This is a genomic window from Arthrobacter sp. USHLN218, from assembly GCF_037144715.1.
GTDB lineage: Bacteria > Actinomycetota > Actinomycetes > Actinomycetales > Micrococcaceae > Crystallibacter.
This window is the reverse complement of record NZ_JBBCYT010000006.1, coordinates 228255-285720: the sequence shown is the minus strand read 5'-3', so window position 1 is coordinate 285720 and position 57466 is coordinate 228255. Positions and strand designations below refer to the sequence as shown.

Genomic DNA, 57466 nt, shown 5'->3' with positions numbered 1-57466 from the left:
GTGCGGTAGGGGCCGAAGCTTTCCGGAGCCGGCGCGGCATAGCGTTCCAGGCCGGGACGCTCGTCGTAGGGCCGGGTGACCGCTTCGAGGAGCGACCCGAACGGCTGCAGGTCCTCCTCTGTCGCGGCGGCCAGCGCCTCCTCGACCAGATGGTTCCTCGGAATGTAGGCGGGATTGACCCGGTCCATCGCGTCCGCGTCCGGACCCTCCGCGCGCCAGTGCTCGGCCCACGCATCGAATGCCGCGGCGTCGGGGACCAGGTTCCGCGACTGGTCCGGGTTGCCCCGGGCGGCAGCCCCCAGGCTCCGGAAGAAGGACGTGTAGTCGGCGCGGCCGGCCTGCAGCAGGGCGATTGCCCCGTCCACCAGCGACGAGGCGGTTTCCGTATCCACACCGGCCGGCAGTCCCAGCTTGGCCCTCATCCCGGCCGACCACGCCTGGCTGTACTGTTCCCGGAAGCCGGCGAGCGCTTCCTCGGCCGCGCCGACCGCCTCGTCCTCCGTCCCGGGGAACAGCGGCAGGAGCGCCTCCGCCAGGCGGGCAAGGTTCCATTCCGCGACGACGGGCTGGTTGCGGTACGCGTAGCGTCCGGCGTCGTCGATCGAGCTGTAGACCGTGGCCGGATCGAAGGCGTCCATGAAGGCGCAGGGCCCGTAGTCGATGGTCTCGCCCGAAATCGTCATGTTGTCCGTGTTCATGACCCCGTGGATGAAGCCCACGAGCATCCAGCGCGCCACGAGCGCCGCCTGCGCGGCGACCACCGCCCGGAACAGCGCCAGGTACGGCTGCTCGGCTTCCGCGGCGCCGGGGTGGTGCCGGACGATGGCGTGGTCCGCGAGGCGGCGCAGGAGGTCGGCATCGCCCGTGGCCCGGGCGTATTGGAAGCTGCCCACCCGCAGATGGCTCTCCGCCACCCGGACCAGCACCGCCCCGGGCAGTACGGTGTCCCGGCGCACCCGCCGGCCGGTCGCCATCACGGCCAGCGACCGGGTGGAGGGGATGCCGAGGGCGTGCATCGCCTCGCTCACGATGTACTCGCGCAGCATGGGGCCGACGGCGGCAAAGCCGTCTCCGCCGCGGGCAAACGGCGTGGGCCCGGAGCCCTTGAGGTGGATGTCGCGCAGGCGTCCGCCCGCATCCTCGACCTCGCCGAGCAGGAGGGCGCGTCCGTCGCCGAGGCGCGGCGCGTAGAAGCCGAACTGATGCCCGGAATAGGCCTGCGCCACCGGCGTGGCACCGTCCGGCAGCCGGTTTCCGGTCAGCAGCGCCAGCCCCTCCTCCGACCGCAGGAAGGCCGGGTCCAGCCCCAACTGGCCGGCCAGCGGTTCGTTGAGGACCAGCAGGCGGGGGTCGGCGACCTCCTCCGCCTGCCAGGGCAGGGCCAGCTCGGCCAGGTCCCGGGCGAACCGGCCACCGAGCGTGAAGGTTGACGAGGCTGCTGTGCTCATTCCTTAACGCTACCCGCGCCCCGCGGACCCGGAACAGCAGGCCCGGGATCCGGCCCGAAACAGGCCCTGGTCAAGTCGCCGGTCGCTGGCCGGAAAACCGGTCCGGGAGCGGCGCCCGGGATCGCCCTGCTAGTGCGCGGCGACCGCAAGGAAACGGATGGGCAGTTCGATGAGCCTCAACGGTCCGTGCGGACCTTCCCCCTCGAAAACCAGCGAGTCTCCCGGCGACAGCTCGTACTCGTAGGACCCGTGCCCATACACCATGCGCCCCTCGAGCATGTAGATGAACTCCGTGCCGGAGTGCTGGAACAGCGGAAAGACGTCCGACGCGCTGGTCAGCGTGACCAGGCTGGGCTCGATCGGGTTTTGCCGCCGCTTGAGGGATCCCAGCGACCGGTACTCGTGGCCGTGGCGCGTCCCGGTGCGCACGGTAACGCTTCCCTCGCCGGCCTTGGTCAGCGTCGCCTCGCGCTCCGTGTCCGCCCCTTGGAAGAGCGACGTGACAGGAACATTGAGACCGTGGGCCAGGCGCTGCAAGGTGGTCAGCGAGCAGGAGGTGCTGGCCGATTCGATCTTGGAGATCATGGCCTTGGACAGTCCGGTGCGGGTCGCGAGTTCGGCCGCAGAAATTCCGGCCTCGCGCCGGTATCGCTTCACCTGCGCGGCGATCACGGCCTCGAGCGAGCCGGGGGCGTCCGCCGGTTCGGCCTCGGCGTGCGGCTCCTGCCCGGCCTCCTCGCTTGTCATGGGTCGAGTATAGGCAGTGGCAGACGGGCCGCCCCAAAACTCCTCGGCGGCCACCAGATCGGAGGCGGACGGAACGAAGGGCAGGCCGATTCTGCCAGCCGCCCTGTCCCGCCCCGTCCGCCCCTGCATCATTCCCGTTCCGCCAGTCCCTGGAGCACGTTTGCCAGAGCCAGCGCCCCCGCCTCCGCGTCGTCGTCCTCTACATGCTCTTCGGGGGAATGCGAGATCCCCGTCGGGTTACGGACGAACAGCATGGCCGTCGGAAGACGGGCCGCCAGCACACCCGCGTCGTGGCCCGCACCCGTCTCGAGGACCGGCGCGTCCGGCAGCAGCTTTCCGACGCGCCCTCGGAGCGCGGGATCGAAGTGGACGGTTGGGCTCAGCGATTCCTCGCTGAGCTTCACGGTGCAGCCTTCGGCCGCGGCGGCGCGGATCGCCTCCGCATGGATGCGTTCGACGACGGCGGCGGTCACCGCGTCGTCCTGGTGGCGCACGTCGATCCACAGGTTGACCGAGGACGCGATGACGTTGGTGCCGCCCGGGACCGGTTCGATCCGTCCCACGGTGGCCCGGGCCCCGGGATGCCGGAGGGCCGCGTCGCGGACAGCCTGGACCATCGCGGCCGCGGCGACCATCGGATCCCGCCGGTCCTCCATGAGGGTGGTACCCGCGTGGTTGCCCTGTCCCGCCACGGTCAGGCGCCAGCGGCCGTGCCCGAGGATGGACGAGCCAACGGCGACCGGACGGTCAAGGTCGACAAGCCCCCTGCCCTGTTCCACGTGGAGTTCGACGAAGGCCCCTATCCGGGCGACGGCTTCAGGATCCGGCCCCACGAAGCGTGGATCGAGGCCGGCCGCCGCGGCGACGTCGGCGAAGGTGTTGCCGTCCGGGTCGCGCAGGTTCCGGGCCTTGTCCGGGTCGATGGCACCGGTCAGCAGGCGGGAGCCCAGGCAGGCCACCCCGAAGCGGGATCCCTCTTCCTCCGGGAAGACCGCGAGTGCGATGGGCCGCCGCGGGGCCATGCCGCGGCTGCGGAGGTGGTCGACGGCGGCGAGCGCAGAAGCCACGCCGAGCGGCCCGTCGAAGGCACCGCCGCCCGGGACCGAGTCCAGGTGGCTGCCGGTGACGACGGCGTCCTGCCGCGTCCCGCTGCCCGTGTCCCACCAGGCCCAGAGCACGCCGTTGCGGTCCGTCTCGGTGTCCAGTCCGCGGTGCCGCGCCTCGTCGAGGAACCACTCGCGCAGCTCCTGTTCAGCCGTGGAATACACGGCCCGGCTGTAGCCGCTGCGGCCGGCGTCCCTGCCCGTGGCCGCGATTCCGGCGAGCAGACCTGCGACGCCGGTCCCCGCCGTCGTTGGCACCGCCCCCGGCGCCGCGCTCACGCCGACCCTCCCGAGGCCGCCGCCCGCGATGGACGGAACCGTTCCGGCACCCCGCCCGATCCTGTCGCGAGGTCCGCCGCCAAACTGCCCAGCAGCGGCGCAAACTTCGCCCCGTGGCCGCTGCAGGGCGAGAGGACGGTGACGCCGTCGGCGGTGTCGATGACGAAGTCCTCGTTGGGCGTATTGGTGAACAGGCACGTCGTCTCCGCATAGGGCTCCGGGACGAGGCCCGGCACATACCGCTTGACGTACTCAATGATCCGGTCGCGGTGCGCCGGGTCGATCAGGCCGTCCTGGGCGGAGGCGTCGGGGATGGGCTTGCCGCCGTTGAATTCGGCCAGCTTCTGGCCCCGGAAGTCCGCGTCCCGGCCGCCCGGCAACCCATAGGTCTGGATGCCCGGCCGTTTGTGGATGAACGTGGGCCAGGGGGTCCCCTGCTGCGGCTGCTCACGGTAGGGGAAATGGAAGGCCGTCTCCTGCATCACGGTGAAGGCCGGCAGCGAAGCCAGGAACGCCGGCGCCAGGTCGAGGCCGCCGAGCAGCCCCGGCAGCCAGCCGCCTGCGGCCACCACGAGATGCCCTGCTTCCACCTGCTCGCCGCGGTCATTGGTCAGCAGGTAGCGCGCACCCGAGCGCCGTGCCGTAGTCAGCGTCCAGTCCTGGAAGAGCCGGGCTCCCTGTCCGACGGCGGCCCGCACGATGGTGTGGACTGTCTCGTGGGCGTCGATCACCCCGGCGCCTTGGTGCCAGAGCACCTCCGTGTCGAACGCGAACTGGGGCCAGCGGCCGCGGGCCTCCTCAGCAGACAGCAGCTCGTGCCCGATGCCGGCGCCGGCGAGCACGTCGGCGAGGGCGCGCGGTTCCCGCTCCTGGCCGTAGTCGACGCAGCCGGTCGGCGTGATGAGGGGCTGTCCCGCCAGCTCGGAAAGCTCCTCCCAGCCAGCCAGCGATTCCTTCACCATGGCGGCATAGCCAGCGTCCGGGTATGCGTAGCGGAAGATCCGCGCCGAGCCGTGCGAGCTGCCGGCGTGGTTGGCCGGCACGGACCGCTCGACGACGGCGACCTGATGGCCGCGCGCGGCAAGCTGCCAAGCCGCGGCGGCGCCGGCCAGTCCGGCGCCGACCACCACGTAGTCGAAGGCCTCCGCGGACATCAGGACCCCGCCCCGCCCGCGCCGGGAATCCACGAGGTGCCGGCCAGCGGCACCCGCGCCATGGCCGCCGACTCCATGGTCAGCGCCACGAGGTCCTCCGGTTCCAGGTTGCGCAGGTGCGCCTTGCCGCAGGCGCGGGCGATGGTCTGCGCCTCCATGGTCAGCACGCGGAGGTAGTTGGCGATCCGCCGCCCGCCTGCCACCGGGTCAAGCCGCTTGGCCAGCTCCGGGTCCTGGGTGGAGATGCCGGCGGGATCCCGGCCGTCCTGGAAGTCGTCGTAGTAGCCGGCGGCCGAGCCGAGCCGGGCGTACTCGTCCGCATAGCGCGGGCTGTTGTCGCCGAGCGCGATCAGCGCGGCAGTGCCGATCGCCACCGCATCGGCACCGAGGGCCATCGCCTTGGCCACATCGGCGCCGGTGCGGATGCCGCCGGAGACGATCAGCTGCACCTTGCGGTGCATGCCCAGTTCCTGAAGGGCCTGCACCGCCTGCGGGATGGCCGCCAGCGTGGGGATGCCGACGTTCTCGATGAACACCTGCTGCGTGGCAGCGGTTCCGCCCTGCATGCCGTCGACCACGACCACGTCCGCGCCGGCCTTCACCGCCAGGGCGGTGTCGTAGTACGGGCGGGAGGCGCCGATCTTCACGTAGATGGGCTTCTCCCAGTCGGTGATCTCGCGCAGTTCGGCGATCTTGATCTCCAGGTCGTCCGGCCCCGTCCAGTCCGGGTGCCGGCAGGCCGAGCGCTGGTCGATACCCACGGGCAGCGTGCGCATCCCGGCCACTCGCTCGGTGATCTTCTGCCCCAGCAGCATTCCGCCGCCGCCCGGCTTGGCGCCCTGGCCGAGGACCACCTCGATCGCGTCGGCCTTGCGCAGGTCGTCCGGGTTCATCCCGTAGCGGGAGGGCAGGTACTGGTAGACGAGGTTTTTGGACTGGCCGCGCTCCTCCGGCGTCATGCCGCCGTCGCCCGTGGTGGTGGAGGTACCCACCTCGCTGGCGCCGCGGCCCAGGGCCTCCTTGGCGTTCGCTGAAAGGGCGCCGAAGCTCATGCCCGCGATGGTCACGACGGTGTCGAGGTGCAGCGGTTTCGAGGCATAGCGGTCGCCGAGGACGACGTCGGTACCGCACTTTTCGCGGTAGCCCTCCAGCGGGTAGCGGGACATGGAAGCTCCGAGGAAGAGCAGGTCATCGAAGTGCGGGACGTGCCGCTTGGCGCCCCAGCCGCGGATGTCGTAGATGCCGGTTTCGGCAGCGCGCTGGATGTCCGCGATGGTGGCTCGGTCGAAGGTGGCGGACTCGCGGAGGCCCTGCGCGGCCCGGGAGGAAGCAGCCGCGGACGGCGCGGCGGCGGCCGGGGACTGGGTGGTTGCGGTGAGGGTCATGGCTGTCTCCTAGTAGGCGCTGGAGTTGTCGACGTGGAAGTTGTAGAGGGTACGGGCGGAGCCGTAGCGGGTGAAGTCGGCCGGATCGTCGTCGCGGCCGGCGGCGCGGAGGAGCTCCCCGAGCTCGACGAGGTGCTCGGGCCGCATCTCCTTGGCGATGCAGTCGGCGCCGAGCGAGGCGACCTTGCCCTTGACGTAGATGCGGGCCTCGTAGATGGAGTCGCCGAGGGCGTCGCCGGCATCGCCGCAGACCACCAGCCGCCCGGCCTGGGCCATGAAGGCCGACATGTGGCCGATGCTGCCGCCGACCACGATGTCCACGCCCTTCATCGAGATGCCGCAGCGCGCGGCGGCATTGCCGTCGATGACCAGCAGCCCGCCGTGGGCCGTGGCACCGGCCGACTGCGAGGCGTCGCCGGTGACATGGACCGTCCCCGACATCATGTTTTCGGCGACGCCGACTCCGGCATTGCCGACGATTGTGACGCGGCCCCCTTGGTTCATGCCCGCGGAGTAGTAGCCGGCGTGGCCGTTGATCTCCACGTCGATCGCGGCGTTGATGCCGACGGCGAGGCTGTGCTTGCCGCCGGGGTGTTCGACGGCGAAGGACTCGCCGTCGGACGCCTCATGGATGGCCTGGTTCAGGGTGCGCACGTCGTCGAGCTTGAGGTCGAAGACCCGGGCCTGCTCCTCGGTCCGTGCCGGGCTCTGGGCGGGGAGGCTGTCGAGGGTGGTGGTCACGTTGGAACTCCTTGTGTTGTGGGGGCGGCGGCGCTCAAAGCGACCAGGTGTAGACCTTGCCGGGTTCGGGTTCGAAGATGCGGGCGTGCTCGATCCCGGGCAGTTCGGCGAGCGCGCGGAACTCGGACGCCATGGCGACCCAGTCGTCCGTCTCGGCGATGATGGCCGGCTTGCAGGCGATCGGGTCCCGCACCACCGCCATGCTGTCCGCGGTGGTGACCACGAGCGTGTAGAACCCGTCGAGCACCTTGCCCAGGTTGACCAGCGCGGTCTCGAGGTCATCGCCCTGCTGCAGGCGGTGGGCGATATACCGGGCGCCGACCTCGGTGTCGTTCTCCGAGTCGAACTCCACGCCGAGCCGCTTGAGCTCGCGGCGGACCGAGGCATGGTTGGAGAAGGATCCGTTGTGCACCAGGCAGAGGTCGTCCGCCACCGAGAACGGGTGCGATCCCCCTGCGGTCACGGCCGACTCGGTGGCCGTGCGCGTGTGGCTGACCGCCTGGCTGCCGTACATGCCGCCGAGTCCGTGGCGCTCCGCGACCTCCATCGGGTGGCCCACGCTCTTCAAGACCGTGACACGCTCTCCCCTGCCCGCTACGACGGCATCCGGGCGGACCTTGGCCACGGCGCCGGCCAGCTCGCCGGCAGGCACGTCCGCGGAGACCAGCGTGGTGTCGCCGACCACCTTGACCTGGGACTCGGCTCCCTCCGGCAGCAGGTCCGCCAGGAAATCGTCGATGTCCGCGGGACGGATGCCGAGGTCCCCGCCCAGGAGACTGAGGGTGGACTGGCCCTCGGTGACCAGCGACGGGTTGTCATAGACGGCCAGGCCGGCGGAGTCCGGCCCCCGGTCGACGATTTCGCAGAGCATGGTGGAGAGCAGGGAGCCCATCTTCGGGCGCAGCTCCGGGTTACGCAGCTGCAGGGCGGCGATTCCGCACATGGCGTGGTTCCTCTTCTGTCGTTCTGTGTGTGTACTGGAAGGTTCCGTCGCGGACGACGGCGGTCATACGGCGGTGAGGTACTGGTCCACTTCCCAGCCGGTGACCTCGTTGTGCCATTGGAAGAACTCGTTCTCCTTCGCTGCGGCGTAGTACCGCCCCACGTCTTCGGAGCCGCTGAGGGCCGACAGCATGACGGGGTCCTCGCGCAGCGACTGCACGGCATGCAGCAGCGTGGGCGGCAGCGTCGCGGCGCCGGACCGGCGCTCCCCCGGGCCGCACGGGGCGCCCGGGTCCAGATCGCGGTCGATCCCGTCCAGGCCGGCGGCGATCACGGCCGCGATGGCCAGGTAGGGATTGGCGGAACCGTCGCCGGAGCGCAGTTCGATACGGTGCGGGTCCGGGACTCGGATCATGTGCGTCCGGTCGTTGCCCCCGTAGGACGCCTTGTTCGTCGACCAGGTCGCGCCGGACTCCGTGGTGGTGGCCCCGGTCCGCTTGTAGGAGTTGACCGTCGGGGCGAGGAAGGCCTGCAGCGCCGGAGCATGGTCGAGGATGCCCGCGAGGAAGCTGTAGGCCGTCCCGGAAAAGCCGAGGCCGTGCGGGTCGTCGCCCGCGGCCGGGAACATTTCCTCGCCGCCGCCGTTCCATAGCGACAGGTGGAAGTGCAGCCCGTTGCCGGTGCGGTTGGTGAACGGCTTCGGCATGAAGCTGGCCACCATGCCGCGCTGCTCGGCGAGCACGTTCAGCAGGTACCGGAGGGTCACCACGCGGTCGGCCGTCACCAGGGCGTCGTCGTAGTCGAAGTTCTGCTCGAACTGGCCGGCGCCGTCCTCGTGGTCGTTGGCATAGTTGCCCCAGCCCAGGCCGTTCATGACATCGGAAACCTCGGTGAGGTGCTCGTACATCCGGGTGACGCCGCGGGCGTCGTAGCAGGGGTGGGCGCCGTCGTCCTTGGCATCCGCGGTGGCCAGCGCCCCGTCCGCCCCCTTCGTGAGCAGGTAGTACTCGACCTCGGCGCCGGCCTTGGCGGTCATGTTCTTCTCTGCGAGCCGCGCCAGTGCCCGCTTCAGGATCACGCGGGGCGCGTACGCCCAGGGCTTGCCGTCCACGTGCGGATCGCAGTGCACCAGGGCAAGACCGGGACGGACGGCGTCGAGGGGGGTGAAGCTGGCCGGATCGGGGACCGCGCAGAGGTCTCCGTCCTGTGGCTTCTGTCCCATGAGTCCGGCCGCATAGCCTGCGAAGCCGAGCTTTCCGGCTTCAAGCTCCGCCAGCGCGGACACCGGCACCAGCTTCGCGCACGGCTTGCCGTTCATGTCGACGAAGGTTGCAAGTATGAACCTGGTGCCGTGCAGAGCCACCAGTTCTGCCAGCGGGGATCCCGCCGTCTGCGGGAGCCCGGTGAGGTCCGTGCCGGCCTCGGAAATGAGTGCGGTCATCGTTCGTCCAATCGTTCCGGTCTGTTACCTGTCAGGAAACTGTGTTGAATCCAGTTACCCACGGCGGGATTACCGGGCAACTACCGGAATGTAAAAGCTGTGTTTCCTGCCGCCCCAAGACCCCGGCAGATGCGCAGCCCGCCCGGGCGCGGGCCAGCAGAAGCCTTTTACGTTCCCGAAACACCGTGCAGGCCGGTCGAAACATCGGACTGGTTTATTAGCGGTGAACGAAGTTTCATGTGCGGACATCGGCTTGGGGAAATGCGCCGATGGGACCGCCCTCGTTCCTCCCATTACCAGTGACTTACCGATAACAAAGGAAAAATCCCATGGACGAAGGTCTCTCCGCCGGAGCCGTGTGGACCATCACGGCCACCGCCCTGATCATTCTCATGACCCCAGCCCTGGCGTTCTTCTACGCCGGCATGACCCGGGTCAAGTCGAGCCTCAACATGCTGATGATGAGCGTCGTATCCATGGGGATCGTCGCCGTCGTCTGGACGCTCTGGGGCAGCTCGATGGCCTCCAGCGATGGCGCCCTCTTCGAACTCTTCGGCAACCCGGTCGCCGACTTCGGCGCCGCCGCCTCGAAGGGCACGGACGCCCTGCTGGGCATCTCCTTCAACGCGGCCTTCGCCATTGTCACGGTCGCCATCATCTCCGGTTCCATTGCCGACCGCGCAAAGTTCGGGGCCTGGTGCCTGTTCGTGCCTCTCTGGGTGACCTTCGCCTACGCGCCCATGGCCTACGCCGTGTGGGGCGGCGGACTGCTCAGCGCGGAGGGCACGATCGGACAGTGGGCCGGTGAGGCCCTCGACTTCGCCGGCGGGACCGTCATCCACATGAATGCGGGCATGGCCGCCCTGGTGCTCGCCCTGATCCTGGGCGTCCGCCACGGTTTTGGGAAGGATCCCGAGCAGCGCCCCCACAACCTGCCGCTGGTCATGCTGGGCGCGGCCCTGCTCTGGGTCGGCTGGTTCGGCTTCAACGTCGGCGCCGCGTCCGACGACGTCCAGGCGGCCACCATCCTCCTGAACACGATCGTCTGCCCCGCGGCCGCGATGCTGTCCTGGCTACTGACCGAGAAGATCCGCGACGGACGTCCGACGACGTTCGGTGCCGCCTCGGCCATCGTGGCCGGCCTCGTCGCGATTTCCCCCGCCTGCGCCGATGTCGACGCGGTCGGCGCCGTACTGATCGGCCTGGCCACCGGCGTCGCATCCGCGCTGGCCATCGGACTGAAGTACAAGCTGAACTACGACGACTCGCTCGACGTCGTCTCGGTGCACCTGGTGTCCGGGTTCATTGGCACCATCGCCCTCGGCTTCCTGGCACTGCCGTCGGAAGGCAGTGCGGGCGGCCTGCTCTACGGAGGTGGCGCGGCACAGCTCTGGGCGCAGGTCGTCTCCACCGTCTTCGCCCTGGCCTACTCCGCTGCGGTCACCGCGATCCTCGGCCTGGCGATCCACCGGGCCATCGGCTTCCGCGTCGAGGAGACGGTCGAGCGGGACGGTATCGACGAGCACCAGCATGCCGAATCGGCCTACCACTTCGGTTCCTTCAACATCGCCGCCAGGCGCTGACGCGGGCCAGGGGCCGGCGGCCCGGCTACCCGCCGCCGTCAGGCTGAAGCCGGTCCTCCGTCCGGTTTCCGGACCGGGCAGAGGACCGGTCCAGGCTCCCGAGCAATTCGGCGGCGATCGACACGGCGATGGCTGCCGGTGCCTTGTCCGCGATGCCTGGCAGGCCGACCGGACAGCGGATCCGCTCGACGCCGCCGTGCCCCTCCGCGAGCAGCCGCTTGCGGAACCGCGCCCACTTGGCGGCAGACCCGATGAGTCCGACGTCCAGGTCGCCCCGGTGCAGCGCGGCGTCGCATAGCAGGAAGTCCTCCGCGTGGTCGTGGGTCATGATGTACACGTGCGCACCGGCCGGGAGGGAGCGGAGCACTGTCTCGGGGGCGGGGGCATGGTGGACGACGACGGCGGCGGGCCCGGCGGTCACGTCCGCCAGCCGCAGCGGGTCGAGCTGCGCGGCGCGGCTGTCGACCAGGTGCAGGCGCAGGCGCAGCCGGGAGAGGATGCGGGCGAGTTCGTAGCCGACGTGGCCCAGCCCGAAGATGGCGACGACGGGTTCCACTGCCAGCGGTTCCAGCAGCACCTGCACCTCGCCGCCGCAGCATTGCCGGCCGTGGCGGTTCGCAACGTGCTCGGTGAGCGCGAAGGCCAGCGTCTCGGGCAGCCCGGCCCCTCCGGCGATCATGGCGCGGGCGCGGTCGATGACCTCGGCCTCGAGATTGCCGCCGCCGATGCTGTCCCAGGTGGCGTCAGGCGCGACGACCATCTTCGCCCCCGCCTCCCGCGGCGCATGGCCCCGCACCGAAACGACGGTGGCGAGTACGCCCGGCCTGCCCTCCTCGCGCAGGCTCCGCACGGCCTCCAGCCAATCCATGCTTACCGCCTCCTCACTCCCGCGGCGGCATCCCCGGTCGTTTCCTTGAGTGCGTCCCGCGCCCCCTGGAGCGCCCAGAACACGGCCTCCGGCGTGGCCGGACTGGCCAGCTCGAGCGGTCGGTCCGCGGGCCCGAAGGCCGCGGCCGCCGAACGCAGCGCCTCGCGCACGCTGAACGCGAGCATCAGGGGCGGCTCCCCCACCGCCTTGGAGCCGTACACCACGCCGCTCTCGGTGGCCCGTTCGTAGAGGTGGACGTTGAGCACGTCCGGCATCTCGGAGAAGCTGGGCAGCTTGTAGGTGCTCGCGGCCTGCGTCGCCAGCCTGCCCCGGTCCGGCCCGTCCGAGGTGTCCCAGCGCAGCTCCTCAAGCGTGAGCCAGCCCGCCCCCTGGACGAACGCGCCCTCGATCTGCCCCAGGTCCACCAGCGGCGAAAGGCTGTCGCCGACGTCGTGCACAATATCGGTGCGCAGGAACCGGTAGGCGCCGGTGAAGCCGTCCACCTCCACCTCGGAGACGGCGGCCCCGTAGGAGAAGTACTTGAAGGGCTCGCCCTGCATCCGGGCGGCGTCCCAGTGGAGGCCCTCGGTGCGGTAGTAGCCGGCGGCGAACAGCGGGATGCGCTGGAAGTACGCGTCGTTGACCACCTCGGCGAAGGCCAGGTCCTGGTCGTGGAAGCCGATCCCGGTGACGCGGCCGTCCACGAAGCGCACGTCGTCGGGGTGGATGTTGAACCTGCGGGCGGCGACCTCGGCGAGCCGGTCGCGGATCTGGTCGCAGGCGTTCTTCACCGCCCCGCCGTTGAGGTCCGCCCCGGAGCTGGCCGCGGTGGCGGAGGTGTTCGGGACCTTGTCGGTGCGGGTCGGCGCGAGCCGCACCCCGTTCAGCGGGATGCCGAGGGCCGTCGCCGCGACCTGGCGCATCTTGGTGTGCAGGCCCTGGCCCATCTCCGTGCCGCCGTGATTGATCAGCACCGAGCCGTCCTTGTAGACGTGCACGAGCGCGCCGGCCTGGTTGAAGGCCGTGAGATTAAAGGAGATGCCGAACTTCACCGGCGTCATGGCGATTCCGCGCTTGGTGTGTTCGTGCGCGTCATTAAAGCGGACGACGGCGGCGGCGCGGTTTCCGAGGTCGGCAAGCCCGGAGAGCCGGGTCCAGATGTCCAGCAGCCGCTCGGCGTGCCGGACCGGCTGGCCGTACGGCGTGCTCTGCCCGGTCTCGTACAGGTTGCGGCGGCGCAGCTCGGTCGGGTCGATGCCCAGCGCCGGCGCGCAGCGGCCGAGGATGTCCTCGATGACGAGCATGCCCTGCGGGCCGCCGAACCCGCGGAACGCCGTCTGCGAGGTCTTGTTGGTCTTCGCGATGCGCCCGCGGACCTCGATGTCCGGGATGAAGTAGGAGTTGTCGATGTGGCACAGCGCCCGGGCCAGTACCGGCTCGGACAGGTCCAGGCACCACCCGCCGTCGGACGTGATGGTGGCGCGCAGCGCGCGGAGGCGGCCGTCGTCGTCGAACCCCGCCTCCCAGTCGGCGTGGAACGGGTGCCGCTTGCCGGTCATCGTCATGTCCTGCGTGCGGTTGAGCCGCAGCCGCACCGGACGGCCGGTCAGCACGGCGCCGAGCGCGGCCACCGCGGCCAGCCCGTGCGGCTGCATCTCCTTGCCGCCGAATCCCCCGCCCATGCGCAGGCACTGGACGGTGACCTCGCTGCTGGAGCGGCCGAGCACGTGGGCGGCGATCTCCTGGGTCTCCGACGGGTGCTGCGTGGAGGCGTGGATGAACACCTGCCCGGCCTCGTCCACGTAGGCCAGCGAGGCGTGCGTCTCGAGGTAGAAGTGCTCCTGGCCGCCTAGCTCGAAGGTCCCGGCGAAGCGGCGCGGGGCGGTGTCGAGCGCGGCGGCGGCGTCCCCGCGGGACAGCGTGGGCTGGTGGCCCTGGAAGCTGCCGGCTTCGATCGCCTCGGTGAGCGTCAGCAGGGAGGGCAGCACCTCATACTCGGCCTCGACGGCGGCGGCCCCCAGGCGCGCGGCCTCCGCCGTCTCGCCCAGCACCCAGCAGACGGCGTGGCCGTAGTACATCACCTCCGCCGGGAAGAGCGGCTCGTCCTCCTTGGTGCCGGCGTCGTTGGTGCCGGGAACGTCCGCGGCGGTCAGGACGCGGACGACGCCGGGAACGGCCAGCGCGGGTTCCGTGCGGAGGGCGGTGACGCGGGCGTGCGCGTGCGGCGCCTGGACCGGCCAGGCGTGCAGGCACCCGGGCATGCGGCCCACCAGGTCGTCCGTGTAGAGCGCCGTCCCGGTCACGTGCAGCGCGGCGCTCTCGTGCGGAACGGTCAGGCCGACCGTGGGATTGACGGGGCGTTCGGCGAGCGACTTCATCGGGCGGCCTCCGGGTCCGGCAGGCTTTCGGCGCAGAAGCGCAGCATGGCCTGTTCGAGCATGGCGGTGCGGTACCGGGCGCTGGCCCGATGGTCATCGAGCGGCGTGCCTTCGCCCGCCATGGCGGCGGCGGCCGCGGCAACGGCTTCCCGGGTCGGCTCCTTGCCCGCCAGGGCCTCCTCCGCGGCCCGGGCGCGGATCGGCGTCGCTGCCACGCCGCCGAGGCCGATGCGCACATCGGCGACCACTCCGCCGTCGTACCTTGCCGCAAACGCGACGGCGACGGAGGAGATGTCGTCGAAGCGGCGCTTGGAAATCTTGTGGAATGCCGTGCGGGCGGCCAGCGGAAGCGGTATGCGGACGGCCCGGATGATCTCGCCCGGCTCGCGGACGCTCCGCCGGTAGCCGGTGAAGTAGTCGGCGAGCGCCACCTCCCGCCCGCCCCGCTTCGACGCGAGCACCAGGGTGGCGTCGAGCGCCAGCAGGACGGGGGCGGCGTCCCCGATCGGCGAGGCGGTCCCGAGGTTGCCGCCCAGCGTCGCACTGTTGCGGATCAGCCGGGACGCGAACTGCGGGAAGAGCCGGCCGAGCAGCGGGACGCGCCCGTCCAGCCCGCGTTCGATCTCGCTGAGGGTCAGGGCGGCGCCGATCTCCACGTATCCGGCGCCTTCGTGGAGGCCGCGCAGCTCATCCAGCCGGTCCACGCCGAGGATCAGCGGCGGCCGCGCGTGGCGGAGGTTGCGCTCGACGCCAATATCCGTGGCGCCGGCGACGAGCAGGGCGTCCGGCTGCTGCTCGAGCCGGTCGAGCAGTTCCTCCAGGGTCGCCGGGCGGAGGAATTCCGAGCCCCCGGCGGCGGAACGCGTCGGCCGGGCGGCGGGCGCCCCCGCGGCACGGCGCGCGGCCAGCGGATCATCCTCCGCGGGATCGCCCAGGGCATACGCCGCGTCCCGGATGGGCCGGTAGCCGGTGCAGCGGCACAGATTGCCGCTCAGGGCGTGCAGGTCGAAGCCGTTGGGGCCGTGGTGCGGCTCCGGTTCGCCGGCCCCGCCGGCGGCCTCCCGTTCGGGCCGGTAGTACTCGGCGGCCATGGCGCAGACGAATCCCGGGGTGCAGTAGCCGCACTGCGATCCGCCGCGGTCCGCCATCTCGCGCTGCACCGGGTGCAGGTCTTCGGCCGCGGCTACTCCGGCGGCGGTGCCGAGGCCCTCGGACGTGACGATTTCCCCGCCGTCGAAGGCCGGGGCCGGCGGCAGGCAGGAGTTGATGGCCGTCCACCGGGTCCGGTCCGGGCCGTCCGGCCGCGCGACCAGCACGGCGCAGGCCCCGCACTCGCCCTCCGCGCAGCCCTCCTTGGCCCCGGTCAGGCCCTCGCCTCGCAGCCAGTCCAGCAGGCTGGTGTTCGGGCCTGCCGCGGACCTGCGCGCCAGGCCGTTGACGGTCACGTCGATCGGCTCCATCGCCTCACGCTCCTCATCGAAAGGGATGTGTCCCTACCGACCGAGCCTAGTGGCTGCCCTGCGGGACCTCCAGAGCCTGCGGCTTCCGGCGCAAGGACCGGGCGGGGTAAAGCGCGCCGGGGCCGGCGCCGGGAATGAATCGGGGCCGGCGCCGGGAATGAATCGGGGCCGGCGGGCGGTTGCCTAAGATGTTCTCTTGGGCAAGGTGCGGCAGCTTCCTGCCGGAGCAGTATTTACGACGGCGAGGAGCTGATTGACGATGGCCACGAGCGGCCTGCTGGCGCTGATGCGCGAGGACCTCAAGGCCGCCCGGGCCCAGGATCCCGCGGCCAACTCCGACTTCGAGGTCGCGGCAGCGTACTCGGGCGTGCACGCCGTGTGGTCCCACCGGATCGCCCACGCGATGTGGCGCCTACCCGGCCTGCGGACGCCCGCGCGGCTGCTGTCCCAGTTCACCCGGTTCCTCACCGGTATCGAGATCCACCCGGCGGCGACCCTGGGCCGGCGCATCTTCCTCGATCACGGCACCAAGATCGTCATCGGCGAAACCGCCATCGTCGGGGACGACGTGATGATGTACCAGGGCGTCACGCTCGGCGGCCGCGCGCTGGACAAAACGAAGCGCCACCCCACGATCGGCAACCGGGTGATGCTCGGCTCCGGCTGCCGCATCCTGGGACCCGTGACCATAGGCGACGACAGCGCGATAGGCGCGAACGCCGTCGTCGTCACCGATATCCCGGCCAATTCCGTGGCAATCGGCATCCCCGCGCAGTTCCGCCCGAAGGACGGCAGCTACCCTTGGGATCCGCGGCTAGACCTGATCGATCCGGCCTTCCTCCTCTGACCCGCCGCCAGCCCGGCGATTGAGGTACCGGGCGGCTGTCCGGAGCGGTAACGTGGCGACCAGATCGATCCCTGGCGAGGAGGCGTCCGGCATGGAAGTCATCACGATCGAAACGCGGCAGCTCGGCGACCGCAGCTACCTGGTCCACGACGGCGCAGTCGGCCTGGTCATCGACCCGCAGCGGGACACCGACCGGGTGGAGAAAGCGGTGGCGGACGCCGGTGTCCGGATCACCCACGTCGCGGAGACCCACATCCACAACGACTACGTCACCGGCGGGCTGCAGCTCGCCCAGGACCACGGAGCGGCCTACCTGGTCAACGCCGACGACGACGTCCCGTACCACCGCCAGCCGATCTCGGACGGAGACACGGTGCAGATCGGCAAGCTCGTCCTGAGGGTGGTGGCCACGCCCGGACATACGCACCACCACCTCTCCTACATCGTTAGCGACGGCGACCGGCAGGCGGTGTTCTCCGGCGGCAGCCTGCTCTACGGTTCCGTGGGCCGCACGGACCTGTTGGGCGAGGAGGACACGGTGCCGCTCACGCACGACCAGTACGCCTCGGTGCGGCGGCTCGCCCGCGAGGCCGGCGAGGACGCGGACCTCTTTCCCACGCACGGCTTCGGCTCCTTCTGCTCCTCCGGACCGGCCACCGGTGCCCGCTCATCCACCGTCGGCGAGCAACTGCGGGACAACCACGCATTGACGGACCCTGACGAGGACCACTTTGTCCGCGAGCTCATCCACAACCTGACGGCCTACCCTTCCTACTACGCCCACATGGCACCCATTAATAAGGCCGGCCCCACGCCGCCCAACCTTGAGGTGCCGGGTTCCCTGGCGCCGGAGGAACTGCGCTCCAGGCTGGAGCAGGGAGAATGGGTCGTCGACCTGCGGAACCGGGTGGCCTTCGCCAGCGACCACCTCAGCGGAAGCGCCAGCTTCGAGTACGGCGACGGCACGAAATTCACCGCCTTCCTCGGGTGGGTGCTGCCGTGGGACGAACAGCTGACGCTGGTCGGCGAGCGCCGGGACGTCGAAAACGCCATCCGGGACCTCTCCCGCATCGGCATCGACAATCCTGACGCAGCCGTCGGCTCCGGGCCGGCCGATCTGCTGCCCGGGGCTGCCACGGACTCCTATCCCGTGGTTGGGTGGGACGAGGTGCTGCGGAAACCCGAGGCCGACACCATCCTCGACGTCCGCCGCACGGACGAGTTCGAGGAGTCCCGGATCGAAGGCGCCGTGAACATCCCGCTCCACGAACTGCTCCGGCGCATGGACCAGGTGCCCGCCGGGCGCGTGTGGGTACACTGCGGCTCCGGCTACCGCGCCTCGATCGCGGCGAGCCTGCTGCAGCGGGCCGGCCGCGACGTCGTCCACATCGACGCCGAGTTCGGCGGCGCGAAGAAAGCCGGGCTCAGGGTGGCGGCGGACTAGCCTTCCCCGGCTGCTGCCTCCGGCACGGCGCTGACCCGGATCCGGCCGATCCGCAGCCGGTCCATCGACAGCACGGTGAACGTCCGGCCCTCTGCCTCCACGCGGTCGCCGGTCCTCGGCATGCGGCCCAGGCGGTCGATCATGAACCCGGCGACCGTCTCATAGCGGCCCTCGGGCAGCTCCACGCCGGTAAGCGACGCGAACTCCTGGAGGATGAGGCCGCCGTCGATATCCACGTTTCCCCCGAACTCCCGCACGCGGTCCTCCGGGTCCGCCCCGGCGTCGTACTCGTCATAGATCTCGCCCACCAGTTCCTCGACCAGGTCCTCGAGGGTGACGATCCCGTCCGTCCCGCCATACTCGTCCACCACCAAGGCGATGTGGTGCCCCTGGCGCCGCATCAGGGAAAGCGAGGGCAGCACGTGGTTGGTTCCGGGCAGCGCCGGCAGATCGCGGGCGATGGTCCGCACGGCCGCGCCCGGGTCCTCGCCGGGCTGCGGAATCAGGTCCCGGATGTGGATGAAGCCGAGCACCTCGTCCGGCGTCCGGCCGATCACGGGGTAGCGCGAAAACGGCACGCTGCGGGTGAAGTCGCGGGCCTCGGCGAGCGTCATGCGGCCGTCGATGAACCGCACCTCGGTGCGCGGCCGCATGACCTCCTGGAGCAGCCTGTCCCCCGCCCCGAAGACATCGGTCAGGATACTGCGGCTGTCCTCCTCGAGGGCCTCGTTCTGCGACACCATGTCCCACAGTTCCTGCGTCGACACCGACTCCTCGTGCGCGGACGGGTCCCGCCCCAGCAGGCGCAGCGCCCCGTTGGTGGAGGCGGACAGCAGCCAGATCACCGGGCGCATGACCCGGGCAAAGACGTTCAGCGGCGGCGCCAGGACCCGGGTAAAGCCGACGGCGGTCTGCATCGCGAGCCGCTTGGGCACCAGTTCACCCAGCACCAGGGACAGGTAGGCGACGAAGAGGGTCATGCCCACCAGCGCGGCCATTTCCGCCAGTCCGGCAGGCAGGCCCCAGCCCACGAGCAGGGGCGCGATGTCCGGCGAGATCGTGGAGGCGCCGTAGGCGGCCGAGAAGAAGCCGGACAGCGTCACACCGATCTGCACCGCGGAGAGGAAGGTATTTGGATTGCGGGCGAGGTTGGCCGTCCTGGCCCCGCGTTCCCCGGACTGCTCGATCCGGCGGATCTGGCTCTCGCGCAGGGAGACCAAGGCCATTTCGGTGCCCGCAAACACCCCGCCGAACAGCACGAAGAACAAGACCAGCGCGAGGTTCAGCCAGGTGTCAGCATCCATAGCCCGACAATACCCAAGGCCAAACAGGGGACGCTTGCCCCTAGCGGCACCGCAAAGGCGGGACTGACACTGCTCCTAACCGTCTCGCCCGTAGGAGTTGAGCGTTATGAAACCCGGTCACATCATCATGCTCGTACTGGGAATTCTGTTCTCGCTCATCGGTTTGGCGCTGGTGTCCGGAGCGGCGTTCACGGGCGCGGTGCAGGCGGCGCAGGACAGGGAGGGCTACCTCGTCTCCGACCAGTCCAGGTTCGCCACCGACTCCTATGCCTTGGTCAGCGAGCCGCTGGACGTCCTGCTGGACGATGAGCTTCCGCCCGGCGTGCAGGCCAACGAGACTTTCGGCGTGCTGCTGCGCGCGACGGCGGCGAGCGCGGACCGCGAGATCTTCCTCGGCATCGCACCGACTGCACAGGTGGACACCTATCTTGCGGGCGTGGCGCATGCGGTGATTGACGACGTCGGTTTCGATCACCGCTACCGCGACGTGCCCGGGGCGGAAACACCCGACCCGCCGGGCGAGCAGGACTTCTGGGCCGTCTCCGCCGCGGGCACGGGCCAGCAGCAGATCCGCTGGGACCTCCAGTCCGGGGACTGGACCGTCGTCGTCATGAATGCGGACGGCAGCCTGCCGGTCTCCGCAGACCTTGCCGCCGGGGTCCGGCTCGGCTTCCTCGGACCGCTGACCATCGGCCTGCTGATCGCCGGCCTGGTCCTGCTGCTCATCGGGCTGCCGCTGCTTGTCCTGGGCGCCGCCGGACTCGGCCGGCGCCTGCCGCCCGGGCCGGCCAACCGCCCCGCCTACCCGGACCACCCGCCGGCCTATCCGTCCGCTGCCGCCGGCCCGCCCGGCGCGACGTACTGGAGCGGCCCTCCCCCGCCCGGATCAGGCCATCCCGGCTGGACATCCTCCGGCGCCGGCAACGGCGCAGGCTACCCCGGCAACACGCCGCCTTCCGGCGGACCATCCGGCCCACAGTCCGGCCCGCCGCCCGGCGGCGCGCCCTACGGCACCCACCGCCCGCCGGAGGGCAGGCCCTACCCGGCCCTGCTCCACGGCCAGCTCGACGTCGGCGTCTCGCGCTGGATGTGGCTGGTCAAGTGGCTGCTGGCCATCCCGCACTTCATCCTGCTGGCCTTCCTCTGGTTCGCGTTCGGCATCGTCACGATCGCCGCAGGCTTCGCCATCCTCTTCACCGGCCGCTATCCGCATTCGCTCTTCCAGTTCTGCGTCGGCGTGGCACGCTGGAACTGGCGCGTCGCCTTCTACGCCTATGCCGCGCTCGGAACGGACCGCTACCCGCCCTTCACCCTGGCGCCGGTCGCCTGGTATCCGGCGGAGTTCGACGTCGTGTATCCCCACCGCCTCTCCAACGGCCTGGTGCTGGTGAAGTGGTGGCTGCTGGCCATCCCGCACTACCTGGTGGTTGCCGCGCTGACCGGCTCCACCTACGTCTGGTGGTCGGCGGGCGACGAGGCGGGCGACTACGTCCGGGTCAACGGCCCGTCCCTGCTCGGGCTGCTGGTCTTCATCGCCGCCGTCATCCTGCTCTTCACCGGGGTCTACCGCCGGCCGCTGTTCGATTTCATCCTCGGCATCAACCGGTGGGTCTACCGCGTGCTCGCCTACGCGGCCCTCATGCGCGACGAGTATCCGCCGTTCCGGCTGGACCAGGGACCGACCGATCCGCTGGCCCCGTCGCCGGGTGCCGCTCCGGCTCCGGGTCCCGGGGCCGGCCCCGGGCAGGCTGAACCGGGTGCCGCTCCGGCTCCAGGTACGGGGCCGGCGGCCGCCCCGCCCGTATAGTGCCGGACGCTCCACGGCCTAGAGATAGTCGGCGGCCCGATCACGGGCGATTTCCAGCAGTGTGGAGTGGAACGCGACCTCGGCGGGAGCGTAGACCTTGTCCTGGCGCTGTGCCAGCAGTATCCGCCGCAACGGAGCCGCCGGACCGAGGCTGAGCACCCTTACATCGGGGTGCTGGAGTGCCACGGCGGTCTTGGGCACCATGGCGACGCCCATTCCGACGCTGACCATCGCCTGGGCCTCCTGGTAGTCGTTGGCGAGGAACCCAATCGCTGGTTCGAACCCGGCGTCGTGGGCGGAACGCTGAAGGACCTCCACCACCGGATGGGCTTCCGCGCGCACGATCCATGACTCGTTGCGCAGTTCCTCTATGCCGACCTGCTCCCGGTCGGCCAGCGGGTGGCCTCGGGACACCAGGATCACGGTGCTCTCCCGGAAGACTTCGGTCACCCGGACGGACTCGTCATGGAAGGGGTTCCAGGGGTAGTCCCACAGCAGGCACAGTCCGGTGACTCCGGACTGAAGGTCCGCCACGAGTTCGTCGAACCGTGCGCTGCGCACCGAGAGGCTGACAGCCGGGTAACGCTTCTTGAAGACGCGGATGACGATGGGCAGGAAGGATCCCGCCAGCGTGGGGAACGTGCCAATGGTCAGGGACCCGCGCTTGAGGCCGGCGAGTTGATCCAGGTCGGAGTGGGCGGCCTGCATCTGCTGGACGATCCTGCGGGCGTGACCGGCCAGCACCTGGCCGGCTTCGGTGGGCGAAACGCCCCGGGAGCGACGGTTGAGCAGGGGTTGCCCGACCTCTTGTTCGAGTTTGCGCAGCTGCTGGGATACGGCTGACGGGGTATACATCATGAGGTCGGCCGCAGCAGTGATGGAACCCAACTCGACGACCTGCACCAGCAGGGCCAGCCGGCGCATGTCGAACATGGGCCGGCTCTCATCCTGTAGCAAAGCTTCACCCTTCCACACATTCGGTTCATGTCCCGAAGCGGGTCCACCCGGCCGCAATAACCTGCGTTCGGGCGCCGCTCAGAGCATGGATCGCAGACTGCCCGGACCGCCGCTCCAGCACTGATTGAAGCAATGCTACATCCATCTTCAAAAATGCGACATTGTCCTAACGTGTGATCTGGCTCAATCTTTTCTCAGGTCCGAAACCGGGCTCGAAGCACGAGGAATTGCGGGAAACCGATGAAGATTGAAGCGGAATGGATGCGCGGAGGCACCAGCAAGTGCTGGGTTTTCGAGGCCGAGCACCTTCAGCAGGCCGGGGCCAGCCTGGACGTGCTGCTGCCCCGGCTTTTCGGCAGCCCCGACTCCCGGCAGATCGACGGCGTCGGCGGGGCGGCTTCGACCACAAGCAAGGCCGTAATCCTGCACCGCCCGGCCGGCGGGGATGTTGATGTTGAGTTCACCTTTGCCCAGGTAGGCATCGAGGAGGCCGTGGTGGACTGGGGCAGCAACTGCGGGAACTGCTCGGCAGTTGTAGGCCTGTACGCCATCGAGAAGGGCTGGGTCCTCCCCACCGCGGATGTCACCCGGATCGTCACCCGCAACACCAACACCGGCCAGATCATCATCCAGCGGGTATCCACCCCCGACGGCGCCCTGCCCGGCGCTCCGGACGCCTTGATGCCGGGCGTGCCGTTCCCGGGTTACGGGATCGGGATCGGCTTCCAGGATCCCGCCGGCAGGACCACGGGATCCCTGCTCCCGACGCGTGCGGCGACCGACACGATCACCGCAGGAGGAACCCGCTGGACCGTGTCAATGATCGATGCGGGGGCGCCCGTGGTGATCATGCGCGCGGAGGAACTGGGCCTGGACCCATCGAGGTATGCGAGCTGGCACACCGGCGTGGAACTGCATTTGGACACTCTCGAACAGGTCCGGCGCCAGGCGGCAGTGCGGATGGGACTCGCCTCCACCACTCGGGCAGCGGCCCGCGCGGTCCCCAAGCTTGCGATTGTTGCCGCCCCCGCCCATCAGGACCCTGCCTGCGACGTCAACGTCATGATGCTCTCCATGGGCAGGCCGCATCCGGCACTGGCCATCACGGGAAGCATTGCCCTGACGCTGGCCGCCCGCACCCCCGGCACCGTCCTGCACGCCATCGCCGGCAGCAAGGGAAGCGCCTCCCTATGGCTACGCACTCCCGCCGGCGTCATAGAAACCTGGAGCGAAGAGCACGACGGAACCCTGCTCGTGGGTGTCGACCGCACGGCCCGCACCATCGCCACCAGCACCATCCACCTCCCGGAGGCCTTCGGCAGCGTCGTCGCGGCCTCCCCCGCCGGAGCCACTCTCTAAGGAGACCGCCATGACCAAGACTGCACTCCACAGCCCTGCCCCCGCCGACAGCACCCTAAGCCCCCGCCCCGACCGCACTCGGCGTCGTCGCCGTATCCTGCTGGTAGCGGCGGCCGGTCTCGCACTCCTGGGCCTGGTCGCCCTCCTGCTGGGCGGTAGCATCCTCGGCCCGGCGCCCGCGACGGAACCGGAGACGAGCATGAGCGCTGTGCAGATCATCCCGCTCGTCGTGCTTGTCGTGATGTTCGTCGTCGCCACGAAATGGCCGCTGAACATCGGCGTGATGGGCCTGGTCGCGTCCTTCGGCGTCGGCTACTTCGTGCTCGGAATGACCGACAAGGAGATCCTTGAGGAGTTCCCGGCCAGCATCGTGATGACGATCATCGGCGTCACCTACTTCTTCAGCATGGCGCAGCGCAACGGCACCATCGACATCGTCGTGCAGACCTTCGTGCGACTGGTCAGGGGCAGGACGATGCTGTTGCCCTGGGTGTTCTTCCTGATCGCGGCGGCGCTGACTTCGCTCGGGACCTTCTCCCCGGCCGCCGTCGCGCTGCTGGCACCGGCTGCCATCGGATTCGCCTACGAGTCGCGCCTCCACCCCGTGCTGATGGGCGCTTTCATCATCAACGGCGCCCATGCCGGAGGTTTTTCCCCGCTGTCCGTGGCCGGCGTGCTGGTGCACGACATCTCCGTGGAGAACGGCTTCCCGATCTCCCAGGGCGGGCTCTTCGCGGCGAGCTTCGCACTCAACCTGATCCTCTCCGTCCTGACCATCGCCCTGTTCGCACTCCTGGGCAGGCTGCGCGACGGCCAGCCCGGGCAGCAGGCCGCTCTCGACACAACCGGCCCCAGCCGCCCCCGCGGCCAGCAGATCCTCACGCTGCTGCTGATCGCCGCACTGCTGGTCTGCACCCTGGGATTCCACATGCCGATCGGCTTCGTCGCCCTCTCCGCCGGCCTCCTGCTCGCGCTGGTCAACATCAAAGAACACCAGACGTTCATTGGCGGAGTCTCCTGGTCAACGGTGCTGCTGGTCGCCGGCATGATCACATACGTCTCCCTGCTCCAGCACGTCGGCGTTATCGACACCCTCGCCGAGCACGCCCTGGCCCTTGGCGCTCCCCTGCTGGTCGCCCTGGTCCTCTGCTACGTGATCGGCGTCGGCTCGGCCTTCGCCTCCTCCACGGCCCTGCTGACCGCGTTCATCCCGCTGGCCGGACCGCTCCTGGCCACCAGCGCGCTCAGCGCCTCCGGAACGGTCGCGGCACTTGCCATCGCCGCCACCGTTGTCGACGTCTCCCCGTTCTCCACCGACGGTGCACTCGTGGTCGCCAATGCCCGCGAGAACGACCGCCAGCGCGTCTACCGCCAGCTGATGGTCTATGCCGGAGCGGTTGTGCTGGCCGCTCCCGCGCTGGCCTGGGCCATGCTGGTGCCGACGGGCATCATGTGAACCCACCGCTAGGACCCGCCAACATGGGTCGAGGGCCCGCCTGCAGCCGCCGGCGGGCCCTCGACCTGTGTCCCGCCGCGGCCACCCTGTCCGGTCCCGGTCTTCGAACCTAGCCCGCCGAGGATTCGATGAGGCGGTCCAGGACGTAGCGCAGCGGCGGCCATGTGCTCCGCCCCTTCCTCGTCTGCGCATAGGCGCGCAGCACGACTTCGGGCTGCTTCAAGGGGAGAATTGCGACGCCGGGGCTTGGCTTCCGGTCTCCCGGCAGCAGGCCGATACCCATGTCCGCGACGATGAGGTCCTCCACCAGGTCGAGGCTGTCGGCTTCGTGCCGGATCCGCGGTTCGAATCCCGCGAGGGACCCGATAATGCGCAACACATCAGCGTCCGCGCGGTTACGTGAATTCCCGATCCAGTCCCGGTCGCGGAAGGTGGCGAAGACAGCAGGCGAGGCCCCGTGACCATAGCCGGCGGCCTCCTGTGGAACGCCCAGTCCCCACGGCGTGGACCAGAGCGGCGTGAGGTCGAGCCGGGGGTCGCTGGCCAGCGCGGCAAGGCTGTAGTCGTAGGTGAGCGCCAGGTCGACCTCGTCGGCGAGCAGCATCTGAACGGCCTCTGCCGGTTCGTGTTCGTGCACGGTGACCTGGAGCAAGGGGTGCCCGGCGGCGGCCTCCTGGATGATGGGCATAAGGCTACGCCGGATGGCTGTGGCAAAGCCCGCCACCCGCACCGTGCCGGCCGGCTCCGCATCGGGCTGGAGATCGGCGCGGGCTGCATCGACCGCCGCCAGGATGGTGACGGAGTGGGCGGCCAGGCGCCGGCCCGCCGGGGTCAACCGCACTCCCCTGCCGCTCGGCTCCAGGAGTGCGGCGCCGGCTTCGCGCGCCAGGGCCGCGATCTGCTGGGAGACCGTCGAGGTGGTCGTGCCGAGGAGGTCGGCGACCTCGCGCATCGAGCCGCTGCGGGAGAGCTCGAGGAAGGTCCGGAGACGCTTGGTGTCCACAGGATGATTGTTCACATATTCCGGACGGAATGCACGTATTCGTCACGTGGACATGGACGAGCCGGGAGCGCTCTACTGGATGTCATGGTTTCCTTCCTTCCCGTATCCCGCACGGCCTCCGGCACCGCCATGGCGGGCGCTGCCATGTGCTGCGTCCAGCTGGGCCTGGCGGTGTCCGTTGGCCTCGTGGACCGGCTGGGCGCCGGAGGGGTCGCATGGCTGCGGCTGGTCTGCGCGGCGGTCCTGGTGGTCCTGTTCACCCGGCCGTGGCGGATGCGGTTCAGCGCCCGTGCCCTGCGCACGTGCACGTTGCTGGGTGTAGCCACCGCCGGCATGACCATCCTGTTCATGGCTGCCGCGGCGCGGCTTCCGCTGGGAACGGCGGTTGCCCTGGAATTCCTTGGCCCGCTGGGGGTGGCCGTCGCCCGCGGCAAGGGGGCGTCGCGCCTCTGGGCGGTGGTCGCCGGCGCCGGCGTGCTGGCGCTCACCGAGCCGTGGCACGGACAGACGGATGTGCCGGGCATCCTGTTCGCACTGGGCGCGGCGACGTGCTGGGCGGCCTACATCCTGCTCACCCAGCGCGCCGGTGACGAGGTGGCAGGCGTTCACGCGCTGGCCATTTCGATGCCGGTCGCCGCGATTGTGGCAACCATAACCGTGGGGCCGTCAACCTTCGGCCACCTCGATCCGGCCCTCCTCCTCGCCGGATTCGGGTTGGCGCTGCTGCTGCCCGTGGTGCCCTTCAGCCTGGAGATGCTGGCGCTGCGGCGGCTGAGCACTGCCGCCTTCGGAACCCTGATGTGCCTGGAGCCGGCGATCGGCCTCGCCGTAGGGCTCATCTTCCTGGGCCAGATCCCCGGTCCTGCGGCGATCCTCGGCATCGCCCTGGTCGTCGCCGCAGGTATTGGAGCCACCCGCACGGGGGAACGTACACCCCCTGCGGGCGATCCGGAGGGCCTCCGCGCACCGACCGCGGGCGTGGAGGTGCGGCAGTAACCCGTCGGCCGGCGGCGCTCGGGCCTTACCGGGTGGCGGGCGGTCGAGCGGCAGAATGCCGGGGCGGCAAGAAAGGACGTCCCGCCCCGGCAGCCGCCACCGGCAGGACCATCGACGGCAGGACCATCGACGGCAGGACCAAGGTCCCGACTTAATTCGGCCCCTAGTGGCACTCACTGATCGGTTATATGATGAAAATCTAAATTACTGAATCAAGAAAGCCCCGCCACCGTGCCTGATCTGCCGAACTTCCACACCCCCCTGTACGAGGTCAAAGCGAACCTGTTCAAGGGCCTGGCCCACCCCATCCGGATCCGCCTGCTCGAACTGCTCGCCGCGGCGCCCTCGGTTTCGGTCACCGACCTGATCGCCGGGACCGGCCAGGAGGCCTCGAACATCTCGCAGCACCTGGGCGTCCTCCGCAGGCATCATCTGGTCGTGGCGGAGCGCCGGGGGCTGCAGGTCTTCTACAGTCTGGCCTACCCTCAGGTCGCTGAACTGCTGGCCGTGGCCCGGAGCTTCCTGACGCAGGTGCTGGAGACCACGCAGAAGAACCTCGAGCTGTCCGTGGCGCCGGCAGGGGCAGAGCCGGCCGCGGCCCCGGCGGCGGAGGCCTGGGCCAAGGCGACGCAGCCGTGAGCCCGCTGGGCGCCGCCCGGCAGCTGCTGCCCGGGCCCGGGGATTTTGCGCCGCTGCGGGGCAGCTGGAAGAACGACCTGGTCGCCGGCGTCACGGTCGGCATCGTGGCCCTGCCGCTCGCGCTGGCCTTCGGCGTCAGTTCCGGCGCGGGCGCGGCGGCGGGGCTGATCACGGCCATCGTGGCCGGCCTCGTCGCGGCCGTCTTCGGCGGATCCAACGTTCAGGTCTCGGGCCCCACGGGGGCGATGGTTGTGGTGCTCGCGCCGGTCATCGCAGCCCACGGCATCCAGTCACTGGCCCTCGTGACCATCATGGCCGGCGTCATCGTGCTCATCGCCGGCGTCCTCCGACTCGGCCGCGCCGTCGGCTACATCCCCTGGCCCGTCATCGAGGGATTCACCCTGGGCATCGCAGCCATCATCTTCCTGCAGCAGGTGCCGGCGGCATTCGGCGTCCCCGCGGGCGAGAGCACCAATGCGGCGGTGGCCGCCTTCCAGTCGCTCCAGGCCACGGATTTCGCCACGCTGTTCTGGCCGGTGGTGCTGGTGCTGATCGTCGCCGCCATCATGGTCCTGGCCCCGAAGCTCCACCCGCAGCTGCCCGGCTCCATCATCGGCATCGTCGTCGCCACGCTGCTCGCCGAGCTGGCCGGCCTGCCCGTCACCCGGATCGGGGAGCTGCCGGCCTCGCTGCCCGCGCCGTCCCTGCCCTTCGTGGACCCGGCCCTGGCCACGAGCCTGCTCGGCCCCGCGCTGACCATTGCCGCGCTGGCCGCCATCGAGTCGCTGCTCTCCGCGCGGGTCGCCGCCTCCATCTCGGACACCGGCCCCTACGACGCGGACCGCGAGCTGGTCGGCCAGGGCCTGGCCTCCCTCGCCTCGGGCTTCTTCGGCGGGATGCCGGCCACGGGCGCGATCGCCCGCACTGCCGTAAACATCAGGGCCGGCGCCCAAACCCGCGCCGCCGCCGTCGTCCATGCCCTGGTGCTGCTCGCCGTCGTCTACCTCGCCACGGGACCGGTCTCCCGGATCCCGCTGGCCGCGCTGTCCGGCGTGCTGATGGTGACCGCCTTCCGGATGGTCTCGCCTGCCACGCTGCGCAGCGTCATCGGCTCCACCCGCGCGGACACCTCCACGTTCGTGGTGACGGCCGTCATCACCGTCTCCTTCGACCTGATCCAGGCCGTCGAGATCGGCATCATCGTGGCGGCGTTCTTCGCGCTGCGGTCCCTGGCGAAGGCCAGCGGCGTGCACCGCGAGGAGCTCCCCGGTCCGGCCCGCGAGGGGGACGAGCAGATCGCGCTCTTCCGGCTGGACGGCGCGCTGTTCTTCGGCGCGGCGGAGCGGATGCTCGAGCGCGTCGGTGCCATCCGCAACGTGCAGGTGGTCATCATCCGCATGTCGCAGCTGCAGATCCTCGACGCGACCGGCGCCCGGGTGGTGGCCGAGCTCGTCACCGCGCTGGAACGCCGCGGCGTCACCGTGCTCATCAAGGGCGTCCAGGAGCGGCACCTGAAACTTGCCGCGCGGGTCGGCATGCTGGAGTCGCTGCGCCACCACAAGCACCTGTTCGCCGAGCTGGCACCGGCGGTGGAGCACGCGCGCAGCCACGTGCTCCGGGCCAGGCAGGCCGCTAACGACGGCGGCGCGTCGCCTGCGCGGGGCACGTTTCCGGGCGGCGGTCCGGCGCCCGCGGCGGATGCGCCGCGCGGCAAATCCCTGCCTACAGTAGAAGGGTGAGTACCGAAGCAGTGTCCCGTCCCGCCGTCGTACGCAAGGCGAACCCGTTCCAATGGCTGGTGGCGGCGGCCAGCATCCCGATGGCCACGCTGGTGGCGCTCTGGGTGGTGGCCGGCCGGCTGCTCTTCGGCATCTCCGGGCCCATGGTCGCGATCCTCGGCTACAGCCTCGGGCCGGTGCTCTTCATCCTGCTGCTAATCGCCGGGGTTAAGACCACCGCGAACGCCCTCCGCGGGCGCCCCGCAGGCACGCCGGCGAAGACCTGCGCCCTGCTGGTGGCGGCCTGGCTGGCGGCCATCGGCTTCGGCTTCACCGTGCCGGACTTCGGCGACAACGGCGGCTCGATTATGACCGCGCTGGCAGGAGAATCCGCGCTCGGCATGTCGACCGCGCTGTGCAACCCGCTGGGCATCATCTCCGTCGGGCTCGCCATCACCGTCGCCGTGACGTCCTGGCGGGACGCGAAGTACGGGCGGCACTAGCCCCTGGTCGGGCAAAGCAAGGCACAGTCCTTTCACAGCGGGCCCATAGTCGGACTGCCTAGGGTCGAAACCAGCAGTTCGGAACAGTCCGTCACTGCACATCGGTTTATTGGGGTGGAAGACCGTGGCCAATGATGATTTTTCCTCGACAGCTATTTGCACCACGTTGGTGATCCGTGTCTGGCATGAAGCCGGCGATGACGGCTTTCGTGCCCGGATGATCATGCCTTCGTGTTCGGGCGGGGGTTCGGTGATTGAAGCGACCTCGGATCCCGGACGCGTCATGGGCGTGGCCGCTGAATGGCTTTCCGGCTTTCAGGCGGAGGCAACCGCAGCGGCCCTCCTGGACGTGGCGTTCTCCTCGGGCTCCGTTTCGACCTGACAGTCACACGGCCGCCGGCCCCTCGGGGCGTCTCCCGTGGGACGCCCGCGCCGCCTCGTAGCTGCTGTCGAAGGGCAGCGTGTCGGTCTCCAGCAGGGGGTTTGCGTCCTGCGTCGCGACCAGCTCCCGGGCCGCCTCATCCGAGTCCACGCTGGGCATGGAACCGGGCAGGTGCCGCCGCGCGGATTCCGGCAGGAAGTAGATGGTGACGGCGGCGATGGCAGACGTTGCCATGAGGTAGAAGGCAGGCATCAGATCGTTGCCCGTCGCCTGGATAAGCGAGGCGATGATGAACGGCGTGGTGCCGCCGAAGATCGCTACCGCGAAGTTGTACGCGATGCCCATGGCCGCATAGCGGTGGGCCGTGGGGAACAGGGAAGGCAGCGCCGAGGCCAGGTTGGGTACGAAGAAGGTCACGGGAAACGCGACCAGGGCCAGCCCGGCGAGCGTCGCCGGAACGGTTCCGATCGCAATCAGCAGGAAGGCCGGCAGTGACAGCACCACCGTGCTGACAGCCCCGATCCAGAGCACGGGCCGCCGCCCGATCCGGTCGGCGAGGCGTCCCGCCAGCGGGATGCACAAAGCCATGGCCACCAGGACGGGTACGGTCAGCAAGGTCCCGTGGATCTCGTCGTATCCTTTGGTGCTCGTCAAATAGGTAGGCATGTAGGACGTGAGCGCGTAGCCCACGGTGTTGCCGGCCGCCACGAGGATCATGGCCATCACGATCCTCTGCCAGTGGTTCTTGAAGATCCCCAGCGGACCCACCGCGCGAAGCTTGTCGCCGCCCTCATGGTGGGCGGCGGCCACGGCTTCGGCCTCCAGGGTCGCCTTGAACGCGGGCGACTCCTCGATCTTCATCCGGAAGTAGATGGCGATCCCGCCCAGCGGACCTGCGACCAAAAACGGGATGCGCCAGCCCCACGCCTCCATCTGCGCTTCCCCCAGGAGCAGCTGGAGGACGGACACCAGCGCAGCGCCCAGTGCAAAGCCGAGATAGCTGCCCATGTCCAGGAAGCTGACGAAGAAGCCGCGGCGGCGGTCCGGCGAGTGCTCGCACACGAAGGTAGTGGCGCCGGAGTACTCACCGCCGGTGGAAAAGCCCTGGACCAGTTTCGTGGCCACCAGCAGCACCGCGGACCAGATGCCGAGAACCTCGTACCCGGGCAGCAGGCCCACGACGAAGGTCGCCGCCGCCATCAGCAGCAGGGTCATCGCCAAGACCTTCTGCCGGCCGATCTTGTCACCCAGCCAGCCGAAGAAGATGCCGCCCAACGGCCGGGCGATGAACGTGGCGGCGAAGGTACCCAGCAGGAACAGATTCTGCACGGTCCGGTCCGCCTCGGGCAGGAACACCGGGCCCATGGTGGTGATCAGATAGCCGAACACGCCGACGTCGTACCATTCCATCGTGTTGCCCACGATGGTCCCGCCGAGCGCCTTTCGCAGGGTGCGGTGATCGACGACGTTGATGTCGGACACGCGTAGCCGCCGCTGCTGCAGATGATGTTCCGCCATAGCTCAATCGCCGCTGCCTCGGTCTCCGGGCTGGGCATGTGCCGTTCGTACCGCCGGTATCCCTGGTTGGAGAAGCCCAACTCTTCGACCATCTTCCCACCACCGATCAAGCACAACAATGATAGTGAATGCCAACACTTAGGGTGCGGCAGCCCGAATGACCCTCATGTACCGGACCAGGAGACCGCTAATGCGATGGATTGATGCCACCTTCATGCGGGGCGGGACCAGCAAGGGACTGTTCTTCCGCGAGCAGGACCTGCCGGGCCCGGGCCCCGATCGCGACCGGATCTTCCTTCTCGCGCTCGGCTCACCCGACCCCTTCGGGCGCCAACTCGACGGCATGGGCGGCGGGCTGTCCTCCCTGTCGAAGGTCGTAACGGTAGCCGTTTTGGACCGTCCCGACACCGATCTCGAGTACACGTTCGGCCAGGTCGCAGTGGATGCCCCCGTGGTCGACTACTCCGGCAACTGCGGCAACCTCTCGTCCGCCGTCGTGCCCTATGCCTTGGAGAGCGGCCTGCTTCAGCTGGCCGACGGGCCCCAGACGGTCAGCGTCTTCAATACCAACACGGCCAAAAATATCCGCGTTCATCTGCAGGTACGCCAAGGCGTGGCTGAAGTAGCCGGCGACCTTAGCCTGCCAGGCGTCGCAGGCACGGGCGCGCCCATCCAACTTGAATACCTCCAGCCGGGAGGTGCGCGCACGGGCGCGCTACTCCCCACTGCCTCCGTACGGGAGACCCTCTCCTGGGAAGGCCAGGGCTATGAGTCCTCCCTGATCGACGCAGCCAATCCAACGGTCTTCGTCCGGGCCAAGGACCTGGGCATCCTCGGCGACGAACTGCCCGATCAGCTCGATGGCGACTCCGCACTGCAAGAGCGCCTGGAAGGAATCCGCCGCTCGGGAGCCGTCGCCATGGGCATGGCCAAGGACCCGCAGTCGGCGCCGTTAGCTGTACCCAAGATCGCGCTGGTCGCCGAACCTCGCTCCGGCAAGCTGCTCGACGGGACCACCATCGACTCGGCGTCCTGCGACCTCACCATGCGCGTGATCTCCATGGGCCAAACCCACCGCGCCACCCCGGGCACCACCGCTCTTTGCGCCGCGGTCGCCGCGCAGCTTCCGCGCTCCATCGTCCACTCAGTCCTCCGGGAGGACATCGACCCTCAAGCCCTGCGTATTGCCACACCGTCCGGGGTGGTCACCGCTGGCGCCAACGTGCGCTGGTCCGCCGACGGTCTGCCAACTGCCGAGGGCGCCTCCCTCTACCGGACCGCCCGACCCCTCATGCGCGGCCAGGTGGCACTCCCGATGGAGATCAGCACCAACGCCGCGACTGGCTGATGCGTCGAGTCATTGGAAGATCTAGTAGCGGAGGAAGACCGCGTAGATGGTCATAACGACCAACGGGCCGATGAACACGACGACGAGCATGATCCATTGCCAAAGGGAGACCATGTGCCATCCATGCTCGTGATCCCCCACTGGCTCATCAGCAGGGGGCGTGGAGGAGGAATGCGTTGAGGAAGGCATGCCTGCCCCCGCTGCGGATGGCGCACGGGCTCCGGCCGCCGGAGTTACTGCTTCACCATCGTCGGGGCGGCCGGCTCCATCGAGGTTGCTCGACACATATCCACCCTCGCGCACTACCATGAATCTACGCTGAGGCGCAACTGTGAAGATGCTGGGGAGGCGCGACTCGTTCTCCCACTCCCCCCTACCGTCATCCCGGCTGCCACAGTCACCGTCTGCGATTCCTGGCTCAGCTCGTCCTGCTTATCTCGCTTTCCCCTTCCTGCGGCATAGCGCTCTCTGGGAACTCTTCCCCCGGGATCCGCGTCCGGAGCGTTCTGAACGAGCCCGCAGCGCAGGGCAGCGCCCCGCCGCCTTTTCGACGACGGGGCGCTGCCCTGTGCGTTCGGGGTTCAGTCCTCTTCTGGCGCGAGAGTGACCGTGATGCCGTCGAGGCGTTCTTCAAACCCCACCTGGCAGGAAAGACGCGAGCAGTCCTCGCGGAACCCTTCCGCGTCGACGAGCAGTTCGGCTTCGTCCTCGCTGCGTTCACCCAGGCTCGCCACGATGTCCCCGTCAAGGAAGACGTGGCAGGTGGCACAGGAGGCCGTGCCTCCGCAGGACGCCAGCACGGGCAGGTCGTTATCCCGCAGAGCCTCCATCAGGCTCTGCTCCGGCTCCCACTCGACGGCCTGCCGCTGGCCGTCACGGTCGATCACATTCAGGGTGTTGTTGCTCATCAGGAACTCTTCTCCTTGGGGATAGGGGTGCACTAGACCAGCGCCGCGCCGGCCTCGTGGATGGCCGGCGGGAAACCCGCACCGAGCACAGCGTCCTCGAGCTTCACGTCCGGGTCAGCGACGAGGGCAGGGTCCAGCAGCAAGCCGGTGGGGATCAGCTTCTTGGCGGGACGGAAGTCGGTCAGTCCCCCGATGGTGTCGACAGCGGCCAGGCGGCCATTGCGCAGGTAGACCACGGCGAACTTCCCCGTCCCGGGCTCACCGCGCACGATGACCTCGTCCTCCGGGTGCATAACGCCGGCGGTTTGGAGCCGCACATCGTGCTGGACAGTCCAGAACCAGGGCACCTCCGCCGCCTTGCCCGGGTGCTCGAGGATATCGTTGACCACGGCCTCAGCCTGCGCATTGGCATTCTGGATGGATTCCAGCCGCTGGCTCGTGCCACTGAACGTGCTCGTGTACCGGGTCACGTCCCCGGCAGCGTAGATGTGCGGGTCTGTCGTGCGGCACTGCTCGTTGACCAGGACCCCGTCCCGGCAGTCAAGGCCGGCGGCCTCTGCCAGCTCCTGGTTGGGCAGCACCCCGATGCCGGCCACGACGACGTCGGCCTCGAAGCTGCGTCCGTCCGACGTGAGGACTCGTTCGACGCCGCCGTCGCCCTGGATTTCGTTCACGGCCGCCCCGAACTCCAAACGCACGCCTCGGGAACGGTGAAGGTGTTCGAAGTAAGCAGACACCGGCGCTGAGGTCACGCGTTTCATGACCCGGTCCTGGAACTCGAGCACCGTCACGGCGCAGCCGTTCTTGACCGCCGCGGCGGCCACTTCCATCCCGATGAATCCCGCGCCGATGACCACTACTCTCGCTCCCGGGACCAGGGACTGCTTGATGGCGAGCCCGTCGCGGTAGGTTCGCAGGGCGAGCACGCCGTCGAGGTCCGCCCCGGGGATCGGCAGCTCGCGCGCCCGTGAGCCAGTGGCCAGCACCAGCCGGTAGTAGGGGCGTCGGCTGCCGTTCTTGAGCACGATGGCGCGGCCAGCCCGGTCGATCGACTCAACGGCCTGCCCGGTCACGCGCTCGATGCCCTTGGCCTCGTAGTAGCCCTCCTTGCGCAGCGGCGCAACTCGGTCCCCGGCACCGGGCGCCAGGAGGTCCTTCGACAGGGGCGGCCGTTCGTAAGGCGCGTCGTGTTGCACGTCGACCAGAGCAATCCCGCCGGCCCAGCCGCGGCTCCGCAGGCCCGCGGCGACGGCGACGCCGGCATGTCCTGCTCCGATAATGGCGATGGGATCCTTGGTGTGTTCAGTCATGGCGCTCCTCCAGGAAGACGTGCATGCGGTGGGGGCCTGCGTTGGTGAGGTTGTTGCCGCGGACGTACTCGATCTCGTGCGCCGGGTCCAGGGTGACCGAGTGCAGACGCCCGGCGAGCAGTTCGGCCGTGACCGTGGTCTCCAGCCGGGCCAGAGGTTGGCCCAGGCAGCTGTGCACACCGTGACCGAACCCCAGCGACTTGCTGTTGTCGTGGTCGATGTCGAAGATGTCGCCGTCCTCGAAGAGGTCCCGGCTGGCGGATGCGTTGAGCAGGCGCACGATGCTGCCCGCGGGGATGATCGTTCCGGCCACCTCGACCTCCTCGGTGGTGATACGGCTGGCGCGGTGGACGGCGCCGCTGTGACGGGCCAGCTCGTCCGCGAACCTGCCCGGATTATCCGGGTTCTCGCGAACCCGCCGGAGCAGGTCGGGCCGCTCGGCAAAGATGCGGAAGGCGTTCGCCAGCAGGATCGTCGTGGTGTCGTGCCCGGCGATAAAGACGAACGAACACAGCTCCTTGGCCTCCTGCTCGGTGAGGAGTCCCTCGTCCTTCCACATCCGGGCGATGTGCCCACCCATGGACGGGCTCTGCTCCGCGTAGAGGCGCTCCAGGGTGTCCTTAAGGTAGGCCCAGAACTCGTGCGCGCTGTCCTCATCGGTGCCCGTGCCCGGAGCGTTCCGCGCGAAGCGGCCGAAGTACGAGAAGGTCTCGTCGGACCAGAACTTCATCTTCTCGTAGTCCTCTGCCGGGACGTCCAGGAGTGCGGAGATCGTCGCCATGCTCAACTTGATGGCATAATCCTCTACGACCTCTCCCCCGCCTTGGGCGATGAGCTCGTCGAGGAGCTTGTTGGCGGTCTCCCGCACCCTGTCCTCGAACACTTTGATCGCCCTGGGAGTGAACGCGGTGGCCACGATCTTGCGAAGACGATTGTGGTTGGGTGCGTCAAACAAGGTCAGGAACGTCATCGGCGGCGGGGAGACCACCTCCGAAGAGAAGACCTTCGGTGCGCGGAAGGCCTTGCGCACGTCCTCGTAGCGGGAAATGAAGTAGACATCGGAGACCGGCGACCAGCACCGCAGGACCGGCGCGTTCGCGCGCATCCACGTGTAGTGCGCATAAGGATGCTCCTGGGAGCCGTCGTCCACGACCTTGAAGGGCTCCATCCCCTCAGGCCAGTCCAGTTCGTGGGAATAGGGAAGGGAGCCTTCCTCACTGCGCGGTAACGGCGTCTCGAGCGTCGTTGCTTGGGACATCATGGTCCTCTCGTCGGCTGAGGGCTCTCTCCCGCGGCAGGCCGCGGAAGTCAGGGAGCCGGGAAACAGATGAGGCATGACGGATCGGACAGACCGCATTGGCTGGCGGAACCGGCAGAACATGTCTTCCGCTCGTTCCCGTCGAACCGTGCCTCATTCCCTACAGTGAGGGGCGTCACGTCGGCACGGGAGGGTGCTTCCATTCAACGGAAGATTGGGGCGGTCAGCCTGCTTGTGAGTCGGAGGGCCGGCGCGCAGGAACAAGCGTGCGGGAAATTCCATGGGAGGCAGTGAGCAGGGCAGGGACGATCAGCCGCACCTCGGCTTGGCCCCGGGGCACTATGGCGCTGAGCGCCGCGGCGACGGTGCGCCGCGCTTCGAACACGGGAACCGCAACACCCAGCCATTCGGAACGGCCGATTCCCGGCAAGGCAACGAACCCCCTTTGCCTGATCTCGGCCAGCTGCCGGCGGATGAACCCCGGATCGGTCGGGGTTTCGTCGGTGACCTTAGTCAGCGGCCCCGACAAAAAACTCTCCTGGAACTCCGGGGAGGAATGGGCCAACAGCACCAGGCCGGAAGAACAAGCATTGAGCGGCAGGCGATCCGTAATCCGCGCTGCGTCCAGAACCGAATCAGGCGACGACATCCGCTCCACGTACAGGGCGGACTTCCCATCCAACACGGCGAGGGTGGTGTGCTGATGGACGGCCGAAAGGACATCGTCCATGAACGGCAGCGCGGCCTCCCGCACATCCATGGCCGCCAAGGACCGAGCGGAGATTTCCCACATGCGCAGTCCAATCCGCAGCTCGCCGGAGTCTGTGCGGCGAATCAACCCGTAATCCACGAGCTCCTCGACCAGCCGGTGCGCCGTGGACAAGGGCAGGTCGGCCCGAGCAGCCAGGCGCGACAACGTCATGCTCGGCCGGTCGCGGTCGAAGGAGTCCAGAACGCGGATCACCCGGCTGATCACTGAATCCCCGCTGGGAGAATTCGCCATCCTGCTCCTCCCTTTCCCGTCGAACTAGGTTCAGCCCCGGCTATCCGGGCGCAGTACGCCTCACACCGTCCATCAGCGGGCACTGGCTCCGGGCGTCGGGCATGCCGCACGCGTTCAGTAATTGCTACACGCCCTTCCGGGGGATCCCGTGTCGGCCGGTCGGCCCGGGCCGCGGCGTCCGCGTGAGGGAACACCTCCGATTTTACGCAGAGCGGAAACCCGGCGCGTGAGACCACGGAGGACCTGTGCGGGCAGTCGTCTCAGCCGGCGCCCTCCTCCCTTGCCGAGCCCTCGGCGAGGCCGCCCTCGATACCGCCCAGCGACACCGTCGCGCTCATGAGCGTTTCGGTCATCTGCTCCAGCACGGTCATGTCGACGTTCCCGATGGTGTCGCAGGCCCGGTGGTAGCACTCGTCGTACTGCAACCCGGCCTGCCCGCCGAACGTGCGTGCCTCCGCCTCGCTCTTGGTCCCCCCGTCGCCGGTGAACAGGCCTCCGGCCGGGATGCCGCCCCGAACGAACGCGTCGTAGTCCGAATCCTCGATAAACCCGAACGGCAGCGCCTCGACCCCCTCGGCGCGCAGGATGTCCCGGAGCACCTGTTCAACGGTGCCCGACCCCTCGGGCCCGGCCTCCTCGCTGTCCGAACCGTCGCCGTCGTACACGAATGCCACCGCGTTCGGTGAGCCCACTACATCGACGTTCAGGTACGCCACGTGGGCGGCGGCCTCCTGGCGGGACAGCTCCTCGACGTAGTGTTCCGAGCCATGCATCCCGTCCTCCTCGCCGCCCCAGAACGCGAACCGGATCCGTTCCCGCGGCACGGCGCCTTCCTCCGCGAGCCGCAGCGCGACCTCAAGCACCGCGGCCACCCCGCTGCCGTTGTCATTGAGCCCGGGCCCCTCCTCGACCGAGTCGAGATGTGCGCCGAGCACCAGAATGCTCCCGGAGCCGCTGCCGGTGTCGGCCAGGATGTTGAACGCGTCCACCGGGTTGCGTCGGCCGTAGCTGAACTCCTGCCGCCGCGGCTCATACCCCGCCGCACGCAGCTGCGCCTCGACGTACGCCGCGGACGCCGCGTAGCCCCCGGTGGCATCGGCCCGGTTCCCGCCGTTCGCATCCGCCGCCGCCTGCAGCGCCTCCAGATGCCGCGTCAGCCCACTGGGCTCCACCACCTCGCGCACGACAGTCGGGTCCGGTGGGGCCTCCACGACCACGGGCGGCCTCGGGTCACCCGAACATGCGGTAACGCCGCCGACCATTGCCGTGCACAGTGCAACGGCCCACAGCCGAGTGCGGCGATGAGGGTGGTTCTGGAAACGCTTTGCAGCGGATTCTGCACGTCGCATGTTGACTCCCCCAAGTCTGCGTCCTGGACGCGGGTCGGTTGTTTCGCGGACCCGGCAGCGGGGATTCCACAGCGGAACCGGCAGCCGGGGCTGTTGCTACGGATGGTGCGGACGATGGGATCTATCAGGGTTGCTTGCAATACCTCCACGGTCGGGCCGGGCCATAAGACCCTACTGTGGCCAAACTGTGAAAAAGCTATGGAACGGGACGGCACGGCTGGAACGCCATCGGTAATTGCTCGCGACGGCTGGCCGAAAGCGAGGGGACCCTCCCGCTAATCGCGGCCGGCAGCATTGAGTGGCCGGACCCCGAGGAGTAGCGTGGCCACTATCGACAACCCGTATCGTCACTGCGGAGCAATCATGGCACTCGTGAGATATCGGTTCGCTGCCTTCGCTGCGGCGCTGGTTATGAGCGTCACCAGCGGAGTCACCCCCAGCCCCGCGTTCGCCGCTCAGGCGGACCCCGTCAAGACCCCGACCGCCAGAGGCTACGGCGGCGCAGTAAGCACCGTCGACCCGGAGGCCTCAGCAGCTGCGGTTGCGGTCCTGCGCGAGGGCGGCAACGCGGCGGACGCAGCGGTAGCAGCCGCCGCGACCCTGGGCGTGACCGAACCGTACAGTGCAGGGATCGGCGGGGGCGGCTACTTCATGTTCTACAACGCGGAGACCGGAGACATCGGCACCATCGACGGCCGCGAGACCGCGCCGGCAGCGATGCCGCACGACGCATTCATCGACCCGGCGACCGGCAAGCCCTACCCCTTCACGCCGGAGCTCGTCACCAGCGGCATCTCCGTAGGTGTACCCGGCACCCCGGCCACATGGGAGAGCGCGCTGGACCAGTGGGGAACCCTGACCCTGGACGAGGCGCTCGAACCTGCCATCGAGGTCGCCAACCGGGGCTTCGTCGTCGATGAAACGTTCCGCCAGCAGACCCTGGACAACAAGCTGCGCTTCGCGGCTTTCACGTCGACGAGCAGTCTGTTCCTCCCGGGCGGCGACGCACCAGCCGTCGGCAGCGTCTTCCGCAACCGCGACCTCGCCAAGACGTACCGGCTCCTGGCGAAGCAAGGCACGGATGCCTTCTACGGCGGACGGCTCGCGGAGCAAATTGCGGCCACCGTGCAGGATCCGCCCAAGACACCCACCACCACTCTGCCCGTACCGGCCGGCCACATGACAACGGCAGACCTCGCCGCCTACCGCGCCCTGGACCAGGATCCGACGCACGTGGACTACCGGGGCCTGGATGTCTACGGCATGGCACCGTCGAGCAGCGGAGGCACCACCGTCGGCGAGGCGCTGAACATGCTGGACACGTTCAACCTCTCCGGGATGTCCGCGCCCGACGCCCTGCACCACTACCTTGAGGCCAGCGCGCTGGCCTTCGCCGACCGAGGCAAGTACGTTGGCGACCCCGCGTTCGTCGACGTCCCCGCCGACGAGCTCACGGATCCCGTGTTCGGCAAGGAGCGCGCGTGCCGGATCGACCCGCAGCGGGCGGCCGAGAAGCCCGTCGCGCCCGGGGATGTCTCCTCGTACGACGGCGTGTGCCCGGCTTCAGCGGCGGCACCGGCCAGCGAGAGCGATACCGAGAACATCTCCACGACCAACCTGACGGTCTCGGACAAGTGGGGCAACGTGGTCGAGTACACGCTCACGATCGAACAGACCGGCGGATCCGGCATCGTGGTACCCGGCCGCGGCTTCCTGCTCAACAACGAGCTGACTGACTTCTCCACCGTGTACGACCCCGCCGATCCGAACCGGATCGACCCCGGGAAGCGCCCTCGCTCTTCCATGTCGCCGACCATCATCCTCAAGGACGGCGAGCCCTTCCTCGCGCTCGGTTCGCCGGGCGGCTCGACGATCATCACCACCGTCCTGCAGACGATCCTGAACCGCGTGGACCTGAACATGAACATCTCGGACTCGATCGCGGCGCCGCGTGCTTCCCAGCGCAACACCCCCGACGTCAGCGCTGAACCGGAGTTCATCGACGCTTATGGAGACCAACTGGCAGCCTACGGCCACAAGCTCACCCCTGCCGGGGACAAATTCAGCTCCGCGGCAGAGATCGGCGCAGCGACCGCCATCGAGTTCAACCCCGACGGCAGCACCACCGCCGCCGCTGAGCCCCGCAGGCGCGGCGGCGGATCGGCAATGGTCCTCAGACCGGCGCACTGAGCAGCCAGACAACCCCGAAAGCACTGCGAGGCGCCGGGCCGAAGGGCCGCTGCCGACGCGGCAGATCCTGATTCGGCCCCTCTTTCGGAATTCGGTGCCTGAATTCGGCGTCTAGCGCATGACACGTTCGACGACCGCGATCGTCCAGCCGCTGCGGGACTGCACGTAGAGCAGGTAGTCGCCGGGCCGGACTCTGATCGTGACCGTTCCGGCGGCCGATTCGATCGAGGAGATGACAGGTTTCGATCCGTCGGGCACGATCGCCGTCCCGGCGGGAAGCAGGTACACGAACGCTGCATCGTCAAAGGTGAATTTGAAAGTGAGCGCGTCGCCGGCGACGATGAACGGCGACGTCGGCCCTTCGCCTTTGTCTGCGAACCGTGCCACCGGCTCCCAGACAGGCCTCGGCGAATGCACTGCCGAAACCGTTAGCCGGCCTGCCGCTGCAAAAAGTTCCTGGACGCCGGGCGCCACAGCCGACGCTACAACGGTACCCGCACCGGCGATGACTGTCAGGGAGACGCCCGTGGCCAGGAGCCGCTGGAAGGGTCTCCCCTTCAGCGGATGCCCCCTGCCGTCGACGGCATATCCGGTGGCGACCGCGAGCAGATCCCAAGCCCACCAGAGCCCGGCACCCCCCAGGGTGACCAGCTTCAGTATCCCGGTGGCCAGACAGCCGCGGTGCAAGCGATCGACACCAAAGGCGCCCAGGAACAGGGCCAGCAGCCAGTTGAGCCTAAAGTCCATCAGCTCGGGCAGGCCTACCGGGAACGGCCCGGCTTCACCCGCGGTGGAGCGGTCCGCTTGCGCTTGTGAAAGTCCCCTCTGGTTGCGGCTTGGTTGCGTCGGCCGGGCCGGTCCACGGGCCAGGTGCAGGTTCCCGCGGGAGGACAACATGTCAGCCATCCAAAGGAAAATCGGCTTGGATGAGAACAGTCTCAGCCCCGGCGGCACAACCGTCAATAGGGCAAAAGTCTCCCGGGGGCCGGGCAGCCGCGCCAGGAGGCAATCTGATGCCAGGTAACTGGACCGTGCCAAACCCCATTGCTACGCAGGCAAGGACATCCCCATAGTACGGGGATTGACTTTTCCCCTAAACGGGGGACTGACGTTTTCACAAGACTGACCGGCGATCCTCTTGATGTGGCCAAGAAGGTTGCCGACACTCGCAATTGGGTGCAAGGCCACAAGCCGGACCCGGTTCGTCTTACGCCCCCAGGCGATACCGGGCCCGGCTATCCTGCAGCACCGCTTTTGGCATGGTCCAAATCGGTGTGCGCGCTCTCCAGCACAGAGGCGCTCAGAATCAAGGAATGGCCCCTGGTGCGGCCCCTGCGAAGAGAACCTCAGAGACCGGACAGGCTCCGGCCAAGATCGACGTTGCCAAAGTCAAGAATGGCACCGATCAGCAGCAGGAGAAGGCTCAACCAGACTCCCCCCATGGCCACGTGGTCGGGTGCTCCCCAACTGCCGCCTGCCCCTGACGCCCCGTTGGCTCCTGCCCGCATTCGGCGGCGTGCCCGCCACATTGCGAAGCCCGTGAACAGGACAAAGGCCACACCCCACCAGGCCCAGCCCGGCATGGCTGCCGCTGCCCCTAGCATGACCGGCCCGTAACGCGAGACCCGTTCCACATGTATCCCCTCATAATGTGCCTCCCCCTGAGTGCGCGTTGTCCGTCAGAGGTAGCAACGTCCGCGTTATTGGGGTGTTACCGCGCCACGCTCCAGGCCTCCCGCGGCCGGCACGAACAGGTCCTGTGGGCCGCCGGGCTCACTGCGTTTCTGTTGCCAAGCGCTGTCCGAAGCCCCGCCACCGTGTTCGACTACAGTTAGCGACATCGCGTAGACGGACTCCCGGGGAGGGCACCATGGCAGAGACGCCGCATAAGCGCCCTCCCACGGCACAGGCCTTTGTACTGGCGGAACTGCGGCGCATGATCATCGCCGGGGAGCTGGAGCCGGGCCAGCCGCTCCGGCAGGATGCCCTCGCGGACCGGCTCGGGGTCAGCCGCGTGCCCCTCCGCGAGGCCTTCAAGATCCTGGAGGGTGAGGGCCAGATCGTCTACGAGCCGCACCGCGGCTTCAAAGTCGCCCGGCTGTCCCTCGAGGATCTGCTCGAGGTGTACCGCATCCGGCAACTGCTGGAGACCGAAGCCGCACACGCCGCCGTCGAACGGGCCGGAGGTGAGGTCCTGGAGGAGATGAAGGAGGCGGCCAAGGCGGTGGAACGCGCGGCCGAGGCCACCGACATCCTGGCCATGACCGAGGCAAACCGCCGCTTCCACTTCGTGCTGCTCTCCGGCGCCCGGATGCCCCGGCTGGAGCGGCTCATCCAGGTCCTGTGGGACGCCACGGACACCTACCGCTTCATCTACTACGGCGTCCCGGCCAACCGGCAGCGCGTGGAAGAAGAGCACAATCTCATCATCGAGGCGTTCGCCGACCGGGATGCCGAGCGGCTGGTCAAGAACCTGAACCAGCACCGCGACCACGCCGTCGACGCGCTGCGGACCTTCCTCGACCGGCAGTAGCCGTTTCCCCATTCCCTTCCCGGCCCGCAGCCGCGCCTCCCGCGGCTGCGGAATTCTGCGGCCACGAGCCTGTGCCTGCCGGACCGAAATGAAGGCTTTGCTAAACGTTTATGTGACGGGGGTTACAGTTTCCTTGGATTTTGTATACAGTCTCCAATGTCACCGAGGAACGAGACGTGCTGGAGCGCGGCCCGCCGGCCAAACCAGCCGTATGACCGAAGGGGAACGCCGTGGAGAGCTGGCTGGGCTTAGCGGACCGGCGCGTGCTGGTCGCCGGAGGCGGAGGCATCGGCGCGGCCTGCGCGGCGGCGTTCACTGCCGCCGGTGCCAGGGTCGCCGTCGCCGACCTGGACCCGGTCCGGCTCGCCGGGCAGGAGCGCCCGCTGGTCGCGGACTTCTCCACCACCCAGGGCTGCGAAGACGCGGTCGCCCGCACGGTCGACGCCCTCGGCGGGCTGGACATCCTGGTCCATGCGGTCGGCGTCAACCAGCGCGTTCCGGTCCTGGACACTACCGACGACGACTGGGACCGCATCGTCGACATCAACCTATCCAGCGCCTTCCGCCTCGGCCGGGCCGCCGGACGGCACATGGTCGACGCCGGGTGGGGCCGGCAGGTGTATTGCTCCTCCGTGTCGGGCCTGCTGGCCCACCCGAACCACGGACCGTACGCGGCGAGCAAGGGCGGCATCAACCAGCTGCTGCGCGTGATGGCCCGCGAGTGGGCGCCCCGCGGCGTCACGGTCAACGCCATCGCGCCCGGCTACACCGAAACGGACCTCACGCGAGCGCACCTGGACAAGCCCGGCGTGCGCGAGCACTACACCTCGCTGGTCCCGGCCGGCCGGCTCGGTTCGGTCGGCGACCTCACCGGACCTGTCCTTTTCCTGGCCTCCGACCAGGCCGCCTTCGTGACCGGCCACGTCATGTATGTGGACGGAGGGCGGACCCTTGTCTGACCGCTTCCCGCTGCTGAAGCCGGATGCCATGGATCCGGAGCAGCGCAGCCTGTACGCGGAGATTACCGCGCCGCCGCGGGCCGACGGGCCCTTCCGGATCCGGCACGACGACGGCACGCTGGCCGGGCCGTTCAACGCGCTCCTGCACGCTCCCGCCATCGGGCAGGCGGTGCAGCAGCTGGGGGCGGCGCTCCGCTTCGGCGGAGCCCTCCCCGACCGCACCCGCGAACTCGCCATCTGTGCCGTCGCGGCCGCGCTGGACGCCGGCTACGAGTGGTACGCGCACAGCCGGGTGGCCCGCAGCGTGGGAGTCACGGACGCCGAACTCGGCCAGGTCCGCATTGGCGCGCTGCCGGACACCGCCAGCGACGACGAGGCAGCGGCGCTGCTGCTCACCCGCGAGCTGGTCGCCGAGGCCGGCGTGTCCGACCGCACCCATGCCCGGGCCCTGCAACAGCTCGGCCACCCCGGAATCACCGAGCTGACGGTGCTCGTGGGGTACTACCGGACCCTCGCCGGGCTGCTCGCCGCCGGTGACGTCCCCGCCCCGGACGAATAGGCGCCGACCGCACCGCCACCCCCTCTCACTCGCAGCATCACTCGCACCAGCAAAGGGAGAAAACCATGCCCAGCACCTCGACCAAGGCCCGCCGCGCGCGCCTCCTCGCCGCCGCCGCCGTCATCCCGGCGCTGTTCCTCAGCGCCTGCGGCAGCCCGGTTGCCGAAGGCGGCGGAGCCGGCGCCGTGGATGGCAGCGGCGGCACCCTGTCCATCGCCACCGGCGGCACCGGCGGCGTCTACTACCCGCTGGGCGGCGGGTTCGCCACCGTCATCCGCGAAAACGTCGACGGCTACGACGCCACCGTCCAGGAGACCAACGCCTCCGTCGACAACATGCTGCTCCTCAAGAGCGGCGCGGCGCAGCTCGCGTTCTCCGTCGGCGACGTCGCGGCCGACGCCGTCGAAGGGGTCGGCGATTTCGAGGGCGATCCCCTCGACGTCTGCTCGCTCGGCAACGTCTACCACAACTTCCTGCAGCCGGTGACGGTCAAGGACACCGGGATCGGGAGCGTCGAGGACATGAAGGGCAAGGTCGTCTCCGTCGGCGCACCAGGCTCCGCCACCGAAGTGGCCGCGGTCCGTACCCTCGAAGCCGCGGGCCTCGACCCCAAGAAGGACATCGACCGGCGCCAGCTGGGTGTCGCCGAGACGGTGGCCGCCCTGCGGGACGGCACCATCGACGCCGGCTTCTGGTCGGGCGGCCTGCCCACGGGCGCACTGATCGACCTCGCCGCGGACGGTGACATGGTCCTCATCCCGATCGGCGAGTATGCCGCGCCGCTGGCCGGGAAGTACGGGACCTACTACGTCGAGGACGATATCCCCGCCGGCACCTACGAGGGCCAGGACAAGGCAATCCCGGTCGTGGCCTCGCCGAACGTCCTCGTGGCCTCCAAGCAGATGGATGAGCAACTGCAGCAGGACATCACGGCCGCCCTCTTCGACAAGAAGGAACAGCTCGTCCAGGTCCACCCCGCCGCGGCGGAGCTGGACCCGGCAACCGCCGGCGAGTTGCAGTTCATCGAGACCTGCGCCGGCTCGAAGAAGTACTTCGACGGAGCCGGAAGCTAACAGCCGATGCGCCGCCCGCTCGCCGTCGTCGTCGCCGCCTTGGTGTGCCTTGGCACACTGGGTGCGGTGTCGGCCGCCGCTCTCGCCGCTGCCTCCGGGCACGGCGGAACCGGGGGCCGCAGCCTGGTGGTCAGGAACGACGACGGCGAGCTGGCCCGGGTGCCTTTGGGCGCGGATACCTTCGCCGTGAGCTACCGCAATTCGATTTACGGAACCGTGGCCGAGGAGCGCTACGTCGTGCAGGCCGACGGCAGCTACCGGCTGGCGGAAATCGCGGCGGACCAGCTGGCCGTCCTCGAGGAGTACTACGGCGTCCCGGGAGCACCGGTTGCCGCCGGCCCGAACGACCGCCGCAATTTCGTGGTCCCGCCGGCACCCTCGCGCCCGGCGGTCTTCGAGACGCTCTCCATCGCTGCCACCGACCTGGGGCAGCGCACCCTTTATGTCCCCGGCGAGCCGCCCCTGGACCTGTGGCGCCTGGCCGGGGACGACGATCCATACGTTGAGCTAGATATCAAGGAGACCCCATGACCGAGCGACTCGACGGCAATGGCGCCGTGACCGCCCGCGCGCTGCCGCCGGAGGGCCGGAAGCAGGGCCACCACCCGGCCGAGGCGCCGGCTTCGAAGGACGACCTCGGCGTCATCCAAGCGCCGAAGGGCACCTTCGACCCCGGCAAGGACTCGATCGACGAAGAGGCCCTGATCGCCGAGTTCGAGGCGGAAAAGCCGGCCAGGCACCTGAGCGGCAAGCCCGCGCTGATCGTGCAGGTGATGGGCGTGGCGCTCTCACTGTTCGCCCTCTACTGGGTGTTCAACCCCATGCCTACCCAGTTCTACCTGCCGGCCTTCCTGATGCTCGGCCTGTCGCTGACCTTCCTGGTCTACCGCGGCTGGGGCCGGTCCGAACGGGCGAAGGAGTCCGGCCGGGCGGACAACCCGCACGTCGTGGACTGGGTGCTCGCCGTCATCGCCATCGTCCCGTTCATGTACATCATCTCGGACTGGGACGGCTTCTTCCGGCGGGCGATCATCCCCACCTACCTCGACCTGATCATGGGCACCATCGCCATCCTGCTCGTGCTCGAGGCGTGCCGGCGGACGGTCGGCATCCTGGTACCCGCCGTGGTGCTGTTCTTCTTCGCCTACGCCTACTTCGGCCCGTACTTCCCGGACCCGTTCCAGACCTCGCCGTTCGGCTGGATCCGGCTGGTGGGCCACAACGTCATGGGCACCCAGGGCATCTTCGGCGTCCCGACGGAGGTGGCGGCGACCTACATCATCCTGTTCACGATCTACGGCGCGGTGCTCGGCGCTTCCGGTGCCACAAAGTTCTTCATCGATCTGTCCTTCTCGGCCTTCGGCCAGTCCCGCTCCGGTCCCGGCCGCACGGTGACCATGGCCGGTTTCCTGCTCGGCACGGTCTCCGGCTCGGGCGTCGCCACCACCGTCACCCTCGGCGGCATCTCCTGGCCGCTGCTGCGCAAGGCCGGCTATCCCAAGGAGCACGGCGGCGCCGTGCTGGCGGCCGCCGGCATCGGCGCCATCATGTCGCCGCCCACCCTGGGCGCCGCGGCGTTCATCATCGCGGCCCTGCTGAACGTATCCTACCTCGAGGTGCTGATCTGGGCCACCATCCCGACGCTGCTCTACTACCTGGGCATCATCCTGGCCATCGAGATGGACGCCCGCCGGTTCAAGACGAAGCCCGTCGAGTTCGAGGCCAAGCCGGTGGGCAGACTGCTGCTGCGCTTCGGCTACCACTTCAGCTCCCTCGCCGCGATCGTCGTGTTCATGGCGATGGGCATGACCCCGTTCCGCGCCGTCGTGTACGCGACCGCCCTCGCCTTCGTGCTCAGCTTCTTCGACCGCCAGTCGTGGATGACGCCGAGGCGGATCTGGGACGCGCTGGCCACCGGCGCCACCGGCGCCCTGTCCGTCATCCCGGTGATGGCCGCGGCGGGCCTGATCGTCGGCGTCATGACGCTGACCGGGCTCGGCCTGAAGCTCGCCAACATCATCGTGGACTTCGCCGGCGGCAGCCTGTTCCTGACGGCGCTGTTCTCCGCGATCTCGGTGATCCTGCTCGGCCTGGCCGTGCCCGTCACCGCGAGCTTCATCATCTCGTGGGTGATCATCGGTCCCGCCCTCCAGGACGTCGGCGTCCCGGCGTTCGCCGCGGCGATGTTCATCTTCTACTACTCGGTGCTGAGCGAGGTCTCGCCCCCGACCGCGCTCTCGCCGTTCGCGGCGTCGGCCATCACCGGCGGCAAGCCCATCCCAACGATGTGGCTGACCTGGCGCTACACGCTCTCGGCCTTCCTCGTCCCGTTCATCTTCGTGCTGTCGGGGCCTGGCATCGGCCTGCTGATGCAGGGCGGCGTCCTGACCGTCCTGCTGGCGCTGGCCGTCTCGGCGGTCGCGGTGGCGGCGCTGGCGGTGGCGACCGGGGGCTGGATCATCGGGCCGGCGACCTGGCTCGAACGCGCGGTCATCGGCCTCGGCTCGCTGCCGCTGCTGGTCATGGAGCCCATGTACCTGGCCATCGGCGCCGCCGTGGTTGCCGCCGGCCTCCTGCTCCACGTCGTCCGCATCAGGCGCCACTCAAAGAGCTTGGCGGCGCCGGAGGCGGTCCGGTGACGGGGCAGCGCTACGCCGTCATCGGCGGCGGCATCCTCGGTGCGGCGGTCGCGCGCCGGCTGCTGTCCGTGCAGCCGGATGCCCGGGTCACGGTGCTCGAAAAGGAGCCGGCACTGGCGTCGCACCAGACCGGCCGGAACAGCGGCGTCGTCCACGCCGGGCTCTACTACACCCCGGGATCGCTCAAGGCCCGGCTGTGCCGCCGCGGGGTCGGGCTGCTGCAGGAGTACTGCGGCGGGCGCGGGCTCGCCTATGACGAATGCGGCAAGGTCCTGGTGGCGCGGGACAGCGTCGAGGAGTCGCGGCTGGGCGACATCCTGGCCCGCGCCCAGGCCAACGGCGTCCCGGGTGTCCGGATCATCGACCGCGATGAACTGCGCGCGCTCGAGCCGCACGTCGAGGGCACCTCCGGCCTGCATTCGCCGCACACCGCGATCGTAGACTACGGCGCCGTCACCCGGGCACTGGCCGAGGATGTGGCCGCCGCGGGCGGCACCGTCACGACCTCGTTCGAGGTCACTGGGCTGGCCCGCCGCGGCGGCGAGACCCTGGTGACCGGCCGCCGCCAGGGCTCGGAAACCACCGAGGCGTTCGACGCCGTCATCGTCTGCGCGGGCCTGCACGCCGACCGCGTGGCAAAACTCGCCGGGGACGACGACGACCCGAAGATCGTGCCGTTCCGCGGCGAGTACTACCTGCTCCGTCCGGAAAGGCGGAACCTGGTGAAGGGCCTGGTCTATCCCGTGCCGGACCCCAGGTACCCGTTCCTCGGTGTCCACCTGACCCCGCGCGTGGACGGCGAGGTGATGGTGGGCCCCAACGCGGTCCTCGCCCTGGCCCGCGAAGGCTACGGCTGGACCACCTTCTCCGCCCGCGACCTGGCCGATGCCCTCGCCTGGCCCGGTTTCCGCGCCTTCGCGAAGAAGCACTGGCGCACCGGCGCTACCGAGATGCTCGGCTCGCTGAGCAAGCGGAAGTTCGTCGCCGAAGCCCGCAAATACGTGCCGGAGCTGACCATCGACGACGTCGTTCCCGGCCCGTCCGGCATCCGCGCCCAGGCGCTGGGCCGGGACGGCTCGCTGGTGGACGACTTCCGCATCACCCGGCACGGGTCAGTGCTCAGCGTCCGCAACGCCCCCTCCCCCGCAGCCACGTCTTCCCTGGCCATCGCCGAGCACATCGTCGCCCTGGCCCTCGACCGAAAGGACACTCCCACGCCATGAGTACCCAACGCTTCGCCCGCGGCCTGTGGGGCGTGCTCGCGACCCCATTCACCGGGTTCGAGTACGCCCTGGACGCCGAATCGCTGCGCCGCGAGGTCCGGCTCTACCGGAAGATTCCGGCCACCGGCCTGGTAGTGCTCGGCGTCTTCGGCGAAGGCGCCGCCCTGGACACCGCCGAACAGTCCGTGGCCGTCCGCACCGTGGCAGAGGAGGCCGGGGAGATGCCGCTGGTCGTCGGGCTGTCCGCCCGCACCACCAACGTGGCACTCGAGCAGGCCCGCACCGCGGTCGACGCGGCCGGCGGCAACCTCGCCGCCCTCATGGTGCAGGCCAACACCCCGGACCCGGAAGCCCTCAGCACCCACCTCGCCGCCATCCACCGGGCCACCGGCGCCGGCATCGTGCTGCAGGACTACCCGGTGGCCTCGGGCGTGAAGGTCAGCACCGCGCAGCTCCTGGACGTGATCCGGCAGTGCCCGTTCATCGTTGCAGTCAAGTCCGAGGCGCCGCCGACCGCCGCCGCCATCGCCAAGCTCACCGCCGCCATCGACATCCCGGTGTTCGGCGGGCTCGGCGGCGTCGGACTGATCGACGAACTCGCCGCCGGCGCCGCCGGCGCCATGACCGGATTCTCCCACCCGGAGGCGCTGCAGCTGGCCATCACCGCGTACGAAGACGGCGGCTTCAGGGCCGCCCGCGACGTGTTCGCGCCGTGGCTGCCGCTGGCCAACTTCGAGGGCCAGCCCGGCGTCGGCCTGGCGCTGCGCAAGGAGATCCTCAAGCGCCGCGGCGTCATCGCCGAAGCGCTCGTGCGCCCGCCGGCCCCCACCCTGCCCGCGGAGCTGGCCGACATGATCGACGCCCACCTCGACGCCGTGAAGGAGCTTGCCTGATGGATACCGGACTCAAGGGAAAGAACGTGCTGGTGCCGGGGTCAAGCTCCGGAATCGGCCTGGCCATCGCGCAGGCGCTGGCCGAGGAGGGCGCCAACCTGGTGCTCGCCGCCCGCCGCGGGGACGTGGTGCAGGCCGAGGCCGCGAAACTGCCCTCCGCCGCCGGCATCGGCCTCGACCTCAACGCCGACGGCGCGCCGGCCGCACTGGTGGAGGCGGCGGAGAAGGCCTTCGGGCCCATCGACGTGCTGGTCCTCAACGGCGGCGGCCCGCCCCCGGGCGGCGCGGCGGACGTCACCGACGAGCAGGCCCTCGCCGCGGCCCACCAACTGCTGCTCCAGCACATCCGGCTCACCAGCCTGGTGCTCCCCGGCATGCGCGAACGCGGCTGGGGGCGGATCGTGGCCGTCGGCTCCAGCGGCGTGCAGCAGCCGCTGCCCAACCTGGCGCTGTCCAACATCGGCCGCGCCGGGCTGGCCGGCTACCTCAAGACCCTCGCCGCCGAGGTGGCCGCGGACGGCGTGACCGTCAACATGGTGCTGCCGGGCAGGATCGACACCGACCGGGTGGCCTCCCTCGACGCGGCGGCGGCGAAGCGCACCGGAAGCACCCCCGAGGAGGCGCGCCGGTCCTCCGAGGCAGGCATTCCCGCGGGCCGCTACGGCAAGCCAGAGGAATTCGCCGCCGTCGTCGCGTTCCTCGCCGGCACGCCCGCCGCCTACGTCACCGGGGAGCAGATCCGGGTCGACGGCGGCATGGTCCGCTCCTACTGATTCCGCGCCCATCGGCTCCTGGCCGCATCCATGAAAGGGAACCATGAACCACACCCTGCACCTGTGCTCGGTCCGCGCTGACGCGGAGGAGCTTGCCGCCGTCGTCCATCCCCGGCGCGGTCTGGCCCTGGTCCGCGACCTGCTGCCGGACTTCACCGGCGACATCCGGCAGGTCCTCGCCGAAGACCTGCTGGAACGGCTGGAAAAACTCGCGGAAGCGGCCGACGACGGCGTGTTCCGGGATTCGGACAGCGTCACCTACGGCGCGCCCTACCGGCATCCGCGCATGCTGTGGGGCATCGGCCTGAACTACGTGGAGCACGCGTCCGACCTGTCCGAGGGCGTGCCGGAAGAGCCGGCATCGTTCATCAAGGGCGACCACACGGTGATCGGCCCGGGCGAGGACATCCCCATCCCGGCGCAGAGCGGGCGCACCACCACGGAGGCGGAGGTCGCCGTCGTCATCGGGCGGTACTGCCGCAATGTGGAGGTGGAGGACGCGCTCGACTACGTGGCCGGCGTCGTCCCCGTGCTGGACCAGACGGCGGAGGACATCCTGCAGCGCAACCCGCGGTTCCTCACCCGCTCGAAAAACTTCCCCGGGTTCTTCTCCTTCGGTCCGCGGATCGTGCCGCTGGCCGAGGCGGTCGGTGCCGGCACGCTGGCGGACATGCAGGTGTCTACGGTGGTCAACGGCGAGGTGCGGCGCACCAACACGGTCTCGCACATGCGCTACAGCCCCGAGTACCTGATCAGCTTCCACAGCAAGGTGATGCCGCTGTACCCGGGGGACATCATTTCCACCGGAACGCCCGGGGCCATCCACGTGCGGCCGGGGGACACGGCGGAGGCGCGCGTGTCCGGCGTGGGCACGCTCAGCAATCCGGTCACCGCGGGCGGCTAAGCGGGTTCGGCGCCCGGCCGGTCGCGGCCGGTTCCTCCCGGTCCTCCCCGGCGCCTACCGTCCTCGTCAGGGGCGGCGGGAGCCGGCGGCCCGGTCCAGCAGCTGCGCGAGGTGGATGCCCCGGCGGTCGGTGAGGTCCTCCAGCTGGGTGCGGCAGGAGTAGCCGTCGGCTAGGACCACGGCGTCCGGCTCCGCGGCGCGCACGGCCGGCAGGAGCTGCTGCCCGGCGACGGCGACCGAGACCTCGTAGTGGCCGCGCTCCACGCCGAAGTTGCCCGCGAGGCCGCAGCAGCCGCCCAGCTTCCGCACGCTAGCTCCCGCGCCTTCCAGCAGGGCGGCGTCCGGGCTCCAGCCCATGACCGCGTGGTGGTGGCAGTGCGGCTGGGCAACCACCGTGGTGCCGGACAACGACGGCGGCACGTAGCCGGGCGTCTTCGCCAGCAGTTCCGCGAGGGTGTGGGTGGCGGCGGCCACCGGCGCGGCGCCGGGGCCGGCCAGCTCGACGGCATCGGCGCGCAGCACCCCCGTGCAGGACGGCTCGAGCCCCACGATCGGGATCCCCTCCGCGGCGTAGCCGGCCAGCGCCTCGACGGAGGACCGGAGGATCTTCCGTGCGGTATCGAGCTGGCCCGTGGAGATCCAGGTCAGCCCGCAGCACACCGGCCGGTCCGGAACGCGGACGCGGTAGCCGGCCGCCTCCAGCACGCGCACGGCCGCCTTGCCGGTGTCCGGGGAGAAGTAGTTGGTGAAGGAGTCCGCCCAGAGCAGCACCTGCGGCCGGTCCTCCGGGGCGCCGGCTGCCGGCGCGGGGCGTGAGCGGAACCAGTCCTGGAACGTCCGTGGAGCGAAGGCCGGGATCTTCCGCCGCCGGTCGACGCCGGCCAGCCGCAGGGCCAGCTGCCGGATCCCGGGCAGGCGCATCAGGAAGTTCACCGGCCGGGGAGCGGCGGAGGCCAGCCTCGCCCAGCGGGGCAGCCAGCCGAGCGAATAGTGGGATGCCGGACGCAGCCTTCCCTTGTAGCTCTGGTGCAGCACCTCGGCCTTGTAGGCGGCCATGTCGATGCCCGTGGGGCAGTCCGACGCGCACCCCTTGCAGGAGAGGCACAGGTCGAGCGCCTCGTGGACCTCCGGCGCCCGCCAGTTCGGCGGCCCGCCCTTCGCTCCGCCGGTGACGCTGCCGTTGATCATCTCCTGCAGGGCGCGGGCCCGGCCGCGGGTCGAGTCCTTCTCCTCGCGCGTCGCGGCGTAGGACGGGCACATCACCGTCCGGCTGTCCGGGTTCGCCACGCGGCACTGCCCCACCCCGGTGCAGCGGTGCACCGCCTGGCTGAAATCGCCGCCGTCGTGCAGGTAGCCGAACGCGAGCCCGGACCGCAGCGGCCCTGCCTCGGCCACCCGGACGTTGGCGTCCAGCGGCTCGGGATCGACCAGGACGCCGGGGTTCAGGACGTTGTCCGGGTCCATGATGCCCTTGACCTTGCGGAACAGCGCGAGCGCCGCCGGCGAGTACATGTACGGCAGCAGCTCGCTGCGCGCGCGCCCGTCGCCGTGCTCGCCGGACAGCGAACCGCCGTAGCTAGCCACCAGCTTCGCCGCGTCGGTGAGGAAGGACCGGAAAGCCGCCGTGCCGCCGTCGTACTGGAACGGGAAGTCGAGGCGCACATGCACGCAGCCGTCGCCGAAGTGCCCGAACGGGAACCCGGTGAGGTTGTGGGCGAGCAGCAGCGCATCGAAGTCCCGGAGGTAGTCGCCCAGCCGCTCCGGGGGCACGGCGGCGTCCTCCCAGCCGGCGTGGGCGGGCGACCCGGCCGGCGAGCGCCCGGCCAGCCCGCCGCCGTCCTCGCGGATCCGCCAGAGCGCGGCGGCCTGCAGCGGATCGGTGACGATGCGGGACCAGCGGGCGGCGCCGATACGGCCGACGCGGGCCGCCCGGTCGGCGACCTCGAGGGCGTCCTCGCCGGAGACCTCGACGAACAGCCAGGCCGCGCCGCCGGGCAGTTCGGGCACGGCCTGCGGGCCCTTCCGGGTCCGGACCACCTCGACGATCCTCGAGTCCAGGCCCTCGCAGGCGGTAGGGGTGAAGGGCAGCACCGCGGGAACCGCGTCGCCGGCCTCCCCGATGGTTTCGAACCCGAGCACCACCATGGTCTTGTGCGGCGCGTCGGTGACCAGCCGGATCCCCGCCTCCAGCACGACGGCGAGGGTCCCTTCGCTGCCGACCAGCGCGCGCAGGAGGTCGAAGCCGCGCTCGGGCAGCAGGTGCTCCAGCGAGTAGCCGGAGACCTGCCGTCCGAACCGGCCCAGTTCGGTGCGGATGGTGCCGAGCTCCGCGTCGACCAGCGAGCGCAGGGCGTCCCTTTCCGGCGACGGCGGCGTGCCCTCCGCGCCGAGCCGCAGCCGGGTTCCGGCGCCGGTGACGACCTCGAGATGGGTGACGTTGTCCGCCGTCCGGCCGTAGGCGAGGGCCCGGGAGCCGCACGCATTGTTGCCGATCATGCCGCCGACGGTGCAGCGGGTGTGGGTGGACGGATCCGGTCCGAACCGCAGCCCCTGGGCAAGGGCCGCCCTCTGCAGCGTCGCGTGGACGGCGCCCGGCTCCACGACGGCGGTGCGGGTTTCCGCGTCGAGTTCCAGCACCCGGTTGAGGTGGCGGCTGAAGTCGATCACGACGCCGCGGCCGATGGCGTTCCCGGCCAGCGACGTCCCGGCGCCGCGGGAGGTCAGCGGAATCCCGCGCTCCCGGCAGACCTCCAGGGTGGTGAGCACCTCGTCGAGGTGCCGGGGAAAGACCACGGCGGACGGCTGCACCCGGTAGAGCGAGGCGTCGCTCGAGTAGACCGCGCGGGTCGTGGCGTCCGCCCGCGCGTCCGCGACGCCCCTGGACTGCAGTTCGGCGACCAGGGAGCGGGGGGCCGTCAGCATAGGTGGCATGTGTCACATGTTACTGATGGGACCGCGCCGTCCGGGCCGTTCCGCGCCGCTACGGCCGGACGAATTCGCCGTCGGCCACGCGGCCGAGCAGCTCGGTGAGCAGGTCCAGGCCCGCGAGCATGTCCTCGTCGCTGGTGAGTTCCTTTTCGTTATGGCTGATGCCCTCGACGCTGGGCACGAAGAGCATGATCGTGGGGACCTTGTCCTTCATGTTCGTAGAGTCGTGCCCGGCGAGCGTGCGGACGGTGCCGTGCGGCAGGCCGAGGGCCTCGGCGCATTCGGCGGCCAGCTTCATGCCGGCCTCGTCATAGGCCTTGGAGGCCCAGACGTGCTCGGCGCCGCGCTCGATCCTCACGGCGGCGCGCTGCTCGATGGCCTGGATCCGCCGGTGCAGCTCGGCGTCCGCGGCGGCGAGGACGTCCGCGTCGGTGCTGCGCAGGTCCACCAGCAGGTTCACCCGGCTGGCCACGACCACGGGCGAGTTCGGGAACACGTTGAGCTCGCCGCAGGAGGTGATGACGGCGTGCTCGTCGGTGGAGAATTCGTCGGCAATGTCGCGGGCGGCGACCACCAGCAGCGAGGCGCCGAGCAGCGCGTCGTGGCGGTCGGCGATGACGGTGGCGCCGGTGTGGGCCTGCTCGCCGTGCACCACGAACTCGTACTTGTTGGCGCCCCAGGTGGACTCGACCAGGCCGATGGTCAGCCCCGCGTCTTCAAGCGAGCGGCCCTGCTCGATGTGGATCTCGAGGTAGGCGGCGACGTCCAGCGAGAAGTCGCCGACCGTCCCGATGGCCTCCAGCGCCTGGCGCACGGTGGTCCCGTGCGGGTCCGTGGTGGCCAGCACCTGCTCCGCGGGAAGCTTGCCGGTAAAGACCGAGCTGCCCATCATGGACGGCTTGAAGCGGCAGCCCTCCTCGTTGAACCAATTGACGACGGCGATGTTGAATTGCGCGGTTTCGTCGCCCTGGGTGAAGCGTTCCTTGAGCCGGATGGCGGCGTGGGCTCCGGCGAGCACGCCGTAGGCCCCGTCGAATCGGCCGCCGAGCGGCTGCGAGTCCAGGTGCGAGCCGACGGCGATGTACGGGGCGCCGGGCGTGAGCTCGAGCAGCGCGAACTGGTTGCCGACGGCGTCGTAGCGGACCTCGAAGCCGTGGCCTTCGACGAGGCCGCGGAACCAGTTGCGGGTCTGTCCGTCGGCGATGGTGCCGGCCTGCCGGTCCACGCCGCCGCCGGCGGTGGCGCCGAAGGTGCTCATCGAGCGGAAGTCGGCGAGGAAGGCCTGGCGGGGGTCGACCTCGGTGCGGGCGGCTGAAGCGGCGGTGGTGGTCATGAGTCTGCTCCGATCAGTGCGGATTCGGTGATGAGGCTGTGCGTGAAGTCGCCGCCGACGATGGTGGCCAGGACCTCAAGCGCGGCAATGTCCGGCGCGTCCAGAGGGGAACCGGAGAGTACGGCGAAATCGGCCAGCTTGCCGGCGCGCAGCGTGCCCTTGTCGGCGTCCGTCCCCGTGGCGATCGCGGCCCACTCCGTGTAGCTGCGCAGCGCCTCCTCCGGGGTGAGGCCCTCGGCGGCGCCGCCGAGCAGGTGGCCTTTCTCGGTGCGCCGGTCCACGCTGGACTGCAGGGCCCTGCGAACGTTGTTGTCCGCCACCGGCAGGTCGGAGGAGCCGGCCGGCAGCACACCGGCGTCCACCAGCGAGCGGCCGCGGTAGAGCCAGCCTTCCCGCTCCGGTCCGACCAAGGCCGCCATCTGGTCGCCGAGCGGCGAGATGAAGGAGGCCTGCGGAGTCACGGCGATGCCGGCCTTCGCGACGGCGGCGACCTGGTCCGGGCGGGCGATGCCGAAGTGCTCGATCCGGTTGGGCAGCGCATTGCGTCCGTAGCGGGCCTGGCACGAGGTGATGATCTCGATGGCGAGGTCGATCGCGGCGTCCCCGATCGCGTGCAGGGCGACGGGCCAGCCGGCGCGGTAGGCGGCGTCGATGCGTTCGCGGTAGGCCTCGGGGGTGTCGAGCAGGTAGCCGGTGTTGTGCTGGTGGCCGCAGAAGTCCTCGGTGACCGCGGCGGTGGCGCCGAGCAACGAGCCGTCCATGAAAACCTTGATCGGTCCGAGCGAGAGGTGGTCGTCGCCGAAACCGGCAACCACGCCCAG

47 protein-coding genes (2 of these 47 only partly in view) are annotated in these 57466 nt (G+C 69.7%); 23 read left to right on the top strand and 24 right to left on the bottom strand.

The genetic code is table 11. From position 1 onward, the window contains the following. The 8 genes from WFH44_RS15410 to glnT all read right to left on the bottom strand — a co-directional run. A protein-coding gene (locus tag WFH44_RS15410) for a protein adenylyltransferase SelO (RefSeq protein ID WP_336714800.1) crosses the window boundary here: on the bottom strand, positions 1 to 1448 show its 5' portion. It extends 16 nt beyond the left edge of the window; 1448 of the gene's 1464 nt are visible here — the first part of the coding sequence; its start codon is at positions 1446 to 1448; its stop codon lies beyond the left edge, outside the window. Between the two features lie 129 nt (positions 1449 to 1577). Continuing rightward, on the bottom strand, positions 1578 to 2195 hold the full coding sequence (locus WFH44_RS15405; protein WP_336714799.1) for a helix-turn-helix domain-containing protein: 618 nt from the start codon (positions 2193 to 2195) through the stop codon (positions 1578 to 1580). Positions 2196 to 2323: 128 nt separating this feature from the next. Further along, positions 2324 to 3577 (bottom strand): allantoate amidohydrolase, encoded by a 1254-nt coding sequence (locus WFH44_RS15400; protein ID WP_336714798.1) that lies wholly within the window; start codon positions 3575 to 3577, stop codon positions 2324 to 2326. Continuing rightward, positions 3574 to 4731: an FAD-dependent oxidoreductase gene (locus WFH44_RS15395; protein WP_336714797.1), complete on the bottom strand. Its 1158-nt coding sequence runs from the start codon at positions 4729 to 4731 to the stop codon at positions 3574 to 3576. Before WFH44_RS15395 ends, WFH44_RS15400 begins: the two co-directional genes overlap by 4 nt. Next, entirely contained in the window at positions 4731 to 6116 is a 1386-nt protein-coding gene (locus WFH44_RS15390; RefSeq protein WP_336714796.1) for an FMN-binding glutamate synthase family protein, read from the bottom strand. Before WFH44_RS15390 ends, WFH44_RS15395 begins: the two co-directional genes overlap by 1 nt. A 9-nt stretch (positions 6117 to 6125) precedes the next feature. Further along, positions 6126 to 6857, bottom strand: a complete 732-nt coding sequence (locus WFH44_RS15385) for a protein glxC (protein ID WP_336714795.1) — start codon at positions 6855 to 6857, stop codon at positions 6126 to 6128. Between the two features lie 34 nt (positions 6858 to 6891). Continuing rightward, the gene (locus WFH44_RS15380; RefSeq protein ID WP_336714794.1) at positions 6892 to 7800 is read right to left on the bottom strand and encodes a glutamine amidotransferase; all 909 of its coding nucleotides are present in this window, start codon (positions 7798 to 7800) and stop codon (positions 6892 to 6894) included. A 63-nt stretch (positions 7801 to 7863) separates the two neighbouring features. Beyond that, positions 7864 to 9240 carry a type III glutamate--ammonia ligase gene (glnT, locus tag WFH44_RS15375; protein WP_336714793.1) on the bottom strand — a complete coding sequence of 459 codons (1377 nt, stop codon included), beginning with the start codon at positions 9238 to 9240 and terminating at the stop codon, positions 7864 to 7866. A 329-nt stretch (positions 9241 to 9569) separates the two neighbouring features. Here glnT and WFH44_RS15370 point away from each other — a divergent pair, with 329 nt between their 5' ends. Beyond that, positions 9570 to 10823 carry an ammonium transporter gene (locus WFH44_RS15370; protein ID WP_336714792.1) on the top strand — a complete coding sequence of 418 codons (1254 nt, stop codon included), beginning with the start codon at positions 9570 to 9572 and terminating at the stop codon, positions 10821 to 10823. Between the two features lie 25 nt (positions 10824 to 10848). On the opposite strand, the gene xdhC is transcribed toward WFH44_RS15370, so the two are convergent. Genes xdhC through WFH44_RS15355 form a run of 3 tightly spaced genes read right to left on the bottom strand, consistent with a single transcriptional unit; the run spans position 10849 to position 15529 of the window. Beyond that, positions 10849 to 11691 carry a xanthine dehydrogenase accessory protein XdhC gene (gene xdhC / locus WFH44_RS15365; RefSeq protein WP_336714791.1) on the bottom strand — a complete coding sequence of 281 codons (843 nt, stop codon included), beginning with the start codon at positions 11689 to 11691 and terminating at the stop codon, positions 10849 to 10851. Between the two features lie 2 nt (positions 11692 to 11693). After that, positions 11694 to 14069 carry a xanthine dehydrogenase molybdopterin binding subunit gene (gene xdhB / locus WFH44_RS15360; RefSeq protein ID WP_336714790.1) on the bottom strand — a complete coding sequence of 792 codons (2376 nt, stop codon included), beginning with the start codon at positions 14067 to 14069 and terminating at the stop codon, positions 11694 to 11696. After that, positions 14066 to 15529 carry a xanthine dehydrogenase small subunit gene (locus tag WFH44_RS15355; protein ID WP_336714789.1) on the bottom strand — a complete coding sequence of 488 codons (1464 nt, stop codon included), beginning with the start codon at positions 15527 to 15529 and terminating at the stop codon, positions 14066 to 14068. The genes xdhB and WFH44_RS15355 overlap by 4 nt, the downstream gene beginning before the upstream one ends. Positions 15530 to 15788: 259 nt before the next feature. Between WFH44_RS15355 and epsC the strand changes: the two genes are divergently transcribed. Continuing rightward, positions 15789 to 16376 carry a serine O-acetyltransferase EpsC gene (gene epsC / locus WFH44_RS15350; RefSeq protein WP_336714788.1) on the top strand — a complete coding sequence of 196 codons (588 nt, stop codon included), beginning with the start codon at positions 15789 to 15791 and terminating at the stop codon, positions 16374 to 16376. Positions 16377 to 16467: 91 nt separating this feature from the next. Further along, on the top strand, positions 16468 to 17820 hold the full coding sequence (locus tag WFH44_RS15345; RefSeq protein WP_336714858.1) for an MBL fold metallo-hydrolase: 1353 nt from the start codon (positions 16468 to 16470) through the stop codon (positions 17818 to 17820). Here the strand turns inward: WFH44_RS15345 and WFH44_RS15340 are convergent. Next, entirely contained in the window at positions 17817 to 19124 is a 1308-nt protein-coding gene (locus tag WFH44_RS15340) for a hemolysin family protein (protein WP_336714787.1), read from the bottom strand. The genes WFH44_RS15345 and WFH44_RS15340 overlap by 4 nt on opposite strands. A 106-nt stretch (positions 19125 to 19230) precedes the next feature. Between WFH44_RS15340 and WFH44_RS15335 the strand changes: the two genes are divergently transcribed. After that, a complete protein-coding gene (locus tag WFH44_RS15335) occupies positions 19231 to 20931 on the top strand; it encodes a DUF4389 domain-containing protein (RefSeq protein WP_336714786.1) in 1701 nt (566 codons plus the stop codon). An 18-nt stretch (positions 20932 to 20949) separates the two neighbouring features. Here WFH44_RS15335 and WFH44_RS15330 read toward each other — a convergent pair whose 3' ends face one another. Continuing rightward, complete coding sequence (locus WFH44_RS15330; protein WP_336714785.1) at positions 20950 to 21864, bottom strand: LysR family transcriptional regulator; 915 nt, start codon at positions 21862 to 21864, stop codon at positions 20950 to 20952. A 264-nt stretch (positions 21865 to 22128) separates the two neighbouring features. Here WFH44_RS15330 and WFH44_RS15325 point away from each other — a divergent pair, with 264 nt between their 5' ends. Both WFH44_RS15325 and WFH44_RS15320 read left to right on the top strand, forming a co-directional pair. Beyond that, complete coding sequence (locus WFH44_RS15325) at positions 22129 to 23247, top strand: PrpF domain-containing protein (RefSeq protein WP_336714784.1); 1119 nt, start codon at positions 22129 to 22131, stop codon at positions 23245 to 23247. Between the two features lie 10 nt (positions 23248 to 23257). Further along, complete coding sequence (locus tag WFH44_RS15320; protein ID WP_336714783.1) at positions 23258 to 24703, top strand: SLC13 family permease; 1446 nt, start codon at positions 23258 to 23260, stop codon at positions 24701 to 24703. A 109-nt stretch (positions 24704 to 24812) separates the two neighbouring features. Here the strand turns inward: WFH44_RS15320 and WFH44_RS15315 are convergent, their stop codons facing one another. Further along, positions 24813 to 25706, bottom strand: coding sequence for a LysR family transcriptional regulator (locus WFH44_RS15315; protein ID WP_336714782.1), 894 nt, complete (start codon positions 25704 to 25706; stop codon positions 24813 to 24815). 84 nt (positions 25707 to 25790) lie between these two features. Between WFH44_RS15315 and WFH44_RS15310 the strand changes: the two genes are divergently transcribed. The 5 genes from WFH44_RS15310 (at position 25791) to WFH44_RS15290 (ending at position 29944) form a co-directional block, all read left to right on the top strand. Continuing rightward, the gene (locus WFH44_RS15310; protein ID WP_336714781.1) at positions 25791 to 26702 is read left to right on the top strand and encodes an EamA family transporter; all 912 of its coding nucleotides are present in this window, start codon (positions 25791 to 25793) and stop codon (positions 26700 to 26702) included. Between the two features lie 231 nt (positions 26703 to 26933). After that, complete coding sequence (locus WFH44_RS15305) at positions 26934 to 27341, top strand: ArsR/SmtB family transcription factor (RefSeq protein WP_336714780.1); 408 nt, start codon at positions 26934 to 26936, stop codon at positions 27339 to 27341. Then, on the top strand, positions 27338 to 29080 hold the full coding sequence (locus WFH44_RS15300) for a SulP family inorganic anion transporter (RefSeq protein WP_336714779.1): 1743 nt from the start codon (positions 27338 to 27340) through the stop codon (positions 29078 to 29080). Before WFH44_RS15305 ends, WFH44_RS15300 begins: the two co-directional genes overlap by 4 nt. Then, on the top strand, positions 29077 to 29562 hold the full coding sequence (locus WFH44_RS15295) for a hypothetical protein (protein WP_336714778.1): 486 nt from the start codon (positions 29077 to 29079) through the stop codon (positions 29560 to 29562). The genes WFH44_RS15300 and WFH44_RS15295 overlap by 4 nt, the downstream gene beginning before the upstream one ends. Before the next feature lie 124 nt (positions 29563 to 29686). Further along, a complete protein-coding gene (locus tag WFH44_RS15290) occupies positions 29687 to 29944 on the top strand; it encodes a hypothetical protein (RefSeq protein WP_336714777.1) in 258 nt (85 codons plus the stop codon). A 3-nt stretch (positions 29945 to 29947) separates the two neighbouring features. Here the strand turns inward: WFH44_RS15290 and WFH44_RS15285 are convergent, their stop codons facing one another. Next, on the bottom strand, positions 29948 to 31462 hold the full coding sequence (locus tag WFH44_RS15285) for an MFS transporter (RefSeq protein ID WP_336714776.1): 1515 nt from the start codon (positions 31460 to 31462) through the stop codon (positions 29948 to 29950). A gap of 190 nt (positions 31463 to 31652) precedes the next feature. Between WFH44_RS15285 and WFH44_RS15280 the strand changes: the two genes are divergently transcribed. After that, positions 31653 to 32810 (top strand): 2-methylaconitate cis-trans isomerase PrpF family protein, encoded by a 1158-nt coding sequence (locus WFH44_RS15280; RefSeq protein ID WP_336714775.1) that lies wholly within the window; start codon positions 31653 to 31655, stop codon positions 32808 to 32810. Between the two features lie 581 nt (positions 32811 to 33391). Here WFH44_RS15280 and WFH44_RS15275 read toward each other — a convergent pair. From WFH44_RS15275 to WFH44_RS15255, 5 genes are all read right to left on the bottom strand, one after another. Further along, entirely contained in the window at positions 33392 to 33718 is a 327-nt protein-coding gene (locus tag WFH44_RS15275) for a 2Fe-2S iron-sulfur cluster-binding protein (protein WP_336714774.1), read from the bottom strand. Positions 33719 to 33750: 32 nt separating this feature from the next. Continuing rightward, positions 33751 to 35028, bottom strand: a complete 1278-nt coding sequence (locus WFH44_RS15270; RefSeq protein ID WP_336714773.1) for an NAD(P)/FAD-dependent oxidoreductase — start codon at positions 35026 to 35028, stop codon at positions 33751 to 33753. Beyond that, positions 35021 to 36289 (bottom strand): cytochrome P450, encoded by a 1269-nt coding sequence (locus tag WFH44_RS15265; RefSeq protein ID WP_336714772.1) that lies wholly within the window; start codon positions 36287 to 36289, stop codon positions 35021 to 35023. The genes WFH44_RS15270 and WFH44_RS15265 overlap by 8 nt, the downstream gene beginning before the upstream one ends. Before the next feature lie 220 nt (positions 36290 to 36509). Further along, positions 36510 to 37262 (bottom strand): IclR family transcriptional regulator, encoded by a 753-nt coding sequence (locus tag WFH44_RS15260; RefSeq protein WP_336714771.1) that lies wholly within the window; start codon positions 37260 to 37262, stop codon positions 36510 to 36512. A gap of 287 nt (positions 37263 to 37549) precedes the next feature. After that, the gene (locus WFH44_RS15255; protein ID WP_336714770.1) at positions 37550 to 38500 is read right to left on the bottom strand and encodes a M20/M25/M40 family metallo-hydrolase; all 951 of its coding nucleotides are present in this window, start codon (positions 38498 to 38500) and stop codon (positions 37550 to 37552) included. A 501-nt stretch (positions 38501 to 39001) separates the two neighbouring features. On the opposite strand from WFH44_RS15255, the gene ggt reads away from it, so the two are divergent. Beyond that, complete coding sequence (gene ggt, locus WFH44_RS15250) at positions 39002 to 40828, top strand: gamma-glutamyltransferase (protein WP_336714769.1); 1827 nt, start codon at positions 39002 to 39004, stop codon at positions 40826 to 40828. A 111-nt stretch (positions 40829 to 40939) separates the two neighbouring features. Here the strand turns inward: ggt and WFH44_RS15245 are convergent, their stop codons facing one another. Next, positions 40940 to 41575: a TM2 domain-containing protein gene (locus tag WFH44_RS15245; RefSeq protein WP_336714768.1), complete on the bottom strand. Its 636-nt coding sequence runs from the start codon at positions 41573 to 41575 to the stop codon at positions 40940 to 40942. 1123 nt (positions 41576 to 42698) lie between these two features. On the opposite strand from WFH44_RS15245, the gene WFH44_RS15240 reads away from it, so the two are divergent. The 10 genes from WFH44_RS15240 (at position 42699) to WFH44_RS15195 (ending at position 52384) form a co-directional block, all read left to right on the top strand. Further along, entirely contained in the window at positions 42699 to 43361 is a 663-nt protein-coding gene (locus WFH44_RS15240) for a GntR family transcriptional regulator (protein WP_336714767.1), read from the top strand. A 230-nt stretch (positions 43362 to 43591) separates the two neighbouring features. Then, positions 43592 to 44320, top strand: coding sequence for an SDR family NAD(P)-dependent oxidoreductase (locus tag WFH44_RS15235; protein ID WP_336714766.1), 729 nt, complete (start codon positions 43592 to 43594; stop codon positions 44318 to 44320). Further along, positions 44313 to 44879, top strand: coding sequence for a carboxymuconolactone decarboxylase family protein (locus WFH44_RS15230; protein ID WP_336714765.1), 567 nt, complete (start codon positions 44313 to 44315; stop codon positions 44877 to 44879). The genes WFH44_RS15235 and WFH44_RS15230 overlap by 8 nt, the downstream gene beginning before the upstream one ends. Positions 44880 to 44944: 65 nt before the next feature. After that, the gene (locus WFH44_RS15225; RefSeq protein ID WP_336714764.1) at positions 44945 to 45952 is read left to right on the top strand and encodes a TAXI family TRAP transporter solute-binding subunit; all 1008 of its coding nucleotides are present in this window, start codon (positions 44945 to 44947) and stop codon (positions 45950 to 45952) included. A gap of 6 nt (positions 45953 to 45958) precedes the next feature. Next, positions 45959 to 46483 (top strand): hypothetical protein, encoded by a 525-nt coding sequence (locus tag WFH44_RS15220; protein ID WP_336714763.1) that lies wholly within the window; start codon positions 45959 to 45961, stop codon positions 46481 to 46483. Continuing rightward, on the top strand, positions 46480 to 48591 hold the full coding sequence (locus tag WFH44_RS15215) for a TRAP transporter permease (RefSeq protein WP_336714762.1): 2112 nt from the start codon (positions 46480 to 46482) through the stop codon (positions 48589 to 48591). Before WFH44_RS15220 ends, WFH44_RS15215 begins: the two co-directional genes overlap by 4 nt. After that, the gene (lhgO, locus tag WFH44_RS15210) at positions 48588 to 49814 is read left to right on the top strand and encodes an L-2-hydroxyglutarate oxidase (RefSeq protein ID WP_336714761.1); all 1227 of its coding nucleotides are present in this window, start codon (positions 48588 to 48590) and stop codon (positions 49812 to 49814) included. The genes WFH44_RS15215 and lhgO overlap by 4 nt, the downstream gene beginning before the upstream one ends. Then, positions 49811 to 50707 carry a dihydrodipicolinate synthase family protein gene (locus tag WFH44_RS15205; RefSeq protein ID WP_336714760.1) on the top strand — a complete coding sequence of 299 codons (897 nt, stop codon included), beginning with the start codon at positions 49811 to 49813 and terminating at the stop codon, positions 50705 to 50707. Before lhgO ends, WFH44_RS15205 begins: the two co-directional genes overlap by 4 nt. Continuing rightward, entirely contained in the window at positions 50707 to 51480 is a 774-nt protein-coding gene (locus tag WFH44_RS15200) for an SDR family oxidoreductase (RefSeq protein ID WP_336714759.1), read from the top strand. The genes WFH44_RS15205 and WFH44_RS15200 overlap by 1 nt, the downstream gene beginning before the upstream one ends. Before the next feature lie 43 nt (positions 51481 to 51523). Beyond that, entirely contained in the window at positions 51524 to 52384 is an 861-nt protein-coding gene (locus tag WFH44_RS15195) for a fumarylacetoacetate hydrolase family protein (RefSeq protein ID WP_336714758.1), read from the top strand. 66 nt (positions 52385 to 52450) lie between these two features. Here WFH44_RS15195 and WFH44_RS15190 read toward each other — a convergent pair whose 3' ends face one another. The 3 genes in view from WFH44_RS15190 to WFH44_RS15180 are tightly spaced (at most 49 nt apart) and all read right to left on the bottom strand, a layout consistent with a single transcriptional unit that may run on beyond the window. Continuing rightward, a complete protein-coding gene (locus tag WFH44_RS15190; protein WP_336714757.1) occupies positions 52451 to 55315 on the bottom strand; it encodes an FAD-binding and (Fe-S)-binding domain-containing protein in 2865 nt (954 codons plus the stop codon). Between the two features lie 49 nt (positions 55316 to 55364). Then, positions 55365 to 56645 carry a M20 family metallo-hydrolase gene (locus WFH44_RS15185; RefSeq protein WP_336714756.1) on the bottom strand — a complete coding sequence of 427 codons (1281 nt, stop codon included), beginning with the start codon at positions 56643 to 56645 and terminating at the stop codon, positions 55365 to 55367. Next, a protein-coding gene (locus tag WFH44_RS15180) for an amidohydrolase (protein WP_336714755.1) crosses the window boundary here: on the bottom strand, positions 56642 to 57466 show its 3' portion. The gene runs 849 nt beyond the window's last position; only the last 825 of its 1674 coding nucleotides appear in the window; its start codon lies off the right edge, out of view; the stop codon is at positions 56642 to 56644. The genes WFH44_RS15185 and WFH44_RS15180 overlap by 4 nt, the downstream gene beginning before the upstream one ends.

What these genes read in the sequence shown, in the direction of transcription:
- WFH44_RS15405 (WP_336714799.1), bottom strand. Translation starts at nt 2,195, where the DNA reads ATGACAAGCGAGGAGGCCGGGCAGGAGCCGCACGCCGAGGCCGAACCG.
- WFH44_RS15395 (WP_336714797.1), bottom strand. Translation starts at nt 4,731, where the DNA reads ATGTCCGCGGAGGCCTTCGACTACGTGGTGGTCGGCGCCGGACTGGCC.
- WFH44_RS15390 (WP_336714796.1), bottom strand. Translation starts at nt 6,116, where the DNA reads ATGACCCTCACCGCAACCACCCAGTCCCCGGCCGCCGCCGCGCCGTCC.
- WFH44_RS15380 (WP_336714794.1), bottom strand. Translation starts at nt 7,800, where the DNA reads ATGTGCGGAATCGCCGCCCTGCAGCTGCGTAACCCGGAGCTGCGCCCG.
- glnT (WP_336714793.1), bottom strand. Translation starts at nt 9,240, where the DNA reads ATGACCGCACTCATTTCCGAGGCCGGCACGGACCTCACCGGGCTCCCG.
- WFH44_RS15370 (WP_336714792.1), top strand. Translation starts at nt 9,570, where the DNA reads ATGGACGAAGGTCTCTCCGCCGGAGCCGTGTGGACCATCACGGCCACC.
- xdhC (WP_336714791.1), bottom strand. Translation starts at nt 11,691, where the DNA reads ATGGATTGGCTGGAGGCCGTGCGGAGCCTGCGCGAGGAGGGCAGGCCG.
- xdhB (WP_336714790.1), bottom strand. Translation starts at nt 14,069, where the DNA reads ATGAAGTCGCTCGCCGAACGCCCCGTCAATCCCACGGTCGGCCTGACC.
- WFH44_RS15355 (WP_336714789.1), bottom strand. Translation starts at nt 15,529, where the DNA reads ATGGAGCCGATCGACGTGACCGTCAACGGCCTGGCGCGCAGGTCCGCG.
- epsC (WP_336714788.1), top strand. Translation starts at nt 15,789, where the DNA reads ATGGCCACGAGCGGCCTGCTGGCGCTGATGCGCGAGGACCTCAAGGCC.
- WFH44_RS15345 (WP_336714858.1), top strand. Translation starts at nt 16,468, where the DNA reads ATGGAAGTCATCACGATCGAAACGCGGCAGCTCGGCGACCGCAGCTAC.
- WFH44_RS15340 (WP_336714787.1), bottom strand. Translation starts at nt 19,124, where the DNA reads ATGGATGCTGACACCTGGCTGAACCTCGCGCTGGTCTTGTTCTTCGTG.
- WFH44_RS15335 (WP_336714786.1), top strand. Translation starts at nt 19,231, where the DNA reads ATGAAACCCGGTCACATCATCATGCTCGTACTGGGAATTCTGTTCTCG.
- WFH44_RS15330 (WP_336714785.1), bottom strand. Translation starts at nt 21,864, where the DNA reads ATGTTCGACATGCGCCGGCTGGCCCTGCTGGTGCAGGTCGTCGAGTTG.
- WFH44_RS15325 (WP_336714784.1), top strand. Translation starts at nt 22,129, where the DNA reads ATGAAGATTGAAGCGGAATGGATGCGCGGAGGCACCAGCAAGTGCTGG.
- WFH44_RS15320 (WP_336714783.1), top strand. Translation starts at nt 23,258, where the DNA reads ATGACCAAGACTGCACTCCACAGCCCTGCCCCCGCCGACAGCACCCTA.
- WFH44_RS15310 (WP_336714781.1), top strand. Translation starts at nt 25,791, where the DNA reads ATGGTTTCCTTCCTTCCCGTATCCCGCACGGCCTCCGGCACCGCCATG.
- WFH44_RS15285 (WP_336714776.1), bottom strand. Translation starts at nt 31,462, where the DNA reads ATGGCGGAACATCATCTGCAGCAGCGGCGGCTACGCGTGTCCGACATC.
- WFH44_RS15280 (WP_336714775.1), top strand. Translation starts at nt 31,653, where the DNA reads ATGCGATGGATTGATGCCACCTTCATGCGGGGCGGGACCAGCAAGGGA.
- WFH44_RS15275 (WP_336714774.1), bottom strand. Translation starts at nt 33,718, where the DNA reads ATGAGCAACAACACCCTGAATGTGATCGACCGTGACGGCCAGCGGCAG.
- WFH44_RS15270 (WP_336714773.1), bottom strand. Translation starts at nt 35,028, where the DNA reads ATGACTGAACACACCAAGGATCCCATCGCCATTATCGGAGCAGGACAT.
- WFH44_RS15265 (WP_336714772.1), bottom strand. Translation starts at nt 36,289, where the DNA reads ATGATGTCCCAAGCAACGACGCTCGAGACGCCGTTACCGCGCAGTGAG.
- ggt (WP_336714769.1), top strand. Translation starts at nt 39,002, where the DNA reads ATGGCACTCGTGAGATATCGGTTCGCTGCCTTCGCTGCGGCGCTGGTT.
- WFH44_RS15245 (WP_336714768.1), bottom strand. Translation starts at nt 41,575, where the DNA reads ATGGACTTTAGGCTCAACTGGCTGCTGGCCCTGTTCCTGGGCGCCTTT.
- WFH44_RS15240 (WP_336714767.1), top strand. Translation starts at nt 42,699, where the DNA reads ATGGCAGAGACGCCGCATAAGCGCCCTCCCACGGCACAGGCCTTTGTA.
- WFH44_RS15225 (WP_336714764.1), top strand. Translation starts at nt 44,945, where the DNA reads ATGCCCAGCACCTCGACCAAGGCCCGCCGCGCGCGCCTCCTCGCCGCC.
- WFH44_RS15220 (WP_336714763.1), top strand. Translation starts at nt 45,959, where the DNA reads ATGCGCCGCCCGCTCGCCGTCGTCGTCGCCGCCTTGGTGTGCCTTGGC.
- WFH44_RS15215 (WP_336714762.1), top strand. Translation starts at nt 46,480, where the DNA reads ATGACCGAGCGACTCGACGGCAATGGCGCCGTGACCGCCCGCGCGCTG.
- WFH44_RS15205 (WP_336714760.1), top strand. Translation starts at nt 49,811, where the DNA reads ATGAGTACCCAACGCTTCGCCCGCGGCCTGTGGGGCGTGCTCGCGACC.
- WFH44_RS15200 (WP_336714759.1), top strand. Translation starts at nt 50,707, where the DNA reads ATGGATACCGGACTCAAGGGAAAGAACGTGCTGGTGCCGGGGTCAAGC.
- WFH44_RS15195 (WP_336714758.1), top strand. Translation starts at nt 51,524, where the DNA reads ATGAACCACACCCTGCACCTGTGCTCGGTCCGCGCTGACGCGGAGGAG.
- WFH44_RS15190 (WP_336714757.1), bottom strand. Translation starts at nt 55,315, where the DNA reads ATGCCACCTATGCTGACGGCCCCCCGCTCCCTGGTCGCCGAACTGCAG.
- WFH44_RS15185 (WP_336714756.1), bottom strand. Translation starts at nt 56,645, where the DNA reads ATGACCACCACCGCCGCTTCAGCCGCCCGCACCGAGGTCGACCCCCGC.